The 57,671-nt window shown below is 53.7% G+C and carries 60 protein-coding genes (1 of these 60 cut by a window edge); 56 read left to right on the plus strand and 4 right to left on the minus strand.

Annotated elements, in window-relative coordinates; translation table 11 throughout:
• Positions 1-15 precede the first annotated feature (15 nt).
• The 16 genes from truB (at position 16) to KNP84_RS07410 (ending at position 20,160) form a co-directional block, all read left to right on the plus strand.
• Positions 16-924, plus strand: coding sequence for a tRNA pseudouridine(55) synthase TruB (truB, locus tag KNP84_RS07335; protein ID WP_215114540.1), 909 nt, complete (start codon positions 16-18; stop codon positions 922-924).
• 15 nt (positions 925-939) lie between these two features.
• A complete protein-coding gene (locus tag KNP84_RS07340; protein ID WP_021067163.1) occupies positions 940-1,866 on the plus strand; it encodes a bifunctional riboflavin kinase/FAD synthetase in 927 nt (308 codons plus the stop codon).
• Positions 1,867-1,990: 124 nt separating this feature from the next.
• A complete protein-coding gene (gene rpsO, locus KNP84_RS07345; protein WP_015881433.1) occupies positions 1,991-2,260 on the plus strand; it encodes a 30S ribosomal protein S15 in 270 nt (89 codons plus the stop codon).
• Positions 2,261-2,392: 132 nt separating this feature from the next.
• The gene (gene pnp, locus KNP84_RS07350; RefSeq protein WP_021067164.1) at positions 2,393-4,609 is read left to right on the plus strand and encodes a polyribonucleotide nucleotidyltransferase; all 2,217 of its coding nucleotides are present in this window, start codon (positions 2,393-2,395) and stop codon (positions 4,607-4,609) included.
• A 50-nt stretch (positions 4,610-4,659) separates the two neighbouring features.
• Positions 4,660-5,877: a M16 family metallopeptidase gene (locus KNP84_RS07355; protein WP_021067165.1), complete on the plus strand. Its 1,218-nt coding sequence runs from the start codon at positions 4,660-4,662 to the stop codon at positions 5,875-5,877.
• Positions 5,878-5,960: 83 nt separating this feature from the next.
• Positions 5,961-7,421: a UDP-N-acetylmuramoyl-L-alanyl-D-glutamate--2,6-diaminopimelate ligase gene (locus tag KNP84_RS07360; protein WP_031200186.1), complete on the plus strand. Its 1,461-nt coding sequence runs from the start codon at positions 5,961-5,963 to the stop codon at positions 7,419-7,421.
• A 3-nt stretch (positions 7,422-7,424) separates the two neighbouring features.
• Positions 7,425-8,678: a lipid II:glycine glycyltransferase FemX gene (locus KNP84_RS07365; protein WP_214836272.1), complete on the plus strand. Its 1,254-nt coding sequence runs from the start codon at positions 7,425-7,427 to the stop codon at positions 8,676-8,678.
• On the plus strand, positions 8,675-9,328 hold the full coding sequence (locus tag KNP84_RS07370; protein WP_021067168.1) for a M15 family metallopeptidase: 654 nt from the start codon (positions 8,675-8,677) through the stop codon (positions 9,326-9,328). Before KNP84_RS07365 ends, KNP84_RS07370 begins: the two co-directional genes overlap by 4 nt.
• A gap of 95 nt (positions 9,329-9,423) precedes the next feature.
• On the plus strand, positions 9,424-11,091 hold the full coding sequence (locus tag KNP84_RS07375) for a ribonuclease J (RefSeq protein ID WP_021067169.1): 1,668 nt from the start codon (positions 9,424-9,426) through the stop codon (positions 11,089-11,091).
• A 62-nt stretch (positions 11,092-11,153) separates the two neighbouring features.
• A complete protein-coding gene (locus KNP84_RS07380; RefSeq protein ID WP_215114541.1) occupies positions 11,154-13,331 on the plus strand; it encodes a DNA translocase FtsK in 2,178 nt (725 codons plus the stop codon).
• A 401-nt stretch (positions 13,332-13,732) separates the two neighbouring features.
• Positions 13,733-14,452: a GntR family transcriptional regulator gene (locus KNP84_RS07385; RefSeq protein WP_021067171.1), complete on the plus strand. Its 720-nt coding sequence runs from the start codon at positions 13,733-13,735 to the stop codon at positions 14,450-14,452.
• A gap of 128 nt (positions 14,453-14,580) precedes the next feature.
• Positions 14,581-15,666, plus strand: a complete 1,086-nt coding sequence (locus KNP84_RS07390) for a BMP family lipoprotein (RefSeq protein WP_021067172.1) — start codon at positions 14,581-14,583, stop codon at positions 15,664-15,666.
• Between the two features lie 61 nt (positions 15,667-15,727).
• Entirely contained in the window at positions 15,728-17,254 is a 1,527-nt protein-coding gene (locus tag KNP84_RS07395; protein ID WP_021067173.1) for an ABC transporter ATP-binding protein, read from the plus strand.
• Positions 17,251-18,315 (plus strand): ABC transporter permease, encoded by a 1,065-nt coding sequence (locus tag KNP84_RS07400; protein WP_021067174.1) that lies wholly within the window; start codon positions 17,251-17,253, stop codon positions 18,313-18,315. Before KNP84_RS07395 ends, KNP84_RS07400 begins: the two co-directional genes overlap by 4 nt.
• Positions 18,312-19,271: an ABC transporter permease gene (locus KNP84_RS07405; RefSeq protein ID WP_021067175.1), complete on the plus strand. Its 960-nt coding sequence runs from the start codon at positions 18,312-18,314 to the stop codon at positions 19,269-19,271. The genes KNP84_RS07400 and KNP84_RS07405 overlap by 4 nt, the downstream gene beginning before the upstream one ends.
• Before the next feature lie 82 nt (positions 19,272-19,353).
• Positions 19,354-20,160 carry a thermonuclease family protein gene (locus tag KNP84_RS07410; RefSeq protein WP_214800847.1) on the plus strand — a complete coding sequence of 269 codons (807 nt, stop codon included), beginning with the start codon at positions 19,354-19,356 and terminating at the stop codon, positions 20,158-20,160.
• A 38-nt stretch (positions 20,161-20,198) separates the two neighbouring features.
• Here the strand turns inward: KNP84_RS07410 and KNP84_RS07415 are convergent, their stop codons facing one another.
• Positions 20,199-20,447 carry a ferredoxin gene (locus tag KNP84_RS07415; protein WP_021067177.1) on the minus strand — a complete coding sequence of 83 codons (249 nt, stop codon included), beginning with the start codon at positions 20,445-20,447 and terminating at the stop codon, positions 20,199-20,201.
• Between the two features lie 142 nt (positions 20,448-20,589).
• Here KNP84_RS07415 and KNP84_RS07420 point away from each other — a divergent pair, with 142 nt between their 5' ends.
• The 7 genes from KNP84_RS07420 to KNP84_RS07450 all read left to right on the plus strand — a co-directional run bounded on the left by KNP84_RS07420 (position 20,590) and on the right by KNP84_RS07450 (position 27,364).
• Positions 20,590-21,612: a YpbB family protein gene (locus KNP84_RS07420; RefSeq protein ID WP_021067178.1), complete on the plus strand. Its 1,023-nt coding sequence runs from the start codon at positions 20,590-20,592 to the stop codon at positions 21,610-21,612.
• Positions 21,596-23,023 (plus strand): RecQ family ATP-dependent DNA helicase, encoded by a 1,428-nt coding sequence (locus KNP84_RS07425; RefSeq protein WP_215114542.1) that lies wholly within the window; start codon positions 21,596-21,598, stop codon positions 23,021-23,023. Before KNP84_RS07420 ends, KNP84_RS07425 begins: the two co-directional genes overlap by 17 nt.
• A 41-nt stretch (positions 23,024-23,064) precedes the next feature.
• Entirely contained in the window at positions 23,065-23,268 is a 204-nt protein-coding gene (locus KNP84_RS07430) for a hypothetical protein (RefSeq protein ID WP_021067180.1), read from the plus strand.
• Between the two features lie 163 nt (positions 23,269-23,431).
• The gene (locus KNP84_RS15370) at positions 23,432-24,289 is read left to right on the plus strand and encodes a MerR family transcriptional regulator (protein WP_021067181.1); all 858 of its coding nucleotides are present in this window, start codon (positions 23,432-23,434) and stop codon (positions 24,287-24,289) included.
• Between the two features lie 61 nt (positions 24,290-24,350).
• Positions 24,351-24,932 (plus strand): adaptor protein MecA, encoded by a 582-nt coding sequence (locus tag KNP84_RS07440; protein ID WP_021067182.1) that lies wholly within the window; start codon positions 24,351-24,353, stop codon positions 24,930-24,932.
• 95 nt (positions 24,933-25,027) lie between these two features.
• Positions 25,028-25,945, plus strand: a complete 918-nt coding sequence (locus KNP84_RS07445) for a D-alanine--D-alanine ligase (protein WP_214800846.1) — start codon at positions 25,028-25,030, stop codon at positions 25,943-25,945.
• Positions 25,946-26,095: 150 nt separating this feature from the next.
• The gene (locus KNP84_RS07450) at positions 26,096-27,364 is read left to right on the plus strand and encodes a Glu/Leu/Phe/Val family dehydrogenase (protein ID WP_021067184.1); all 1,269 of its coding nucleotides are present in this window, start codon (positions 26,096-26,098) and stop codon (positions 27,362-27,364) included.
• A 44-nt stretch (positions 27,365-27,408) separates the two neighbouring features.
• Here KNP84_RS07450 and KNP84_RS07455 read toward each other — a convergent pair whose 3' ends face one another.
• Both KNP84_RS07455 and KNP84_RS07460 read right to left on the minus strand, forming a co-directional pair.
• Positions 27,409-28,416: a YpdA family putative bacillithiol disulfide reductase gene (locus KNP84_RS07455; RefSeq protein ID WP_215114543.1), complete on the minus strand. Its 1,008-nt coding sequence runs from the start codon at positions 28,414-28,416 to the stop codon at positions 27,409-27,411.
• 36 nt (positions 28,417-28,452) lie between these two features.
• Positions 28,453-29,424 (minus strand): asparaginase, encoded by a 972-nt coding sequence (locus KNP84_RS07460; protein ID WP_021067186.1) that lies wholly within the window; start codon positions 29,422-29,424, stop codon positions 28,453-28,455.
• A 107-nt stretch (positions 29,425-29,531) separates the two neighbouring features.
• Here KNP84_RS07460 and prsW point away from each other — a divergent pair, with 107 nt between their 5' ends.
• From prsW to KNP84_RS07595, 27 genes are all read left to right on the plus strand, one after another.
• Entirely contained in the window at positions 29,532-30,188 is a 657-nt protein-coding gene (gene prsW, locus KNP84_RS07465; RefSeq protein ID WP_021067187.1) for a glutamic-type intramembrane protease PrsW, read from the plus strand.
• 19 nt (positions 30,189-30,207) lie between these two features.
• Positions 30,208-30,873, plus strand: coding sequence for a flagellar brake protein (locus tag KNP84_RS07470; protein ID WP_029595669.1), 666 nt, complete (start codon positions 30,208-30,210; stop codon positions 30,871-30,873).
• 74 nt (positions 30,874-30,947) lie between these two features.
• A complete protein-coding gene (gene cmk / locus KNP84_RS07475) occupies positions 30,948-31,625 on the plus strand; it encodes a (d)CMP kinase (RefSeq protein WP_215114544.1) in 678 nt (225 codons plus the stop codon).
• Positions 31,622-32,245 carry a lysophospholipid acyltransferase family protein gene (locus tag KNP84_RS07480; protein WP_084158430.1) on the plus strand — a complete coding sequence of 208 codons (624 nt, stop codon included), beginning with the start codon at positions 31,622-31,624 and terminating at the stop codon, positions 32,243-32,245. The genes cmk and KNP84_RS07480 overlap by 4 nt, the downstream gene beginning before the upstream one ends.
• Positions 32,246-32,385: 140 nt before the next feature.
• A complete protein-coding gene (gene rpsA / locus KNP84_RS07485; protein WP_021067191.1) occupies positions 32,386-33,534 on the plus strand; it encodes a 30S ribosomal protein S1 in 1,149 nt (382 codons plus the stop codon).
• 130 nt (positions 33,535-33,664) lie between these two features.
• Complete coding sequence (gene der, locus KNP84_RS07490) at positions 33,665-34,975, plus strand: ribosome biogenesis GTPase Der (RefSeq protein WP_021067192.1); 1,311 nt, start codon at positions 33,665-33,667, stop codon at positions 34,973-34,975.
• Positions 34,976-34,992: 17 nt separating this feature from the next.
• Entirely contained in the window at positions 34,993-36,036 is a 1,044-nt protein-coding gene (locus tag KNP84_RS07495) for an NAD(P)H-dependent glycerol-3-phosphate dehydrogenase (RefSeq protein ID WP_021067193.1), read from the plus strand.
• Positions 36,037-36,137: 101 nt separating this feature from the next.
• Positions 36,138-36,317 carry a DUF2768 family protein gene (locus KNP84_RS07500; protein WP_251026112.1) on the plus strand — a complete coding sequence of 60 codons (180 nt, stop codon included), beginning with the start codon at positions 36,138-36,140 and terminating at the stop codon, positions 36,315-36,317.
• A gap of 3 nt (positions 36,318-36,320) precedes the next feature.
• Positions 36,321-37,031, plus strand: a complete 711-nt coding sequence (locus KNP84_RS07505; RefSeq protein WP_021067195.1) for a hypothetical protein — start codon at positions 36,321-36,323, stop codon at positions 37,029-37,031.
• Between the two features lie 109 nt (positions 37,032-37,140).
• Positions 37,141-37,413, plus strand: coding sequence for an HU family DNA-binding protein (locus KNP84_RS07510; protein WP_021067196.1), 273 nt, complete (start codon positions 37,141-37,143; stop codon positions 37,411-37,413).
• 127 nt (positions 37,414-37,540) lie between these two features.
• Complete coding sequence (locus tag KNP84_RS07515; protein ID WP_021067197.1) at positions 37,541-38,113, plus strand: heptaprenyl diphosphate synthase component 1; 573 nt, start codon at positions 37,541-37,543, stop codon at positions 38,111-38,113.
• Between the two features lie 20 nt (positions 38,114-38,133).
• Positions 38,134-38,835 carry a demethylmenaquinone methyltransferase gene (locus tag KNP84_RS07520; protein ID WP_021067198.1) on the plus strand — a complete coding sequence of 234 codons (702 nt, stop codon included), beginning with the start codon at positions 38,134-38,136 and terminating at the stop codon, positions 38,833-38,835.
• A gap of 30 nt (positions 38,836-38,865) precedes the next feature.
• The gene (locus KNP84_RS07525) at positions 38,866-39,801 is read left to right on the plus strand and encodes a polyprenyl synthetase family protein (protein ID WP_242686637.1); all 936 of its coding nucleotides are present in this window, start codon (positions 38,866-38,868) and stop codon (positions 39,799-39,801) included.
• 91 nt (positions 39,802-39,892) lie between these two features.
• The gene (gene ndk / locus KNP84_RS07530) at positions 39,893-40,309 is read left to right on the plus strand and encodes a nucleoside-diphosphate kinase (protein WP_021067200.1); all 417 of its coding nucleotides are present in this window, start codon (positions 39,893-39,895) and stop codon (positions 40,307-40,309) included.
• A 117-nt stretch (positions 40,310-40,426) separates the two neighbouring features.
• A complete protein-coding gene (locus KNP84_RS07535; protein ID WP_029595663.1) occupies positions 40,427-41,206 on the plus strand; it encodes a CheR family methyltransferase in 780 nt (259 codons plus the stop codon).
• Between the two features lie 10 nt (positions 41,207-41,216).
• A complete protein-coding gene (gene aroC / locus KNP84_RS07540) occupies positions 41,217-42,377 on the plus strand; it encodes a chorismate synthase (protein ID WP_215114545.1) in 1,161 nt (386 codons plus the stop codon).
• On the plus strand, positions 42,371-43,417 hold the full coding sequence (locus KNP84_RS07545; RefSeq protein WP_215114546.1) for a 3-dehydroquinate synthase: 1,047 nt from the start codon (positions 42,371-42,373) through the stop codon (positions 43,415-43,417). The genes aroC and KNP84_RS07545 overlap by 7 nt, the downstream gene beginning before the upstream one ends.
• 1 nt (position 43,418) lies before the next feature.
• Positions 43,419-44,669, plus strand: a complete 1,251-nt coding sequence (aroA, locus tag KNP84_RS07550) for a 3-phosphoshikimate 1-carboxyvinyltransferase (RefSeq protein ID WP_021067204.1) — start codon at positions 43,419-43,421, stop codon at positions 44,667-44,669.
• A 36-nt stretch (positions 44,670-44,705) separates the two neighbouring features.
• Complete coding sequence (locus tag KNP84_RS07555) at positions 44,706-45,977, plus strand: tetratricopeptide repeat protein (protein WP_021067205.1); 1,272 nt, start codon at positions 44,706-44,708, stop codon at positions 45,975-45,977.
• Between the two features lie 24 nt (positions 45,978-46,001).
• Entirely contained in the window at positions 46,002-46,535 is a 534-nt protein-coding gene (locus tag KNP84_RS07560) for a ReoY family proteolytic degradation factor (RefSeq protein WP_021067206.1), read from the plus strand.
• A gap of 165 nt (positions 46,536-46,700) precedes the next feature.
• A complete protein-coding gene (locus KNP84_RS07565; protein ID WP_021067207.1) occupies positions 46,701-47,141 on the plus strand; it encodes a DUF2487 family protein in 441 nt (146 codons plus the stop codon).
• A gap of 110 nt (positions 47,142-47,251) precedes the next feature.
• Positions 47,252-47,755, plus strand: coding sequence for a QcrA and Rieske domain-containing protein (locus KNP84_RS07570; protein ID WP_021067208.1), 504 nt, complete (start codon positions 47,252-47,254; stop codon positions 47,753-47,755).
• 15 nt (positions 47,756-47,770) lie between these two features.
• On the plus strand, positions 47,771-48,442 hold the full coding sequence (gene qcrB, locus KNP84_RS07575; RefSeq protein ID WP_021067209.1) for a menaquinol-cytochrome c reductase cytochrome b subunit: 672 nt from the start codon (positions 47,771-47,773) through the stop codon (positions 48,440-48,442).
• 33 nt (positions 48,443-48,475) lie between these two features.
• Positions 48,476-49,270, plus strand: coding sequence for a menaquinol-cytochrome c reductase cytochrome b/c subunit (locus KNP84_RS07580; RefSeq protein WP_021067210.1), 795 nt, complete (start codon positions 48,476-48,478; stop codon positions 49,268-49,270).
• Between the two features lie 98 nt (positions 49,271-49,368).
• Complete coding sequence (locus tag KNP84_RS07585) at positions 49,369-49,983, plus strand: DUF1405 domain-containing protein (protein ID WP_214719761.1); 615 nt, start codon at positions 49,369-49,371, stop codon at positions 49,981-49,983.
• A 38-nt stretch (positions 49,984-50,021) separates the two neighbouring features.
• Entirely contained in the window at positions 50,022-50,705 is a 684-nt protein-coding gene (locus tag KNP84_RS07590; protein WP_029595658.1) for a zinc metallopeptidase, read from the plus strand.
• Between the two features lie 61 nt (positions 50,706-50,766).
• Entirely contained in the window at positions 50,767-51,231 is a 465-nt protein-coding gene (locus KNP84_RS07595; protein WP_215114547.1) for a GreA/GreB family elongation factor, read from the plus strand.
• A gap of 43 nt (positions 51,232-51,274) precedes the next feature.
• Here the strand turns inward: KNP84_RS07595 and KNP84_RS07600 are convergent, their stop codons facing one another.
• Positions 51,275-52,150: a YitT family protein gene (locus tag KNP84_RS07600; RefSeq protein ID WP_021067214.1), complete on the minus strand. Its 876-nt coding sequence runs from the start codon at positions 52,148-52,150 to the stop codon at positions 51,275-51,277.
• A 111-nt stretch (positions 52,151-52,261) separates the two neighbouring features.
• Here KNP84_RS07600 and bshB1 point away from each other — a divergent pair, with 111 nt between their 5' ends.
• The 6 genes from bshB1 to panC form a co-directional block, all read left to right on the plus strand.
• The gene (gene bshB1 / locus KNP84_RS07605; RefSeq protein WP_058763415.1) at positions 52,262-52,945 is read left to right on the plus strand and encodes a bacillithiol biosynthesis deacetylase BshB1; all 684 of its coding nucleotides are present in this window, start codon (positions 52,262-52,264) and stop codon (positions 52,943-52,945) included.
• Positions 52,942-54,063 carry an N-acetyl-alpha-D-glucosaminyl L-malate synthase BshA gene (gene bshA / locus KNP84_RS07610; RefSeq protein WP_021067216.1) on the plus strand — a complete coding sequence of 374 codons (1,122 nt, stop codon included), beginning with the start codon at positions 52,942-52,944 and terminating at the stop codon, positions 54,061-54,063. The genes bshB1 and bshA overlap by 4 nt, the downstream gene beginning before the upstream one ends.
• On the plus strand, positions 54,060-55,199 hold the full coding sequence (locus KNP84_RS07615; RefSeq protein ID WP_215114548.1) for a CCA tRNA nucleotidyltransferase: 1,140 nt from the start codon (positions 54,060-54,062) through the stop codon (positions 55,197-55,199). Before bshA ends, KNP84_RS07615 begins: the two co-directional genes overlap by 4 nt.
• On the plus strand, positions 55,172-56,134 hold the full coding sequence (locus tag KNP84_RS07620; RefSeq protein WP_214800831.1) for a biotin--[acetyl-CoA-carboxylase] ligase: 963 nt from the start codon (positions 55,172-55,174) through the stop codon (positions 56,132-56,134). The genes KNP84_RS07615 and KNP84_RS07620 overlap by 28 nt, the downstream gene beginning before the upstream one ends.
• A 218-nt stretch (positions 56,135-56,352) precedes the next feature.
• On the plus strand, positions 56,353-57,189 hold the full coding sequence (gene panB / locus KNP84_RS07625) for a 3-methyl-2-oxobutanoate hydroxymethyltransferase (protein ID WP_021067219.1): 837 nt from the start codon (positions 56,353-56,355) through the stop codon (positions 57,187-57,189).
• A protein-coding gene (gene panC / locus KNP84_RS07630) for a pantoate--beta-alanine ligase (protein WP_214800829.1) crosses the window boundary here: on the plus strand, positions 57,186-57,671 show its 5' portion. 345 nt of this gene lie beyond the right edge of the window; only the first 486 of its 831 coding nucleotides appear in the window; its start codon is at positions 57,186-57,188; its stop codon lies beyond the right edge, outside the window. The genes panB and panC overlap by 4 nt, the downstream gene beginning before the upstream one ends.

Here is a 57,671-nt window from a genome sequence, read left to right on the forward strand (position 1 = left end):
ATGGGAGGAATTCAGATGGAACCAACTGGCGTATTGATTTTAGATAAAGACAGCGGCATGACGAGCCACGACTGTGTGTTCAAGCTCCGTAAATTGTTCCAAACGAAAAAAGTCGGACATACCGGCACGCTTGACCCGGAAGTGACCGGTGTCCTACCGATTTGCCTCGGACGGGCGACAAAGTTGTCTCGTTTTCTGACCGATGAAGGCAAACGGTACGCCGCCGAGATTACAATCGGAACAGCGACGATGACGGAGGACGCCCATGGCGAGGTCGTCGAGACGCGTGAAGTCGGTCCCGAGGCGTTCACCGCTGCGGAGATCGATCGTGTCCTTGAGAAGCTGACAGGAAAAATCGAGCAAATCCCGCCTTACTTCTCTGCTGTCAAAGTGAACGGTAAGAAATTGTACGAATACGCCCGAAAAGGTCAGACGGTGGACCGACCGCGCCGCATTGTCGAGATTCATCGCCTCGTCCGGACGAATGAGCCGGTCATCGAAGACGGTGTCTGCCGTTTCCGTGTCGACGTCGAGTGTGGCAAAGGGACGTTCATCCGGACGCTCGCCGTTCAAATCGGGGAGCAGCTCGGCTATCCGGCCCATATGAGCGACTTGCGGCGGACCCGGTCTGGTTCGTTTGAGGAAACGGCCGCCGTCACGTTGCAGCAACTGGCCGACCTCGAGACGGTCGAGGAACGAATGAACCACCTCATCCCGCTCGAAGAGGTCATCAAACGTTGGCCGGCCATGACGATTCCAGCCAATCGAGAACGGTATATTCGAAACGGAGGTCGTTTGAACGACGTCTCGCTCGAATTTGAACTGTTTACTGTCTATAATGAAGAAGGAATTCCACTTGCCCTCTATCGACGGCTTGACGGAACAACAGACGCAACTGTCGAGGTCATGTTGACTATCGACTAAAGGGGAGATTGAAGTATGGAAACGATCCATCTGACGTATCCTGAGACACCAGACCTGGTCCCTTCGGTCATGGTGCTCGGATTTTTTGACGGCGTCCACACCGGACATCAGGCCGTGATTCGGCATGCGCAGGCGCAAGCAAAACAGCTTGACGTGCCCGTGACCGTCATCACGTTCGACCCGCACCCGAAACAAGTGTTATCGAACAAACCGGATGCGGTCCGTTACATCACACCGCTCCAGCGGAAATTGAACCGGATTGCCGCACTCGGTGTCGAACGGTGCATCGTCATCACGTTCACGAAAGAGTTGGCGAGCCTGTCGCCACAACAGTTCGTGGATGACTATTTGATTGGTGCCGGTGCGGTCCATGTGACGGCAGGTTTTGACTACTCGTACGGTAAATTCGGCGAGGGGACGATGGAAACGCTGCCGTATCATGCGCGCGGTCGCTTCACGACCTCGGTCGTCGCCGAACAGACGAGCGGCGGCGAAAAAGTGTCGTCGACGCGGATTCGTCAGTTGCTCGGTGCCGGTGATGTCGATGTGGCGAGCGAATTGCTCGGTACGCCGTACGTTATCTGCGGGGAAGTCATCCACGGTGACGCCCGAGGCCGGACGATCGGCTACCCGACGGCGAACGTCGTCATGGACGCATCGTATGTCATGCCGCGTCTAGGCGTCTACGCGACGCGTGTACGGCTTCAGGACGGTCGGACGTTCGACGCGATGACGAACGTCGGTCGGCGGCCGACGTTCTATGCGACCGGTGACGTCTCAATCGAGAGCCACTTGTTCGACTTCTCGGAAGATTTATACGGACAATTGATCGAAATCGAATGGATGCACTATTTACGGGACGAGCGGGCGTTCGACGGACTCGACTCGCTCATCGCCCAACTCAAGCAAGATGAGACGGCCGCTCGGGCAATCCTGTCTTGACTTTGGATGGGTGGTACGGTATCCTATTTTGGTACGCAAAGTACACCGCTTCGCTTGGCTGATCGATTCACCAACGTCGGCTCGGCAACGCGGCAATTTTCTATTAAATGGAGGTGGAGAGGCAATGGCACTCTCAAAAGAACGTAAGAACGAAATCATCGCGGAATACGCGACAAAACAAGGTGACACTGGTTCACCGGAAGTTCAAGTTGCAGTATTGACTGAACAAATCAACACTTTAAACGATCATCTTCGTACACACAAAAAAGACCACCACTCACGTCGCGGTCTTTTGAAAATGGTTGGACGTCGCCGTAACTTGCTTACGTACCTTCGTAACAAGGACGTTACACGTTACCGTGAATTGATTCAACGCCTTGGTCTCCGTCGTTAATCCGAACGGACCATGTGACGGGCTGGGACACTTGTTCCTAGTCCGTTTCTTCTTTTTTAGGAGGAAAATCATTAGACATTCATATGAATGAGTTACATAATAAACTAGATAAGGTTTGAGAGGAGAATGTTCATGTTAGGTACGAAACAAGTATTTTCTACAGAATGGGGCGGGCGTCCGCTGTCTGTAGAAGTCGGGCAACTTGCGAAACAAGCAAACGGCTCGGCACTCGTCCGTTATGGGGACACGGTCGTGCTCGCCACGGTCACAGCATCGAAAGCGCCGAAGGATTTAGATTTCTTCCCGCTCACGGTCAACTATGAAGAAAAATTATACTCGGTCGGTAAAATTCCAGGAGGTTTCCTCCGTCGGGAAGGTCGTCCTGGGGAGAACGCGATTTTGACATCGCGCCTCATCGACCGTCCGATCCGTCCGCTTTTCCCGGATGGCTTCCGTCATGATATCCAAGTGATGATTTACGTCATGTCGAACGACCCGGACTGCCCAGCTGAGATGGCCGGTATGCTCGGAACGTCAATCGCACTCTCGATTTCAGACATCCCGTTCGATGGCCCGATCGCCGGTGCGACAGTCGGACGCGTCAACGGTGAGTTCGTCGTCAACCCGACGACGGCTCAGCTCGAACAGACAGACCTCGAACTCCAAGTCGCCGGAACGGCAACTGCAATCAACATGGTTGAAGCAGGCGCCAACGAAGTACCGGAAGACGTCATGCTCGAGTCAATCTTGTTCGGTCATGAAGAAATCAAGAAATTGGTCGCTTTCCAAACGGAAATCGTCGAAGCTGTCGGGAAACCGAAGTTCGAATACACGGTATCGAAATTTGATGACGCCTTGACGGCTGAGCTCGAAGCAGCTCGTCCAGAAATCAACGCTGCGGTTCAAGTCGAAGAGAAGCATGCGCGTGATGCAGCAATCAACGAAGTGATTGCCAAGTACGTCGCCATCTACGAAGAGCGCCTCGTCGACGAGCCGGCCAAGTTGAAAGAAGTGTCTGGCATCTTGAACAAATTTGTCAAAGATGAAGTTCGCCGTCTCATCACGGTCGATAAAGTTCGTCCGGACGGTCGTCGCCCGGAAGTCATCCGTCCACTTGCGTCGGAAACGGGCTTATTGCCACGCGCCCACGGCGTTGGATTGTTCACACGTGGACAAACACAAGTCATGTCGGTGGCGACACTCGGCGTCATCGGAGATGCTCAAATCATCGACGGCATCGGTCTCGAAGAGAACAAGCGCTTCATGCACCATTACAACTTCCCGCCGTTCTCGGTCGGAGAAGCTCGTCCGGTGCGTGCGCCAGGTCGTCGTGAAATTGGTCACGGTGCTCTCGGAGAACGTGCGTTGCTCCCGGTCATCCCGAAAGAAGCCGACTTCCCGTACACGATTCGTCTCGTCTCGGAAGTACTCGAGTCGAACGGTTCAAGTTCACAGGCGTCAATCTGTGGCTCGACACTCGCTCTCATGGATGCAGGGGTTCCAATCAAGGCACCGGTTGCCGGGATTGCGATGGGTCTCATCATGGAAGGCGAACATTACACGGTTCTCACGGACATCCAAGGACTCGAAGATCACCTCGGTGACATGGACTTCAAAGTCGCTGGAACGAAAGACGGGATCACGGCGCTCCAAATGGATATCAAAATCGCCGGAATCACGCGTGAGATTTTGGAAGAGGCACTCGAACAAGCACGTTCAGGCCGTCTCCACATCTTGAATCATATGCTTGAGACGCTCGACGCACCGCGTCCGCAGTTGTCGAAGTATGCACCGAAAATCGTGACGATGACGATCAATCCGGATAAGATCCGCGATGTGATTGGACCGGGCGGGAAGATGATTAACAGCATCATCGACCAAACGGGCGTCAAAATCGATATCGAGCAAGACGGAACGGTCTTCATCGCGTCGACCGATCAAGATGGCATCGATATGGCGATGGCCCTCATCGGCGACATCGTCCGTGAAGTCGTCGTCGGCGAAGAGTTCGATGCAACGGTCCGCCGCATCGAGAAGTTCGGCGCGTTCGTCGAATTGTTCAAAGGGAAAGACGCGCTCGTCCACGTCTCTGAGTTCAGCTTAGAGCGTGTCGCGAACGTGGAAGACGTCGTTAAACTCGGCGATACAATCAAAGTCCGTGTGACAGAGATTGACGACAAAGGCCGAGTCAATGCCTCACACAAAGTGCTCATCCTTGAAGGATTGTCACCGGAAGAACGTGAAGCATACGAAGCAAAACGTAAAGCGCAGCGCGAAAGCCGTCCACCACGTGACAGCCGTCCGCCGCGTCGTGACGGAGACCGTCGTCCGCCACGCTCGACAAACTAATCATGATGGCCATCGTCTGGTGCGATGGCCTTTTTCATAGGAGTGATAACATGGAATGGATCACATTAGACAACGGCGTCCGCATCGTGATTGAACCGATGGCGGATGTCCGCAGCACGTCGACCGGTGTCTTTATCAAAGCCGGAACTCGGACCGAAGACATGACCGAGATCGGTATCAGCCACTTGATTGAACATATGTTATTTAAAGGAACGAAGACGCGAACGGCAAAAGAAATCGCGTCGTTCTTCGATGAGCTCGGAGGCAGCGTCAACGCGTTCACGTCGAAAGATCATACGTGCTATTACGTGAAGACGCTTGACGAGCACGCGGTCATCGCGTTCGATGCGCTCGCCGACATGCTGTTCGATTCGTTATTTGATGAGACGGAGCTCGAGAAAGAGAAGCGGGTCGTCTTAGAAGAGATTAAAATGTATGAGGACACACCGGAAGACCTCGTCCACGAGCTGCTCGCGAAAGCCGTCTATAAGGACGACATCCTTGCCGAACCGATTCTCGGGACGGAAGCGAGCGTCCTCGGACTATCGCGGGACCAACTGCTCCGTTACGTCGCTTCGACGTACACGGGCAATCGTGTCGTCGTTTCAATTGCCGGGCATGTGACCGATGAATTGATTGAGGCGGTCAAGACAAGGTTTGCCGACCTCCCATCAGGGGAATCTCCGAAAGAATCGACGACTCCGATTTTATACAGTGACGTGATGAAAAAACAGAAAGAGACAGAGCAAGCACACCTCTGTTGGAACTTTGAGGCGATTGCCGCCAAAGATGACCGTCTGCCGCATTTGGCCTTGATGAACAACGCCATCGGGGCCACGATGTCATCGCGTCTTTTCCAGTCGATTCGAGAAGAAGAGGGGCTGGCATACTCGATTTACTCGTACTACACGACGTTCGATGACCACGGGACGTTCACCATCTATATCGGGACATCTCCGGATACGCTCGCCCAAGTCGAGACGATTATGACGCGCGAACTCGAGACGTTGATTGCGGATGGATTGTCCGACGAGGAAGTCGAGAAAGGCAAGCGCCAATTGAAAGGCTCGCTCGTCCTGGGGAATGAGAGTACGAGTGCCCGCATGAACCGAAACGGTCGAAACCTCGTCCTGCTCGACGATGTCGAAGACTTGAACGAGGTGCTCGATAAAATCGATCGCATCGATGTGCATGGTGTCAACGCCTTAATCAGAGAGGTGCTCAGCCACGCCCCTGCCAAATCTTATGTCCTTCCGTCCGAAGACTGACTTGAAACCGAATTGTAAGTTCTCTACACTGATTAAGAGGTATTCTTTACTTTGGACAGGAACAGGTGAAAGAAGGGAAAGACTTGAACTTAACGGATTTAGCTAAACACATTCAATTGATTAATCAACCAAACTTACAAGCCATCCCAGTGACCCATGTGACGACCGACTCGAGAGAAGTCGTCCCTGGGACGCTGTTCGTCGCCATCAAAGGCTATACGGTCGACGGCCATGACTATGCCGAATTGGCGGTCAGCAAAGGGGCCGTCGCCGTCGTCAGCGAGCGTCCGCTCTCGTTAAGCGTACCGAACTTGATCGTGCGCGACAGCACACGATCGGTCGGCCTCTTAGCGTCGGCGTTCTATCAGTATCCGTCTGAACAGATGCGTCTGTTCGGGATCACAGGGACGAACGGCAAGACGACGACAACGACGATTTTGCGCGACGTCCTCACCGAGCTCGGTCATAGCACCGGATTGATCGGCACGGTCGAGGTCCGCATCAACGATACGGTCGTCCCAAGTAAAAATACGACACCGCAAAGCTCGGAGCTCCAACAGTTGCTCGCCCGGATGCACGCAGAAGGCGTGACCGATGTGATGATGGAAGTGTCATCGCACGGACTCGAACTCGGCCGTGTCATCGGGACGGACTTTGATATCGTCGGTTTCACGAACTTGACGCACGACCATCTCGATTTCCACGGCACGTTCGAGAACTATGCGCGAGCGAAAGGCCTACTGTTCGCACAACTCGGACAGATGGCGTCACGTCACAAGGTCGCCGTACTGAACGCAGACGACCCGTATAGCAAGCTGTATGAGACGATGACAGGGGCGCGAGTGATTACTTATGCGATTGACGCGATGGCAGACGTGACGGCATCAGATATCGTTCAGACGCTGTCAGAGACGAGCTTTTGCCTCAACTATCAAGGCGAACGCCATCCGTTGACGGTTCAATTCATCGGCCGCTTCAACGTGTATAACATCTTGCTCGCGACAGGTTGCCTGCTCGCGGCAGGCTATCGCTTGCCCGAAATCGTCCAGGCGCTCGAAGCGATCCATCCGGCCAAAGGACGCATGCAACGCCTCGATGTGCCGGGCTATAACGTCTATGCGGATTACGCCCACACGCCCGACGGTATCGAGCAATGCTTGAAGTCGCTCGTCGGCGTGCCGAAAGAGAAGATTGTGTTCTTAATCGGGACAGGCGGAAATCGTGACGTTACGAAGCGACCGACGATGGGAGAGATGGCCTCGAAGTATGCGGGAACGGTCGTCATCACGACGGACGATCCACGCTTTGAAGCCTACGACTCAATCACGAGCGGCATCGCTGCCGGGATGACCCACGACAATTTCGTTGAAATCGGGGACCGCGAAGAGGCGGTCCGCTACGCGGCCAAATTGGCCGAGTCCGATAACATCGTCGTCCTGGCCGGCAAAGGACATGAGAAATATCAAATCATTGGCAATGAGAAAATTCCGCTAGATGAAGAAGCAATCGTCCGAGCGACAATTTTGAAGACGGAGGAATCATGATTTATGGCAGTACAACCGATCACCTTGACAGAAAAAGAGCATGACGAGTTCGTCAAAACACATGACCGTGGGGATTTGCTTCAACTCTCAAGTTGGGCCAACGTCAAACGACAAAACGGCTGGTTCGCCGAGCGGATCGCCGTCGCGACCGGTGGTGTGACGAGCGGGGTCGCATTACTCTTGTTCAAACGCGTACCTAAACTCCCGTTCACGCTTTGCTACGCGCCGCGCGGTTTCGTCGTCGACTATGACGATGTGGCTTCGTTGACCGCGTTGACCGAAGAAGCGAAACGGGTCGCCAAGGCGAACAAAGCGATCACCGTGAAAATTGATCCGAATATCGATCGAGATGAAGTGCCAGGTCTATTGACCGAGATGGCGAGTCTTGGCTTCGCCCATAAAGGATACGGCGGCGGGTTCGATTACGCCCAGCCTCGGTTCACGATGGAGACGGACTTGCGTCCGAGCGAGAAAGAGATTTTTGGCAAGTTCCATCATAAGTTCCGCTATAACGTGCGTTTGGCAGAACGAAAAGGAATCGTCTGCACGGAAGTCGGTCGCGATGGTCTCCAGACGTTCGCGGAGTTGATGAAAGTGACAGGCGAGCGGGACGGCTTTGCCATCCGGGGCCTTGATTACTTCGAGAACTTATACGATTGCCTGCAGCCAGGGGACGCGCGTCTGTTCTTGACGAAACTCGAACCGAAGCTCGCGCTCGACCAACAGATGGCCACGCTCGAAAAAGCCGAACGTGACCTCGGCAAGATTGAACGTTCCCTCGAGACGGAGACGGTGGAGAAGAAACGGACAAGTCTGTTGAACCGTCAAAAGCAGACGGGCGAACAGATTGAAAAGATTAAAGCTGCGTTGCCGGAACTGAATGAGTTGCACGACAAGTACCCGAACGGGCTCGTCTTATCGGGCGGTCTGTTGACGTTAGCCGGACGACGCTCGTATTACTTGTACGGCGCGTCTTCGAACGAGTTCCGTGACTTCATGCCGAACCACCTCATGCAATGGACGATGATGCAAGCGGCCAAGGCGAGCGGGGCCGAACGCTATGATTTCGGTGGCGTATCAGGCAGCACCGACGCCGATGATGAGTATGCGGGTCTGTATGCGTTCAAATCAGGTTGGGGTAGCGATATGATCGAGAAGGTTGGCGAGTTCGATCTCGTCTTGAATCGTCCGCTCTATTTCGCCCTTGAAACAGGATTACCGCTCGTCAAAGGACTCCGTAAACGGTTGCGCCGATGAAATGGACCGGCGTCTTGACGTTCGCGATGACGGCTTTTTTAGTCGGAATCTTTTTAGCGTATACGTTGTCACGTCCGGGGCCGATGCCATGGGTCGATGAACCGACGTTCGAGGCGGGGATGTGTGAGCGCAACTCGCGCTCGGAAGCGGTCATCGTCGAGCGTAGCGAGAAGGCGTTCGCCAAACTGCATCCGCACGTCCGGGAGCGGAGTGAATCTTTCGTACGGCTAGCCTATTCGTGCCTCGGTCTCGAGGTTCGCCTGACGTCAGGATACCGTTCAGCCGATGAGCAGAACGCCCTGTACGCCCAAGGTCGTTCGAAACCAGGTCAAGTCGTGACGAACGCCAAAGCAGGTGAGAGCTACCATAACTATGGCCTTGCCGTCGACTTCGTCATCATTCACAACAACCGCGCCGACTATGATTTGGAGTCGGACCACAATCGGTCGGATGAACCGGATTGGCAAGAACTAGGGGAGCTCGGCAAGGCGCTCGGCTTCGAATGGGGCGGGGATTGGAGAAGTTTTCCGGATTACCCACACTTACAAATGGACTTCGGTTTGTCGATTCGTCAGCTCGCTTCCGGGAAACGTCCGGATGACAAAGCGACGATGCCGCTTGCCGATGTGATGAAACCTCTCGTCGATTGAACGGAAATGTTGGCATATCAGCAGTTTTCCGATACAATATTCAGTAGCGATAAGTGGACGAAACAGAATATGCAACATCTAGGAGGTTTTTGTTAGTGTCAAAGAAGAAGACAGAGAACGTTAGCGTCTTTGCGCTTGGAGGCGTAGGCGAAATCGGGAAGAACATGTACGTCGTGGAACTAGACGACGACATCTTCGTCATCGATGCCGGCCTTATGTTCCCAGGCGATGAGATGCTCGGGATTGATATCGTCATCCCGGACATTACGTATTTGAAAGAAAATAAAGATCGGGTACGCGCGATTTTCATCACACACGGTCACGAAGACCATATCGGTGGACTCAGCTACGTACTCCGTGATTTGAAACACGTTCCCGTATATGGGACGAAATTGACGCTCGGTTTAATCGAGCTCAAATTGAAAGAGGCTGGCTTATTGAAAGAAGTCGACCTCCGATTGATTGACGCCAAAACGAAATTGACTATCGCTGATCATTTCATCACTTTCTTCCGCGTCAACCACTCGATCCCGGATTGTGTCGGGGTCTGTATCCAAACGTCACAAGGTGCCATCGTTCACACGGGCGACTTCAAGTTTGACTACACACCGGTCGATGGGAAACAGTCAGACTTCAACAAGTTGGCGGCCATTGGCCAACGGGGCGTCCTTTGCCTCTTGTCGGATTCGACGAACGCGGAACGTCCGGGTCAAACCGGTTCGGAATCGCTCGTCGGGGCCGAGTTGAACGACGTCATCTATCAAGCCGAAGGCCGCGTCATCGTCGCGTCATTCGCCTCGAACGTGCACCGTCTGCAACAAGTGTTCGCGGCAGCCGAAGCGAACGACCGTAAAGTGGCCGTCGTCGGCCGCAGCATGGTCAATATCGTCGAAGTGGCCCAGAAGCTGAACTACTTGCGCTTCAAGCCGAAGACGCTCGTCGAGCTTTCACAAGTGAATCGCTTGCCTGACAACAAAGTCGTCATCTTGACGACTGGTTCGCAAGGTGAGCCGATGGCGGCCTTGACGCGCATGGCGCGCAACGCCCATAAACAAGTGAACATCCGCCTGAACGATACGGTCGTCATCGCGGCGACGCCGATTCCGGGGAACGAGAAGTCTGTCTCGAAGACGATTGACCTGCTCTTCCGCTCAGGCGCCAACGTCATCTATAACCAACGCAAAGTACACGTCTCGGGACACGGTTCGGCCGAAGAGCTCAAGCTCATGTTGAACCTCGTCAAACCGAAGTACTTCCTCCCGATTCACGGGGAGTACCGGATGCAGATGGCCCACTCGAAACTCGCCGAGCAAGTCGGTGTGAAGTCGAACAACATCTTCATCGTTGAAAAAGGGGATGTCGTCGAGTTCACGGGCCGCAAAGCCCGGATGAGCCGCAAAGTGCCGGCTGGAAACGTCTTAATCGACGGAATCGGTGTCGGGGACGTCGGGAATATCGTGCTCCGTGACCGTCGTCTCTTGTCACAAGACGGTGTCGTTCTCTGTGTCGTCACGTTGAACCGGAAACAGAAGAAATTGATTTCAGGACCTGAACTCATCTCGCGTGGATTCGTCTATATGCGTGAATCGGAAGAGATGATTTCAGAAGCGAACCGCATCGTCACGAAACAGATTGAGAAGAGTCTCCAAGCTGGAAGTGATTGGACCGAATTGAAATCAAATATCCGCGAACGGCTCAGCGTCTATTTGTACGAGCAGACGAAACGTCGTCCGATGATCTTGCCGATCATCATGGAGATTTAAAGAATTGAGATTAAGGCAAAAGTCATCAGACTTTTGCCTTGTTTTTTTAGGAGGAATCTAAGGTGGCACAAAAAACGAGAAAAACTCCGGTAAAGCGGAAGCGACCGACGACGAGACGTGCGAAAAAACAGCCCATCCCACTGCGTACATATGGCTGGATCGCCTTCGTTCTGTCGATTACGGCCTTCATCTTTTCCCTGTTCGATTTCGGATGGGTCGGCAATCAGACGTCGCTTCTCGCGACGACGTTGTTCGGGGGCTGGGGGGCGCTTACGTATTTGGCAATCGCGTTCACGTTGCTCGTCTTCTTAAATGAGTTTCGCCCAATGCAACGGACCGGGATTCTATTGTTGTTCACGTCGTTTCTCATGTTCGGGGACTTGGTATGGGGGGCCGAACGAGGCGAGGTCAACGGGGCGCTCTATCGACTCAACCAATATTTGCTCTCTGACTTCGGGATCGTCTTTTTAGGCGCCCTCTGCATGATTGTCGGGATTTCCCTATTGTCGCCAACGATTTGGCGGACGATGGGTTCGCGGCTACTTGAGACGGGCACGGCCATCAAACAAGAGTGGCACGACCGGGAACGGGTCAAACCGGCCCCTGTGAAGCGTCAGAAGGCTGTTCCGTCCCCGGCGAAGGTCGTGGAACCGTCACCTGCCGAAGCGGAGTCTGAGGCGGATGCGGTGACGATGCATGATATCCCAATCGTCGGGTTCAGCGAGAAAGTCGTCGCCGAGAAACGTCCGAAAACGGAGGAGTCGGCCCCGTCGGAAGAAGTGGCCGACCTGCCGACCGAGGATATGATGATGACGGCATCACAGGATGTATCGGATACGTATGAGCTTCCGACGTTCACCATTCTCAGTGAACCGGTCGTGACCGATTTGTCCGGCGAGAACGCCCGCTTGAAAGCGAATGCGACAAAACTCGTCCAAACGCTCAAATCGTTCGGCGTCGGCGTGAAAGTATTGAAGATTCATCTCGGGCCCACCGTGACGAAATATGAACTGCAACCGGATATCGGGGTCAAAGTGAGCCGCATCACCTCGCTCAGTGACGATCTTGCCCTCGCGCTCGCGGCGAAAGATATCCGCATCGAGGCACCGATCCCGGGCAAAGCAGCCATCGGGATTGAAGTGCCGAACCAGGAAGTGGCCCCGGTCTGTCTCCGTGAAGTGCTCGAAGCTGATCCGGTCAAGCGGGAACAGTCGCCGCTCCTCGTCGCATTGGGCCGCAGCATCAGCGGTGAGACGGTGACGATCGCCTTGAACAAGATGCCGCATTTGCTCGTCGCCGGTTCGACCGGTTCGGGGAAATCGGTCTGCATCAACGGAATGATCGTGTCGCTCTTGATGCGGACGCGTCCTGATGAGGTCCGGCTCATGATGATTGACCCGAAAATGGTCGAGTTGAACGTCTATAACGGTGTCCCACACTTATTGACGCCGGTCGTGACGGATCCGAAGAAAGCGGCCCAAGCGCTCAAACAAGTCGTCGCCGAGATGGAGCGGCGCTATGAGCTGTTCAGCCGCTACGGAGTCCGGAACATCGAAGGCTATAACGAACTCGTCGATAAGTCGGACGACGAGGACGCGAAGCGTCTGCCGTTCATCGTCGTCATCGTCGATGAGCTCGCCGACTTGATGATGGTCGCCTCGAACGACGTCGAGGACGCGATTATGCGTCTCGCCCAGATGGCTCGGGCAGCCGGCATTCATATGGTACTTGCCACGCAGCGTCCATCGGTCGATGTCATCACCGGTGTCATCAAAGCGAACATCCCGTCACGGATCGCGTTCGCGGTCTCGTCGCAAACGGATTCCCGGACGATTCTTGACGGCGGCGGTGCGGAAAAGCTGCTCGGACGGGGTGACATGCTCATGCTCGCCAACGGGATGAACAAACCGATTCGTGTCCAAGGTGCGTTCGTCTCGGATCAAGAAGTCGAGACGGTCGTCAATCACGTCATCGCCCAACAACGGGCCCAGTATGTCGAGGCGATGATGCCGAAAGAAGAGGAAGTCACGACGATCGACTCGGACGATTCATTGTTCGAAGAAGTCGTTCAATTCATCTTGACGCAAGAGACGGCTTCCACTTCGATGATTCAACGAAGATTCCGCATCGGTTATAATCGAGCCGCCCGATTGATCGATTCGCTCGAACAGGCTGGATATGTCGGGCCGTCAGAAGGCTCAAAGCCGCGGAAAGTGCTCATTAACCAACCAGAGGGTTAAATATTAAAACGAACGATTAGGTGTAAGAAAACCTAATCGTTCGTTTTTTATATAATTTCAGATAATCCGGTTCAAACGTGATGATCGGGGTCGACGTCATGTTAGGATGAACTAATATAGCACATCTGACCTATTATAGACATTAAGACATACTACTAAAATCGTTGAACCGCTTTCATTTTTTAATACCGTTTACATTTTACGTTTTCTTTTCAAACGGCTTCACAACAGGTAATATAGACTAAGAGGTATACATAATCCCTTCACTTTAAAATATTTCCCTGATTCCGAACAAAAAGTATTGCGTTCTAATTCTCGAATCCCTATACTTAATATTGGCAAGGACATTCATACGTCAGATGTCTGAGCACTGGTTAGAATAGGTAAAGGTGGTGAGGCCCATGTCGATCAAGCTCGATCATCGCTTGCTCTATCTTCGCGTGATTGAGAAAATCAAGCAAGATATCGACGATGGTGTCTATCGTGAAGGAGAGAAACTTCCTTCAGAGTTCGAGTTGTCGAAGCAACTAGGAGTCAGTCGAGCGACACTCCGGGAAGCCCTTCGTATCCTCGAAGACGAGAAATTTGTCGTGCGGAAACATGGCGTCGGAACATTTATCAGTTCAAAACCCCCGTTCACTTCAGGGATTGAAGAACTGTTCAGTGTCACGGACATGATCATGCGCGCCAAGATGACACCAGGAACGAAAGTATTGGTGGCCGAAAAGGTTCTAGCGACCGAGAGAGAAGCTGAGCGTCTGAAAATCGAACCGAACTCGCCGATTTATCGGATCGTGCGGATTCGTTATGCAGACGAGACACCAGTTGTATACTGTGTCGATAAAATTCCGGCCCACCTCGTCTCGAATCCTAAAGCGTTGACGGAAGGTAAGTCGTTGTTTGATGCGCTCGAACAAGAGGTAGGACGTCGGGTCGCTTATGCGATCACGCACATCGAACCGAGTGTGAACGCGGAAATCTCGACGCAACTTCAAACGGACCAACCGTTACTGGCATTAAAGCAATTGCATTACGATGAGAGCGACTTACCGCTGCTCGATTCGGCGAACTTTTTCCGAGCGGACCGCTTCGACTTCCACGTCGTTCGCAAACGCGTCTAAGCACGTTCGTTTTATCCGGAAACGGTTATTTTTGGGGAACAGCGTGAAAGCGCTTTCTTATACCGGTGTAAAGACTACTGATGACATGACAACCTTAATTGTTATGATCCGAAAGGGGAAACACGACGATGAACAAGAAAAAAACGATTCTCTCAGCTTTAGCAGCAGGTCTCACACTCTCAACAGTACTCGCAGCATGTGGCGGGGATGACAATGAAGGTGCTTCAAACGGCGAAGGCGGCGGCGAAGGCAGCGACTTCAAAGTAGCCATGGTAACCGATACTGGCGGTGTCGATGATAAATCGTTCAACCAATCAGCTTGGGAAGGTCTTACGAAGTTCGGGAAAGACAACAGCTTGACTGAGAACGAAGGCTTCAAATATCTTCAATCTTCAAAACAAGCGGATTATCAGCCTAACTTGCAACAATTGGCACGCGATAATTTCAACTTGATTTATGGAATCGGCTTCTTGATGGGCGAAGACATCCAAAAAGTTGCTGAGCAGTTCCCAGATAACAACTTCGCAATCGTCGACATGGTCGTTGATGCACCGAACGTCGCATCGATCACGTTCAAAGAGCAAGAAGGTTCGTTCCTCGTCGGTGTTGTCGCTGGTCTTACTACGAAAACTGACAAAGTTGGATTCGTCGGTGGCGTTGAGTCTGACTTGATCAAGAAGTTCGAGAACGGTTATAAAGCTGGTGTCATGGCCGTTAACCCGGATGCAACAATTGACGTGAAGTACGCTGAAGACTTCAACTCAGCTGAAAAAGGTACAGCAATCGCTTCAGGTATGTACGGAGCAGGTTCTGATATCGTGTATCACGCAGCAGGCGGTACTGGGGTAGGGGTATTCACAGAAGCGAAAAACCGTAAGAAGAACGGCGAAGATGTATGGGTCATCGGTGTTGACCGTGACCAATACGAAGAAGGTCTTCCAGAAAACGTAACGCTTACTTCAATGGTCAAACGTGTTGACACGGCTACTTACGAAGTATCGAAACTTGCAATGGAAGATAAATTCCCTGCAGGCGAAATCGTTGAGTTCTCTTTGAAAGACGATGGAGTAGGGATTGCTGAAACATCTGATGAGAACGTTGCAGCTGACGTCCTCACAAAAGTTGAAGAGTACCGCACACAGTTGATCGACGGAGACATCACGGCTCCAGCGACTGACGCTGAGTTCGAAGAGTTCATGAAAACAGTAAAATAATTCATTGAGTTAGGGGGGACCCATGCGGTCTCCCTTTACTTAAAGTTAGGGGTGGACTTTCTTGGAATATGTAATTGAAATGCTCAATATTCGCAAAGAGTTCGGAACGTTCGTTGCCAACGACAATATCACCCTCCAATTGCGCAAAGGAGAGATTCATGCGTTGCTCGGCGAGAATGGTGCCGGAAAATCGACGCTCATGAACGTCCTGTTCGGTCTTTATCAGCCGGAAGGCGGGGAGATCCGCGTGCGTGGGGAGAAAGTGAACATTGAGAATCCGAACATCGCCAACGACCTTGGGATCGGTATGGTACACCAACACTTCATGCTCGTCGAGAAGTTCACGGTGACCGAGAACATCATCCTCGGCTCAGAGCCGAAGAGTGGATTGACGGTCGACCGGGCCACGGCGCGTAAAAAAGTTATGGAGATCTCGGAACAATACGGTCTCCGCATTGATCCGGACGCTAAAATCGAGGACATCTCGGTCGGGATGCAACAACGTGTCGAAATTTTGAAGACGCTCTATCGCGGCGCTGAAATCTTGATTTTTGACGAGCCAACCGCTGTATTGACGCCACAAGAGATTCAAGAACTCATTCAAATCATGAAGCGTTTGATCGAAGAAGGTAAATCGATCATCTTGATCACGCATAAACTGAAAGAGATCATGCAAGTGGCCGACCGCTGTACGGTTATCCGTCGCGGACGTTATATCGGCACCGTCGATATCGATGAGACGGTCAATGAAGACCGTTTGGCTGAAATGATGGTCGGGCGTGAAGTTAACTTTGATGCGGAATATTCCAAGGCAGATCCACAGCAAGTCGTCCTCGACGTGCAAAAACTCGTCGTCAAAGACAGTCGCGGGCTTGAAGCCGTCGACGGCTTGGATTTACAGATTCGTTCAGGAGAGATTCTCGGAATCGCCGGGATTGATGGAAACGGACAGACCGAGTTGATTGAAGCCATCTCAGGCTTGAAGAAACCGGAGTCTGGAAAAGTATTGTTGAATGGGAAAGACGTGACTGGGTTCACGCCACGTAAAGTGACGGAATCTGGCGTCGGTCATATCCCGCAAGACCGTCATAAACACGGACTCGTCCTCGACTATTCGATTCGGGACAACATGGTCCTCCAAACGTATTACAAAGAGCCGTTCTCGAAGCGTGGTTTGATGAACTATAAAGCTGTGGCTGAAAAAGCGAAGGCGTTGATTGAGAAGTTTGACGTCCGAACTCCATCGGTCGATGTGCCAGCCCGTGCCTTATCAGGTGGTAACCAGCAGAAAGCGATTATCGCCCGTGAAGTCGACCGGTCACCTGACTTGTTGATTGCGGCCCAACCGACGCGTGGACTTGACGTCGGTGCAATCGAGTTCATTCATGAACAGCTCATCAAAGAACGTGAGAAAGGACGCGCCGTCCTCTTAATCTCGTTCGAACTCGAAGAGATTTTACACGTCGCGGACCGAGTCGCCGTCTTATATGAAGGTAAGATTGTCGGGATTCGTGATCCGAAAGAAACGACCGAGCAAGAACTCGGCTTCTTGATGGCCGGCGGTAAGAGAGGAGAAGAAACAGTATGAATAAGTTAGGATTCAATCGACTGCTCATCCCGCTCTTGTCGATTTTGATGGGACTTCTCGTTGGGGCAATCGTCATGCTGATCGGCGGTTATGACCCGATTCAAGGGTTCTCGTCATTGTTCGAAGGTATGGTCGGAAGCCCATATGCAATCGGAGAAACACTTCGTGCCGCAGCGCCGCTCATCTTCTCAGGTTTAGCGGTCGCGTTCGCGTTCCGGACCGGTCTCTTCAACATCGGGGTCGAAGGTCAAGTGTTAATCGGTTGGGTGGCAGCCGTTTACGTCGGAATTAACTTTGATTTACCGATGTTCATCCACCTTCCGCTCGCGCTTCTCGCGGCTATGTTCGCGGCAGCGCTCTGGGCGTTCGTCCCTGGTTTTTTGAAAGCCAAGTTCCACGTTCATGAAGTTATCACATCAATCATGATGAACTATATCGCCTTGTACACGACGAACGCGATCTTGCGTAGCGTCATCGGCGTAACGAACGAACGGACCGAGTCAATCAACGAGTCGGCGTCGCTCGCGTCGCCATGGCTTCAAGAAATGACGCAGTTCTCACGCTTGCACTGGGGTGTCCTCATCGCTGTGCTCGCGGCGATCGTCTATTACTACATCTTGCAACGGACGACGCTCGGCTATGAGCTTCGGGCCGTCGGCTTCAACAAACACGCGTCGCAATACGCAGGTATGAGTGTCAATCGCAACATCATCCTATCGTTCGTCATCTCGGGTATGTTCGCTGGACTCGCTGGAGCGATGGAAGGTCTTGGTACGTTCAACGGGATGACGCTCAGTGCTTCGTTCACTGGAGTCGGATTCGATGGGATTGCCGTCGCCCTTCTCGGTGCGAACACGGCCATCGGTGTCGTCTTGGCAGCCATCTTGTTCGCCGGACTCAATATCGGTGGACTCGCGATGCAGCTCGGCGCCAACATTCCGTCCGAGCTCGTCAAAGTCATCATCGCCGCCATCGTCATCTTCGTGGCGTCTGGTTATGCGTTCAACTACGTGATTGACAAATTCAAAGGAAATCGTAAGAAAGGAGTGGAGAAAAAATGAGCTTCTTAGAAGTCCTCTATATCGTCGTTCCGGTCGCGTTGGCCTATGCGACTCCACTCATCATCGCGGCGCTCGGCGGCATTTTCAGTGAACGTTCGGGTGTCGTCAACATCGCCTTGGAAGGCATCATGGTCATCGGTGCCGCTACGGGAATCATCACGACGCTCACGTTGACGGAGATGGGGCTTGGTGGTCTCAGTCCTTGGATCTCGCTCTTGGTCGCCATGGTCGTCGGCGCACTCTTCTCACTTTTCTTGGCAGTGCCGGCCATCCTTTGGCGTGCTGACCAAACGGTGCTTGGGGTCGCGATCAACATGCTTGCGATCGGTCTCGCCATCTTCGTCGTCCGTGTCCTCTACAACAAAGGACAAACCGATTTCATCGAGTTTCGGATTGCGAAAGAGAACGTGCCGATTTTATCGGATATCCCGGTGCTTCGTATGTTCTTCATCAACGTCCAGTACACGTCGTTCATCGCCATCGCGCTCGCGTTCGTCGTCTGGTTCGTCATCTTCAAGACGCCGTTCGGCCTTCGTCTCCGTTCGGTCGGGGAACACCCGATGGCGGCTGACACGATGGGAATCAACGTCACGAAAATGCGCTTCATGGGCGTCATGCTCTCAGGTGCGTTCGGCGGTCTCGCCGGTGCGGTCTACGCCGTCACGGTCACGACGAACTTCAGTGGGACGACGATTGTCGGTCAAGGCTTCTTGGCCATCGCTGCCATGATCTTCGGGAAGTGGAACCCGCTCGGCGCGCTCGGAGCCGGTCTCTTCTTCGGTTTCGCCCAAGCGTTGTCGATCATCGGCAGTAACTTGCCGGTCATCAGCAACGTGCCGCAAGTGTTGCTCTTGATTGCACCGTATGCGCTTACGATTCTTGCCCTCGCGGGTGTCGTCGGACGTGCGGATGCACCGAAATCGGTCGGTATCCCATATATTAAAGGGAAACGCTAATCACCAAAAGGACAAATGTCCATTTCACCAAGGTTGTTTGACGCTTAAGTCAAACAACCTTTTTTGTTATACTGGTGTAGAGGTGAGACAATTGAAAAAATGGTGGCAACTGCTGATTGCCGTCGTGCTGAGCATCTCGCTCGCAGGCTGCTCAGTCGATGACTGGTTCGCTGAACAAATCGACCCGCCGGAGTCGCTCGTCGAACTCGAGGCCGACTTTCCGTCGGCGTCGGTCACGCAACAAGTCGCACGGCCGCTCGGCAAGACTGAGACGGTCACGCTCGACCGCGTCATCGACGGGGATACGCTCAAAGTCGAGTTTGAGAACGGGGCGACGGAATCGATTCGCCTCTTGCTCGTCGATACGCCAGAGACGAGTCATCCGACGTTGCCGGTACAACCGTTCGGAGAAGATGCAAAATCATTCGTCGAGCGTTGGCTACCAGAAGGGGATACGATCACACTGGAGTATGACGTCGGGCGCTACGATCGCTATCAACGGACACTCGCCTACGTCTGGTACGATGATGCGATGCTGAACGAGGAATTGTTACGTCGCGGTCTGGCGCGCGTCGCCTATGTATACGCGCCGAACACGCAACACATCGATGCGTTCCGGGACGTCGAACAGGCCGCGCGTCAGGAATTGCTCGGGATTTGGAGTCTCGAGGATTATGTGACCGGCAACGGGTTCGACCACGAGGCGACCGAGCCGGCCCAGCCGAAACGAGACACGGATGGATGTGACATTAAAGGGAATATCAATCGGGACGGAGAGAAGATTTATCACGTTCCGGGCGGGGCGAGCTATGAGCGCACGATCCCGGAAGAGATGTTCTGTACAGAGAAAGAGGCGCGGGAGGCCGGTTTCCGCAAAGCGACACGTTAAAAAAAGACATGTGCGCCGAGATGGCACACATGTCTCCCTTATTCGTACTTGAGTGCGTCGCCGTCGAATGATTCGTCTGCGACTTTGATTGAGTCGGTCGGGCAGCCCTCGAAGGCGTCCATCAAGTCCTCATACAACTCATCCGGGACTTCAATCGTACCCGTGTTGTCGTCCATCAAGTTGAACGCGAGGCCTTCGTCATCATAGTCGAAGATGTCTGGGGCAGCTGCTCCGCAGGCACCACATGCGATACATGTATCTTTATCAACAATCGTAAATTTTGCCATTTGTAACCCTCCATACGTTTCGTCTCTCTGCATAGAAATGATTTTCTACTGACTATGAGTAATTGTAGTCTACATACCCAAATATTTCAATGAGGAAACGAATAACGTTTTGGAAGCATAATTTTAACAAGGAGGTGGAACGATGGTTCATTTAGCGGACGGGGTGTTATTACTATCCATCCAACGCTTGAAAGGTGAACGTAGCGAGCGCAGTTTGTTTCATGTGTTGAACGGGAAACGATCGGCGACGACACTGCAAGATGCCTTTTTTTATGATTTGGAACCGATTTTTGGCTTGTTCCCCTACACGAAGTACGACTATGAGAAACTGCTCGCCTCGTTCGAGAAGCGAGGTTGGCTCAACCGCTCGAGTTTTACCTTGACCGAAGCCGGGTCCATGCTCGCTTCGCCCGAGGCCGTCAGCGACTTGTTCGACCGTCTCGGCGGCGAGTACCGGGACTATACGACGATGACATGGAAACGGCTCAGCCTGTTCGTGCAGACGTTCATGTCGCTCGAGCATGAGCGGACGTTTTATCCGGTCCAGGCCGATCGTCTGGCCGAACGTTGGGTCAAGCAAATCGTGCGGACCGAACGCGAATGGCGACCGTTGATTCAAAGTTTCCATCACGAGCTCGAGACGGCGCTTGAAGACATCGGCGACCCTTATGCGACCGCCGTCGTTTATAGGTTCACGGGAGCGTTCGAGACCGGGTATACGTATGAACAAATCGCGGCCCTCCTCGACGTCGATGCACGGACGGCCCGACTCTACTTCTTGGCCGGGTGGAATGCGCTCCTGTGGAAATTGCCGCGAGATGCGAAACTGTTAGGATTCGCCCACGGCTTATCGAGTGAACGGATGACCTTATCGGCGCGAGGGTCGTATGAACAGTTCTTGGCTGGTCGATCGTTCCAACAAGTCCAGTCACAGCGGCGGTTGCGCACTAGTACGATTGAAGACCACGTCGTCGAGATGGCGATGTATTTAGACGAATTTCCGCTCGATCAATTTGTTCCGCTCGAGCAAATCAAGCAAGTCGAGCAACTGCGTGACGAATCGAGCTGGGCGCTCAAACCGATTTTTGAACAAATCGACGGGATCAGTTATTATCAAATCCGATTGGTGTTCGCACGATTGAAACGAGGTGAGACATTTGTTTGAGAAGACGTTGAAGCGGGTGTTCGGTTATGACAGTTTCCGTCCGGGACAGCGCGAGGTGATCGATGCGGTCGCCGATGGACAAGACGTGCTCGCCATCATGCCGACCGGGGCCGGGAAGTCATTGACGTTCCAACTCCCGTCCTATATCAAGAACGACGGCTTGACGATTATCGTCTCGCCGCTCTTGTCACTGATCGAGGACCAGATGCTCCATATCCGCGAGCGCGGCGAACGTGGGGTTGCCCGATTGACGTCGATGGAGACGCTCGAAGAGAAGCAAGAGATTTTAAACCATTTGAAACGGTACCGCTTCTTGTATTTATCGCCGGAGCAACTTGCCGTGCCCCATGTGACACGGGCGCTGGCGCGCACAAAGATTCAAATGCTCGTCGTTGACGAGGCGCACTGTATCTCGCAGTGGGGCCATGAGTTCCGCCCGGAGTATGCGCGTCTAGGTGAACTGCGCAAGCAGCTCGGCAGTCCGCAGTGCATGGCTGTCACGGCGACCGCACCGGAGACGGTGAAACGAGATATTGTCGAGAAACTGGCGCTCTTCTCGCCGGCGCAGTTCGTCCACTCGGCGAACCGTCCCGAGATTCGCCTCATCGTGGAACGTCTCGGGTCAGAAGATAAGATGCGCCGTCTGAGCGAACTCGTCCACGACGTGCCGAAACCGGCCGTCATCTATACAGCGACACGGCGTGAGGCCGAAGCGCTCGCCCTCCATCTCGATGACGCCTTGTTTTATCACGGTGGCATGTCGACCGAGGACCGGCGCCTTGTACAGTCACAATTTTTACGTGACGAAGTCGCCATCATGGTTTGTACGAGTGCGTTCGGGATGGGTGTCAATAAAGATAACGTCCGTTCCGTCATTCATTATCAAATCCCGGCCACGCTCGAGGCGTACATGCAAGAGATTGGTCGGGCTGGGCGTGACGGCGAGCCGGCTTTCGCGGTCTTGCTATACGCCGAAGGGGATGAGCGGATTCAACAGTTTTTGATCGACCAGCAATATCCGAAAGACAAAGATATCCGTCTCGCCTATTTTGAACGAGACAATGGCACGAGCCTGGCCCAGTTGCCACGTTTATTGCGCTTGAACGAGGAAGATCCGGTTTGGGGACTGTTGAATCAGATGCTTGCCGAGCGGACGCTTGCCGAGGCGGTGGATTGGGTAAAAGATAGAAAGCGGGCCCGGTATCGTCAACTCGGACAGATGATGGACTATGCCCTCATCAAGACGTGTCGGCGCGATTATTTGTTAAATTATTTCTCGGAGCAACCGGTCAAGCAAAGCAATTGTTGCGACATCTGCGGCGAAATCGTGTTCCCGCCGTCGGAGCAACTTGTGTCTAAAAATGTGACAGATTGGAAACATCGGTTGGCTCGTATCTTTTCCTTTGATTGATATCATAGTAAAATGATAAAAAAGGTAAAGGAGGGCACACGTTGCGACATCGGAACCAAGCGGACTCACTTCGTGAAAAAGTGGTGGACACGTTGCCATCTCGCGCTGAACGGCAAGAGCATGAGCGAAAAGAGAAATTGAACGACAACTGGCTGAAGCGACCGCTCGCCATGATGCTGACACTGACGATGTTTGCCATTATTCTTGTATTTTTATATATAGGTCGTCACGACATCTTTTTCTAAACAATACGACGAGAACGTCGTATTTTTTTATGATTTTATGCCCGAGGTTGGGAATATGCACAATCTCACCAATTTCTCACAAGATTTGCACAATAAAACAGGTAAAGCCGTACAGATGGGTCTATACTGAAAGAGAAGAACTAGTAGGAAAGGAGGGGCTGCTGTGCCGAAGTACTCCATCAAGACGGTCGCGTCACTCACCGGAGTCAACCCGACCACGATTCGGGCGTGGGAACGACGCTATCAATTCATCGTTCCGAGCCGGACAGATTCGGGTCATCGATTGTATTCCGACCAAGACGTCGAGAAGATAAAATGGGTCGTTGAAAAACAACGGGAAGGATTGACCGTGTCCCAAGCGATTCAACAGCTACATGAAGCCCCGAAGCCGAAGCCTGCCCGCCTTTATGACGAGGAGCTCATGGACGGGTTGCTCGAGGCGTTACTTTCATTTGATGAACGTAAGGCGCACGATTTGATTAATCGTGCCTTTAATACGTTTAGTTTTGAAAAGGTTACGACAGATATCATCGGTCCGTTATTGATGGAAATCGGGACACGTTGGGAGAATGGGACGATTACGATTGCGCATGAACATTTTGCGACGGCCTTTTTGCGTGCCCGCCTGTCGACGTTGTCGCTCCAAATGCCGATGAATCCCTTTTTGCCGCGCATCATTTGCGTCTGTGCCCCGGGCGAGATGCACGAAATCGGGCTCTTGTTCGTGACGCTTTACTTACGCCAATACGGTTATGACGTGATTTTCCTCGGTGCGGGATTCCCGAAAGAGGATTTGAACGAGGCGTTGCACGATATCGATGCCAAGTGTCTGATTTTCTCATGTACGTTGACGGAACATCTCGATGGCCTGAAAGACGCGATGCAGTTCATCCAAGCCGACCACCCGAACCTCGTCATCGGGGCCGGTGGTTACGCGGTCAGCCTTCAAGCGTCCGAATTCGGATCGGCCTTCCTCGGGGACACGCCCGAGGCGTGGACCGAGTGGTTGTCAACTATTTGACAGCTCGAACAAACGGGAGTAGCTTATAAAGTAGGATTGATTATTCTTTGGAGGTTTTCGTTTGAGATTTGAAAAGCAAACAAAAGAACATTTAAGGGTATATTTGACCGCGAGCGACCTATCCACTCGAGGCATCGCCATCGATACCATCGTGGGGGAGAGCGGTCAAGACCTGTGGCGGGAATTGCTTGAGACGGCGGAAGCGGAATTTGGCTTCATGCCGCAAGGGACCGTCGACTTGAACGTGACGATGTTTCCCCGTGACGGGCTCGTCATCGACGTCCAGAAAGTCGATGCGCCCGTAGCGGAATCGGATCAAGAGCAAGTCGAGATTCGGCTCACCATCGACGTGATTCATCATTTGATTTATCAATTTGACGATATCGAGGACGTCATCAACGCCTCGATTCGCTTGTTCCCACATATGCGAGACACCGAGCAGGGCGGGGCGTTCTATCATTACGAGGGACGATACTATCTGCACTTTGTCGAGGTGCTCAAACCAGACGTGGAAGAACGACTGGCCGCCATCTTGTCGGAGTACGGTCGGACGACGACCGTCAGTCCGTACGTCATGATGGAGTACGGGAAGACGATTCAAACTGAACAGGCCGTGAAACAGCTGTACGATACGTTCGCGTAAGTACGGCTTTTTACCGTTCTGTTTCTATTGTTTTCGGCCGACACATGGTATGATAAAACTTGAATTTTGGAGTAGCTAGCTGAAGGAGAGATTTGATGAAAGTCGCGGTATTATATGGTGGTGTATCAGGTGAGCGGGAAGTGTCGCTCACGAGTGGTAAAGGAATGATTGAAGCGCTCGAAGAACGGGGTCACGACGTCGTGGCGATTGATTTTCACCCGGACCGGGCCAATGAGCTGTTGACGCTTCAAGCCGACGTCGTCGTCAGCGCCTTGCATGGCAAGTACGGTGAAGACGGACGCGTGCAGTCGCTCTTGGAGATGGCGGGCTTGCCGTACACGGGGTCTGGTGTGTTGGCGTCCGCGCTCGCGATGGACAAAGCCCGTGCGAAAATCATCTTCGCCGCTGCCGGCATCCGAATCGCCCGTGACGTCCTCATCGAGACAGGGGACGATATCGACGCGAAAATCGTCGAGTGGGGCGGTGAATTCCCATGTGTCGTCAAACCGGCCCAAGAAGGGTCTTCGAACGGATTGACAATCGCGATGGACGAAACGATGCTCCGTGAAGGAATCGACAAAGCGTTCGCCTGCGATACGGCCGTCTTGGTCGAACAATATATTAAAGGCCGTGAATTGACGGTACCTGTACTCGGAAACCATGGCGCCGAAGCCGCGCTCCCGGTCATCGAGATTATCCCGAAAAACGAGTTTTATGACTATGAGTCGAAGTATTCAGAAGGTGGATCGATTCACGTCTGTCCGGCCGAGTTGCCGGCTGCGTTGACCGAAGAAGTTCAGGCGGCCGCGATTCAAGCGCACCGTGCCCTCGGCTGCAGCGGATATTCCCGCTCAGACTTCCTCGTGTCAGAAGACGGGCTCGCCTATATTTTAGAGACGAACACACTGCCTGGCATGACGCCGCTCAGCCTGTTCCCGGACAGCGCCCGCGCCGTCGGCATCTCGTACGGTGAACTGTTAGAGCGATTCATCGCACTCGCACTTGAAAAGTAAGAAGGGGCACCCCCTTCTTTTTTCGTTTTAGAAAACGCTTTCATTATTTTTGTAAAAGCCTTTCAAATTGGGCGCGTATCAGATATACTTTTAAACGAATACGAGGTTGATTCTTGGGGGAGAATCGACAATTTAGGGGAGGAAACCTTCATGATTACGGATCAAGAAAAAGGTCATCAAAAACGAAAAAACATCCTTGAATCGACACAAGAAGTGATACACGAGGCGCTCGATAAACTCGGGTATCCAGAAGAGATGTACGAGCTCTTGAAAGAGCCGCTTCGGATGTTGACCGTCCGCATCCCGGTACGGATGGATGATGGATCGACCAAGATTTTCACAGGATATCGTGCGCAACATAACGATGCCGTCGGACCGACGAAAGGTGGAATCCGATTCCATCCGAGCGTGACCGAGGTCGAAGTGAAGGCGTTGTCGGTCTGGATGAGCTTGAAAGCCGGCATCGTCGACCTTCCATATGGCGGCGGTAAAGGTGGAATCGTTTGTGATCCGCGTGAGATGAGTTTCCGTGAAATTGAGCGGTTGAGCCGTGGTTACGTTCGGGCCATCAGTCAAATCGTCGGACCGACGAAAGACATCCCGGCACCGGATGTGTTCACGAACTCGCAAATCATGGCATGGATGATGGACGAGTATAGCCGGATCGATGAATTCAACTCACCAGGATTCATTACCGGGAAGCCGCTCGTGCTCGGTGGCTCGCACGGTCGCGAGACGGCGACGGCAAAAGGTGTCGCCATCATGATTCGAGAAGCGGCGCTTCGTCGCGGGATCGAGTTAAAAGGCGCCCGCGTCGTCGTCCAAGGATTCGGCAACGCTGGTAGCTTCTTGTCGAAGTTCATGCATGACGCCGGAGCGAAAGTCATCGCCGTCAGCGATGCGTACGGAGCCATCCATGACGAGAACGGTCTCGACATCCCGTACCTGCTCGACCGTCGTGACTCGTTCGGGACGATCTCGACCTTGTTCAAGAACACGATCTCGAACAAAGAGATGCTCGAACTCGACTGCGACATTTTGGTCCCGGCCGCGATCGAGAACCAAATCACCGAGGACAATGCCGACAACATCAAAGCGTCCATCGTCGTCGAGGCCGCGAACGGACCGACAACGAACGAAGCGACCCGCATCTTGACGGAACGTGGCATCCTGCTTGTCCCAGACGTGCTCGCTTCGAGCGGTGGGGTGACGGTCTCATACTTCGAATGGGTTCAAAACAATCAAGGTTACTATTGGACGGAAGAGGAAGTGGAAGAAAAGCTTGAGAAAGTGCTCGTCCACTCGTTCAATACGGTATACAATACCTCGTCGGCCCGTAAGGTCGACATGCGTCTCGCCGCCTATATGGTCGGTGTGCGCAAGATGGCAGAAGCGTCGCGCTTCCGCGGTTGGGTATAACAAAAGAGAGGGAAGACCTGAAACCAGGTCCTCCCTCTCTTTATTTATATTGTGACACCGTTGCGCTCCCGAAGCGTCTCGGCGATCGCTTGGCCATGGAAACGTCCGTTCTCGATAAAAATCTTATTGGCATCGTTTCCGGCAGCGACGACACCGGCGATGAACAAGCCGTCGACGTTCGTCTCGTAAGTCGTCTCGTCAAACGCCGGCACACCGGTCTCTTCATCGACTTGGACCCCGGCATCGGCGAACAGCCCATGGTCGGGCAAGTAGCCCGTCATGGCGAGGACGTGGTCGGTCTCGAGTCGATGTTCTTCACCATGCTGACGATAGACGACATGATGCGGTTCGATCCGAACGATCTCCGCTTCGAGCTCGAGTCGCACCTTGTCGTGACGGACGAGCGAGTCGAACGTCGGCAGTACCCACGGTTTGACGGACGGACTGTAACCGTCCCCGCGATAGAGCACCGTGACATGGGCGCCGGCCTTCTCGAGCTCGATGGCCGCGTCGACGGCGGAGTTTTTCCCGCCGATGACCGTGACGCGCTGCCGATAGAACGGATGCGCCTCTTTGAAGTAATGGGCGACGTGGGGAAGCTCTTCACCAGGCACGTCAAGTCGACGAGGGCGTCCGTAGTAGCCGGTCGCCAAGATGACGTAGTCGGCCTGACGCTCTTTGGCACCGTCCCGGTCGTGTCGGGACCGAACGACGAAACCGTCCTCGGTCCGCTCGACCGCTTCGACCGTCTCGAACGGATGGACATCGAGCCCGGTCCGGCTGACGACTTCCCGATAATAGACGAGCGCGTCTTGCCGTCGTGGTTTCAAATCTTTACAGATGAACGGGATATCCCCGATTTCAAGCAAACTAGCAGACGAGAAGAACGTCTGATGGGTCGGATACCGATAGATGGCATCGACGATATTGCCGCGCTCGATAATCGTGCACGAGATGCCGATGCGTTTCAATTCAATCGCAGCCGACAGCCCACATGGTCCGGCGCCGACGACGATAGCGTGTTTATTCAATGAAATCACCTCATCCCTCATTGTATGGAAGGACGAAACGGTTGGCAAGTCGCCAACTCATTGTTGGAAACTAAAGCTGTGCTCCATGACCGCTTGCGACGACCCAGACTCGAGTTCGACGAGGAGACGCAGTCTCGCTTTTTGTGAGTTCAACCCGTTCGAGAAGATGATGCCCATCTCTTTGAGCTGCTGGCCACCGCCGACGTAGCCGTACACGTCTTGCACGATCCCGTTGAAGCAACGGCTGACGATGACGACCGGCATGCGTTCGACGAGCAGTTCGAGCGCCGGAACGATTGACGGCGGGACGTTACCTTGACCGAGCACCTCGAGGACGAGCCCGTCATAACCGAGCGCGAGTACCGCCTCAATCAAATCTGGGTCCATCCCGGCAACGACTTTCAGCACCGCGACCCGTTTCGTGATCGTCGAAATCATCTTCGGTTGCTTCGTCGTCGGCTGACTATAGATGAGGACATGGTCTTTCGTCACCATGCCGACGTTTCCGAAGTGGACCGATTTGAACGTGTCGACCGAGGACGTATGCGTCTTCGTGACGTTGAAGGCGGAATGAATCTCACCGTTGAAGACGACGAGCACGCCTTTGCCTCGCGCGACATCACTTTGGGCGACCCGAAGCGCCGTGATGAGATTGAATTCGCCGTCGGAGCCGACCTCGTTCGACGAGCGCATCGCCCCCGTCAAGACGATCGGAACCGGGGCGCCGAGCGTGATTTGTAAGAAATACGCCGTCTCTTCGAGCGTATCGGTCCCGTGGGTGATGACGACCCCGTCATATGTGTCTTGCGTCAACTGTTGATTGATGAATTGGGCGAGCTCGAGCATTTTTTCAGGCGTCATATGCGGTGACGGGATATTTGAAAAGTGCTTCGTCGTGATGTTGGCGATATCCGTCGCTTTCGGCAACGTCGCATCAATTGGATTGACCTCGCTCGGCATGACATGTCCCGACCCCGATTGGGACATGGCGATTGTGCCGCCGGTGTGGATGAGTAATAAATGATTCATAACAGACCTCCAACTTTTTTGTTCGTTTCTTCCAATTTCTAGGCGTGACCTACTTTTTCTTTCCTCTATTTCAGTGTATGCTTAACGTGAGAAAGGAGAGATGCATCATGATTGCAATCGCCTTGTCTGCGGTTGCGCCAGGGTTCGCCCTTCTTTCCTACTTCTATCTCCGGCATGAACTAGAAGCGGAACCGCTCGGCTATGTGATCCGGTCGTTCGTCGCCGGGGCCATTCTCGTCTTTCCGATCATGTTCGTCCAGTATGCGTTCGTGGAAGAAGGGGTGCTCGTGGGCCCGTTTTGGAAGGCGTTCGTGGCCACCGCGCTATTAGAAGAGTTTTTTAAGTGGTTCATGATTTATTATACAATATACATACATAAAGTCTTTGATGATTACTACGACGGGATTCTCTATGCGGTCGCCTGTTCACTCGGCTTTGCCACGTTAGAGAATTTTCTATATTTATGGGTGTACGACTCAATCGAAATCGCGATCTGGCGCGCCGTGCTGCCGGTGAGCGGCCACGCGCTGTTCGCCGTCGTCATGGGGTTTTGTCTCGGCCGGGCCAAACATTCCAACCACGAGCGGTTTTGGTTGTTCACCGCCGTCATGGCGGCCACGCTGTTGCATGGGATGTTCGACTATATCTTGCTCGTCGAACCGATGAACAAAGTTCCGGCTGTCGTCTATATCGTCGTCTTATGGATGGTCGCCTTATTGCTCGTCCGTACCGCCAATCGTTCCAATCATCGCCAATATAAATAGAATAAAGGGGAATCGTTTCATGTTAAAAGTAGGTCAAGAGTTACGGGTGGAAGTCGAAGGGAGAAAAGAAGGAAAGACGAAGATCGCAGCCATTAACGATCAAGTCGTCTGGATCGAGTCCCCGAGTGAAACGGATACGTTAAAGACGTTCTTCTTGCACGAAGACGAATCGATGCGTGTTTATTTCTTTAAAGGAGAAGAGCAACTGTACGCCTTTGATACCGTCGTGTCGAGACGCGTGAGCGATGCGCAGTTGACGCTTCGCTATGCGTTCCCAGTGCCGGATGAGAAGAAAATCAAACGAGTCCAGCGCCGTGAATATTTACGGGTGCCAGAGATGATTCACGTGACCGTGTCTGCGGAAGACGGCCAAGCGTTCCCATCGTTCGAGTCGACATCACTCGACGTCTCGGCCGGGGGAATGCGCATCATCGCCAATCGAGCCCCGGTCGCTGTCGACGAGGCGATGATCGTCTCGTTCCATATCAATGACGACCGAGGTATTCCGCAAACGTTCCGCGTCAAGAGCCGCCTCGTCCGCATCCATGAACAGACGGCCAAACAAGAGTTGTCGCTTTGCTTTGAAGAGTTATCACACCGGGACCAGGAGACGATTTTACGTTATTGCTTCCGAGCCCAGCTCGAAGCGAGAAAACGGACCGGCTCCGTATTTTCTTCACGCTAAAAAACTGGTATGATGTTCTCGGAACAAATGACCGAGAGGAGGCGGGTATCGGGATGAGCCGATACCCAATTTTTATGAATAAACCATTACAAATTGCATTAGATGGACCGGCTGGGGCCGGCAAGAGCACGATCGCGAAAACGCTCGCTAAAAAACTAGGGTACGTCTATATCGATACGGGTGCGATTTATCGCGCCGTCACGTATCGCGCGCTTCAAGACGGCGTCGGTCTCGAAGACGGTCCGATGCTCGCCGAGATGATCGACAAGATGGATTTACGTCTCGTCCCGTCGGAAAACGGTCAACGCGTGTACGATGGCACGGAAGAAGTGACCGATGTCATCCGGACGAGCGAAGTGACGAACAACGTCAGCTTCGTCGCACGCCAGCCGGAAGTAAGGGATGCCCTTATGGATTTACAGCGTGACCTCGCCAGTAAAGGCGGAATCGTCATGGACGGCCGCGATATCGGCACGCACGTCTTACCAGGCGCCGACTTGAAAGTGTTCATGACGGCGACGGTCGAAGAACGGGCCCGCCGCCGCCACGAAGAGAACGTATCGAAAGGATTGCCGAGCGACCTCGAACAATTACAGCTCGAGATCGCCTTGCGCGACAAACGCGATTCCGAGCGTGAGGTCGCCCCGCTTCGTCAGGCCGACGATGCGCATTATCTCGATACGACCGAGCTGTCGATTGACGGCGTCGTCGAGGCGATCGAGCACTTGATGAAGCAGGTGATTGAACGATGAAACCGCTCAACAATGGACCGTTCGGCATGTATCGTCTTGCGGTAGGTGTCGTCAATATCATCCGCAGATTGAGCTTCCGCGTCGAGTATATTGGGCGCGAAAACGTCCCGCTCGACGGTTCGATGATCGTCTGTTCGAACCATCAATCGAACTGGGACCCGGTCATGCTCGCCGGGGCGATGCCGAAACAGCGCCAGCTTCGTTTCTTCGCGAAAAAAGAGTTGTTCGACGTGCCGGTATTGAAACACATTTTGAATCGGGCTGGACAGATTCCTGTGTCACGCGGGGAAGGAGACCGACAAGCACTCCGAGTCGTCTTGCAAAAATTGAAGGAAGACGAGGTCATCTCGATTTTCCCGGAAGGAACGCGGTCAAAAGACGGTACGCTCGGCAAAGCCCAAGCCGGCGTCGGGTTCTTCGCGCTCCGTTCGGACGCGTCGGTACTCCCGGTGGCGATTATCGGGACGTATAAGTTCCGCTCGAAGCTGAAGGTCGTCATTGGCCAACCGATCGACATGAGCGGCTTGAAAGCGGACAAGGCGAGCGCCCAAATCGCGGCCGACTTGATTATGACGACAATCGGTGACTTGTACATGCAGCATTCACGGAACGTTCGTTAATTTCAGGTTTAATCTCGCGCTAGGAGAGGAACTAACCTGATAACACCTTGACAAATCTTTCGAATTATAAGAAGTTTATACTAGGTGTAAGCGCCTTAGGGCGCTCCTTTTTGTACTCATCGTGAGGGGGTAGTGTTGGAATGGTCGAAGAAATGAAAGATATGCCTGATTTTGAAATCAATCGAGGTCAAATTGTGACCGGTACTGTCGTCAAAATCGAGGACAAGCAAGCGTTGATCGATATCGGTTATAAAACCGAGGCAATTTTACCAATCAGCGAAGTATCAAGCATGCATTTAGACGATTTAAACGAATCACTCCATGTTAACGACGAAATCCGTGTCAAAGTGAAAAAGGTCACGGACGAAGAGGTGGTCGTTTCGAAGAAAGACGTTGATGCCGAGGCAGCTTGGGATCAAATCGTCGAGAAATTCGAATCCGGCGAAGTATTCGAAGTCATGGTAAAAGACAAGGTCAAAGGTGGACTTGTCGTTGACATCGGTATCCGTGGATTTATCCCGGCTTCGCTCGTAGAGAACCATTTCGTCGAAGACTTCTCATCCTACTTGAATAAACCAATTACGGTTAAAGTCGTCGAGATTGACCGCGAGAAAAATCGCGTCATCTTGTCGCATAAAGCGGTTGCCGAAGCGGAAATGAGCGCCAAGAAAGCGGAGACGCTCGAATCGCTTGAAGTCGGTCAAATCATCGAAGGGACGGTTCAACGTCTCACAGATTTCGGTGCGTTTGTCGATATCGGCGGTGTCGATGGCCTCGTCCACATTTCGGAAATGGCGCATAGCCGGGTTGAGAAACCGAGCGATGTTGTGACTGAAGGAGATAAAGTCAAAGTGAAAGTGCTTGGACTTGACCTCGACAACGAGAAAGTGAAGTTGTCGATTAAAGAGACGCAGCCTGGACCGTGGGAATCGGTAGAAGGTAAAATTCAGCCAGGTGACGTGATTGAAGGGAAAGTCAAACGTCTCGTCACGTTCGGTGCGTTCGTCGAAGTCGCACCACAAGTTGAAGGTTTGCTCCATATCTCGCAAATTGCGAACCGACACATCGCGACACCATCTGAAGTCTTGTCAGAAGGCCAAGAAGTAACCGTCAAAGTACTCGACGTCCATCTTGACGAGAAGAAAATCTCGTTGTCGATGCGTGCGCTCGAGTCGAGCGATTCATCACGTGGCGACGCGGATCAATCGTTGCTTGACGAGTATAGCGACCAAGGAGGTTTCTCTGTCTCTGAATTGACAGGTGACGAAGCCTCGGACGATTCTAAATAAGACGATCGTTCAAGCGGGAGCCAGACTCCCGCTTCTTTTTGTATGGTCACAGAAATTCGCCTGTGATATGATAGTACAGTTGCAATTAGAAACGATAGACTTATTGAATGAAAGTTAGAGAGGTGTTTATATGGGAATTCCAGCAGTGGCCATCGTAGGCCGCCCGAATATTGGGAAATCCACGATTTTTAACCGGATTATCGGAGATCGCGTGTCGATCGTCGATGATAAGCCCGGTGTAACACGCGACCGCATTTATGGGACGGGTGAGTGGTTGAACCGTAAGTTTCATTTAATCGACACAGGCGGAATCGAGGTCGGTGATGAGCCGCTCCTCGTGCAAATGCGGCATCAGGCCGAGCTTGCGATCGATGAGGCGGACGTCATCGTCTTCATGGTGAACGGACGCGAAGGCATTACAGCAGCAGACGAAGAAGTGGCGAACTTGTTGTTCCGTTCGAACAAACCGGTCGTCCTCGCCGTCAACAAAGTCGACAACTTCGAGATGCGCGAACTCATGTATGAGTTCTATTCACTCGGATTCGGCGATCCGTTCCCGATTTCAGGGACGCACGGTCTTGGTCTCGGGGACTTGCTCGACAAAGTGCTCGACATGGCTCCAGACAAAGACGACTATGAGTACAATGAAGAAGTCATCCAGTTCTCGCTCATCGGACGTCCGAACGTTGGGAAATCGAGCTTGACGAACGCGATTCTCGGTGAAGAACGCGTCATCGTCTCGGACATCGCGGGGACGACTCGTGATGCCATCGATACACCGTTCACACGGGATGGGCAAGAATACGTCATCATCGATACGGCAGGGATGCGCAAGCGTGGGAAAGTGTATGAATCTACCGAGCGCTACAGCGTCATGCGTGCCCAAAAAGCGATTGAACGCTCGAACGTCGTTCTCGTCGTCATCGACGGTGAAGAAGGCATCATCGAGCAAGACAAACGTGTTGCCGGACTCGCCCACGAAGCGGGGAAAGCCATCGTTCTCGTCGTCAACAAATGGGACGCCGTCGACAAAGACGATAAAACGATGAAGAAAATGGAAGAGAAGATTCGTAAAGAATTCTTGTTCCTTGACTACGCACCGATTGTCTTCTTGTCGGCGCTCACGTCGAAACGATTGCAGACGCTTCTGCCGGTCGTCAAAGAAGTGGCTGATTCACATCGTCGTCGCATCTCGACGAGCGTCTTGAACGACGTCATCGTCGACGCAGTCGCGATGAACCCGACACCGACGGACAAAGGACAACGACTCAAGATCAACTACGCGACGCAAGTGGCCATCGAGCCGCCGACGTTCGTGTTGTTCGTCAACGATCCAGAGTTGCTTCACTTCTCATACAAACGTTATCTAGATAACCAGATTCGCCGCGCATTTGACTTTACTGGTACACCGATTCATATCGTGGCTCGTCAGAAAAACTAGTAATGGGGGTGCCTCCTATGGCAAAAGTAGCTGTCATCGGCGCAGGGAGCTGGGGAACGGCGATATCGCTCGTCCTCGCTGACAACGGACATGATGTTCTACTATATGGACGTGAGGAAGATCACGTTCATGAAATCAACACGGCCCACACGAACGCGACCTATTTGAAAGACGCACCGTTGCCGACTTCGATTCGGGCGACGACAGACTTGGCGGAAGCGGTCAAAGATCGTTCCATCGTATTCCTCGTCGTCCCGAGTTCGGCGATTCGTCCGGTGTCGCGTGAGTTGAACGCGCTCCTTACGAAACCGGCGGTCATCGTGCATGCCGCCAAAGGAATCGAACCGAAGACGCATAAACGTCTGTCGGAGATTATCGCCGAAGAAATCGACCCGTCGAAACGTCGGGCCATCGGTGTCTTGACGGGACCGACGCATGCCGAGGAAGTGGCCGTCCGTAAATTGACGACCATCACAATCGCTTGCGAGGACTTGGACGTGGCCGATGAGATTCAAGAGTTGCTCACGAACGATCAGTTCCGGGTCTATTTGAATTCGGACGTCATCGGGGCGGAGTACGGCGGTGCGCTCAAGAACATCATCGCGCTTGCCGCAGGAATGACGGATGGGCTCGGCTATGGCGATAACGCCAAAGCGGCCCTCATGACACGCGGGATCGTCGAGATCGCCCGGCTCGGGGTCAAACTCGGTGCCAACCCGGCGTCGTTCTCCGGCTTGACGGGAATCGGCGATTTGATTGTCACGGCCACGTCTCAGCATAGCCGTAACTGGCGTGCCGGGAACGCGATCGGTCGCGGCGAGAAGCTCGAGGATGTGCTCGGTCAAATGGGCATGGTCGTGGAGGGGGTGCGTGCCTGTGAGGCGGCGCATACGCTCGCTCGGGAAGCCGGTGTCGAGATGCCGATCACAGAGGCCCTCTACAACGTGTTATTCGAAGGTAAGAGCCCACATGATGAAGTACAAAAGTTAATGAGACGCCCGCAGAAGCATGAAATGGAAGAAGTGTTCCATTTCGAAGGCGACGTAGAGCAAAGGGACTGACGTTTTCGTTCAGTTCCTTTGTTTTTTTTGCTACACTAATGTACGGAGATAGATTTAAAGAGAAAGTCGAGGGGATAGACGTGACACCGTCACTGATCAAGATGTGGATTTCATTTGCGGGTATCGGGGCGTTTGCCATCGCCGCGCTCATGGTGGCAGTCAGCCATACGAAACTAACGGGATGGTTCGCGGCGCTCGTCCGCGTCATCGCATTCGTCATATTTTTATTTGGGACGATCATCATGATTTATGTGGTCGCTTCAGGACCGACAGGAGGATAAGACGTGAAACGGATTTTTTTGGTCGCGAGTCTATTGGCGGCGACCGTGCTCAGTGGATGTATGTTCCCGGATTCGAACCGGGTCGATAACGTCCCGTATGAAGACCAACTGAAGTCGGTACAGACGGCCGTCGACTCGTTCAAGGAGACGACCGGGGTGTTGCCGATTAAAACAAGGCCGGCCGAGACGCCACTCATGGAACGTTATCCGATCGAGTTCGCCCGGCTCGTCCCTGGTTATTTAGCCGACCCGCCGGCGAACAGCTTCGAAGGAGGCGGTCTGTTCTTGTACGTCCTCGTGGACGCCGAGACGGAGCCGAAGGTCAAACTCATTGATTTACGTGTGTCAGAAAGCTTGCAACAGTTACAGACGAATATTAACGCGTTCCGGGCCAAAGAAGGCAAGTTCCCGTTTGACGGGTCGCTCGGAAAGAATCAATTCACGATTGATTATGATCTCGTCTTCGTCTCTGAAGAGCCAAGTATCCCGAGTCCGTACACGGAAAACGAGTTGCCGATCTATGTCGACGGGACCGGACAATTATTTGTCGACTACCGTGCCGACCTGGAGGCCGCCCTCGAGAACACGGATGTAGAGCCAAAAGTCGGTGAGGACATTCGGTATTTGCTCTATAATGACTCCCCATTCGCTCCGGCTTATTCGCAAGGGTACACGATTAATGAACAAGGTGAAGTCGAGTTTTTAAACAACTGATCGACTGAGCGGGTCGAATATAGGCCGATTGCTTAAAAAATGTTGTCATATCAACGTTTGTACGATATGATTAATCCCGTAAACTCTCAGTGAGAGGAGGTGAATCGTGATGAACAAAACTGAATTGATCCAAGCAGTTGCGGAGAAAGCAAATGTTTCGAAAAAAGAAGCTACACAAGTTGTAGAAGCTACTTTCGAATCTATCACTGAAGCACTCCAAAACGGTGATAAAATTCAATTGATCGGTTTTGGTACTTTTGAAGTTCGTGAGCGCGCTGCCCGTAAAGGTCGCAACCCACGTACGAAAGAAGATATCGAAATCCCGGCAAGCAAAGTTCCTGCCTTCAAAGCAGGTAAAGCGCTTAAAGATGCGGTCAAATAATGGGCAATACATAAGTCGCCGAAAGGCGGCTTTTTTTGTGTCGGAAAGCGAGTTCACATGGCGTGAATGTGACAAAAATGTGCTATACTATGTCAGAATGACAACGAAGAGGACGAGGGGGGATAGCATGGAACAGATGACATACGAAACCGTTGTCACCGACCTTGCTCGTCAAATCGAAGAACGCATGAACCATCCGTATTTGACGAGACACGAGATTGTACCCGTAGTCGACATGCCTTTACTTCGTTGGATGGTCGAGATGATTGAAATCGAATCGAATCAACAACGTCAGCTCGTGCTTGCGACGTATTTTGCACATCAAGCACTTGAACTGCACGATCAAGTAAAGGATTGCCCGAACGGCTCGCTCGAGCGGCAACTCAAAGTGCTCGCCGGCGATTTCGCCTCGGCTCAATTTTATAAAATATTGGCACTGTTTCCTGCCGACTATAGCAATCGCTTCGGTCGGTCGGTCCAGCTTGTCAATGGGGCGAAATGTACGCTCGCGCTTGATGCGGACGTATCCGTCACGACTTGGATGGAAGCGAACTTCGGATTGATTAAAACGTTTTCTGAGGTGATAGGTCGGTCCTACTTGACCACATACGGAAAAACGATCATCGAACGAAAGGCGACAGTACTGCGCCAAGATCAACGAGAACAGCTAACGACGCTCCTGGCGCACGCTGTCGCTTAGAACGGAAAGGATGTTACGTATTGCAACCGAAAGAAAAAGAGCAAAAAGTATATGACGTGTTTCAATCAATCTCACCGAGCTACGATACGATGAACTCGATCATCAGTTTCCGTTTGCATAAATGGTGGCGCAAAGCGACGATGCGTCGCATGCAAGTGTTCCCGGGCGCAAAATGTCTTGACGTCTGCTGCGGGACGGCCGACTGGACGATTCAACTCGCCGAGGCGGCTGGTAATACCGGTGTCGTCAAAGGTCTTGATTTTTCCGAGAATATGCTCGCGGTCGGCCAAGAGAAAGTGGCCGATTATCCGACGATCGAACTCATCCATGGTAACGCGATGGCATTGCCGTTCGGGGATCACTCATTCGACTACGTGACGATCGGCTTCGGCCTTCGCAACGTACCGGATTACATGACGGTGCTCCGTGAACTGCACCGGGTCTTGAAACCGGGCGGGACGGTCGTCTGTCTCGAGACGAGCCAACCGACAGCACCGCTGTTCAGCGAACTGTATCGCTTCTATTTCGGCTCGGTCATGCCGTTATTCGGAAAAGTGTTCGCCGGCTCATACGATCAATACAAATGGCTCCAAGAGTCGACCGACCAATTCCCGGACCGGTTGACGCTAAAACGCATGTTCGAGACGGCAGGCTTCGAACAAGTCGAAGTGAAGGCGTTCTCCGGCGGTGCGTGTGCCATGCACCTAGGAAAGAAGTGGTGACCGATGTCTTTGAAGCGACTTTATCGCCACATGAACCGAGAGATTGAGCAGATCGATCGCTTCTTGTCGACGCGGGTCCATACGGATCACCCGGTCATCGAGGCGGCCTCGAAGCAACTGCTTGATGCGGGCGGGAAGCGGATCCGTCCGGCGTTCGTATTGCTGAGCGCTGGTTTCGGGCAAGCGAAAGACATCCGCTTGACGAAAGTGGCGGCGAGTCTTGAACTGATTCATATGGCCTCTCTTGTCCATGATGACGTCATCGATGACGCCACACTTCGCCGGGGCAAACCGACCGTCATGGAACGTTACGATGAGCAGGTCGCGATGTATACAGGGAATACGTTGTTCGGCGAAGCGATTCGACTCGTCTCTGAGGTCGACTCGCCGCGCGTGATGGAAATCATGGCAGACACGATGGAACTGATTTGTATCGGTGAAATCAATCAGATCCAAGACCAATACGACTGGGGCCAGTCCCCGAAACGATATCTCGATCGTATTGCCCGAAAGACGGCACTCTTGATTGAGACGAGTTGTGCGGCCGGGGCCGTCGTCTCAGGGGCGTCACCCGAAGTCGTCAAACAGCTGCGGCTGTTCGGCTATGACATCGGGATGGCGTTCCAAATGACGGATGATTTGCTCGATTTCACCGCGAAAAGTTTTCAGCTTGGAAAGCCGGTCGGAGAAGATTTGAAGCACGGCCATAAAACGTTGCCGCTCTTCTATTCAGCGGAAGACCCTGAATTCTTTGGTCGGTTGCAGCAAGTCAACCAGTCGTCCGATTACGCGACGACCCATACGCTCGTTCGTGAAGTGCAGCGCAACGGGACGCTCGAGCGAAGCCAACGAACAATCGACCGGTACGTGAACCGGGCGATTCAACGTCTCGATGGCTTGCCGGACGTACCGGACAAGCGCTCGCTCATTGAAATCGCCGAGTATATCGGGAAACGAAAATGGTAACAACCACCTTGTAAACCCTTTCAATAATCAAGATGACCGTGTAAACTAATAAAGTACATGGTACACATATTGATTTAGGGGGATTAGGGGAATGGAAAAAACATTTTTAATGGTAAAACCGGATGGAGTGAAACGCGGTCTGATTGGGGAAATCATCTCGCGCTTCGAAACGAAAGGATATACGTTGAACCGTCTTGAGCTATTGACGCCATCGGTTGAAGTCGCACAATCGCATTATGCGGAACATAAGGAAAAGCCGTTCTTTGGAGAACTTGTCGAATTCTTAACGTCTGGTCCTGTTGTAGCGATGGAGTGGGAAGGCGAAAATATCGTCGCCGTCTCTCGATTGATGATCGGGAAGACGAACCCGTTAGACGCACAACCTGGAACAATTCGTGGCGATTTGGCCTCGACGATGTCACAAAACGTCATCCATGGTTCAGATAGCGTGGAGAGCGCAGAGCGTGAATTGTCACTCTGGTTCGCCACTGAAGCATCACACGTTTGATGACGATAAAAGGGACGGGGGCCTCCTGTCCCTTTTTATATTGGGATTAAAGCGCTTTCGCTTGTTTTGGCACGACATGATCTAGGAGAAGAGAAAGAATTGAGGTTGGAACTGGTGATAAATGATTATGCCATCTTCGTAAAAAAGTTTTATATGAAGTCGGGGATTGACTTAAACCTATACAAAGAAGCCCAGATGAAGCGACGTATGATTGCACTTCGCGAGAAGAAAGGGTATGCCACGTTTATCGAATACTTCAAAGCGATGGAGTCGGACCGGGGCTTATACGATGAATTTTTAGATCGCATGACCATCAACGTGAGTGAATTTTACCGGAACCCGGTCCGTTGGCAGCAACTAGAGACGGACATTTTGCCGGAACTCATCCGTAAGAGCCAGGGCAAGTTGCGCGTCTGGAGCGCGGCGTGCTCGACGGGTGAAGAACCGTATTCGTTGGCGATGCTGTTATCGAAACATTTGTCACCCGCCCAGTTCACAATCACGGCGACGGACCTAGATGACGTGGTGATCGAAAAAGCGAAACAAGGCAAGTATCATGAGCGGGCGCTCGTCGACTTGCCATCAGAGTTTCGGCAGCGTTACTTCACCCGCCGTGGAGACGACTATTACATCACAGAGGACATCAAAAAATTAGTAACGTTCAAAAAACATAATCTGCTGGCCGACGTGTATGAACGGAATTTTGATTTAATCGTCTGTCGGAACGTCTTGATTTATTTCACCGAGGAAGCGAAAGAGAAAGTTTATACATCGTTCCACCGATCGCTCCGACCAGGCGGTGTCCTCTTCGTCGGAGGGACCGAGCAGATCTTTCAACCGAAGCGATACGGCTACAAGATGAAGCAGAGCTTCTTCTACGAAAAATTTGAAGAATGAGGTGGCAGCTATGCGTTATTTGACGGCAGGAGAATCGCACGGGCCTGGACTTTCAATCATCATCGAGGGTGTACCGGCCGGGCTTGAGGTCGATGTGCAAGCCATCAATGCGGAACTCGCGAAACGGCAGTCCGGCTACGGCCGCGGCCGCCGCATGCAAATTGAATCAGACCGAATCGAGGTGAGGGCCGGCATTCGTCACGGGGTGACGACAGGGGCCCCTATTTCGTTCTGGATCGAGAACAAGGACCATACTCATTGGCGGAACGTCATGCAGGCCGAACCGGTCGATGCGGACGTGGAAATCAAACGCCGCGTCGTCCGCCCGCGACCAGGACATGCGGACCTCGTCGGCGGCTTGAAATACGATCATCGTGACCTGCGAGACGTCCTTGAACGCTCGAGCGCACGTGAGACGGCCGCTCGGGTCGCCGTCGGCGCACTCAGCAAACAACTGCTCGCTGCTGTCGGGATGTCGCTCGTCAGCTATGTCAAAGTGATTGGCGGGGTCGAGGCCGATGCTTCATACGAGTCGCTCGACATATTGCGCGCCACGATCGAGGCGTCACCGGTCCGGACGATGGATGAGACGGCAGGCCAGGCGATGATGCATCGAATCGATGAGGCGAAAGCCGCCGGTGACTCGCTCGGAGGTGTCGTCTGTACGGAAGTGCATGGTGTCATCCCGGGGCTCGGATCGTACGTCCAATATGACCGGAAACTCGATGCGGCGATCGCTCGCGCCGTCATGAGTGTCAACGCCATCAAAGGCGTCGCGTTCGGTGATGGTTTCGAGATGGCGTATCGACCAGGGTCGGAAGTGATGGACCCGATCGCTTATGGTCCCGACGGCTATACACGCCTGAGCAATCATCTCGGCGGTTTCGAAGGTGGGATGACGACCGGGATGCCGATTGTCTGTACCGCTGTGATGAAACCGATTCCGACGCTCTACAAGCCGCTCCAATCCGTCGATATCGATACGAAACAACCGTTCCTCGCCCAAATCGAGCGAAGTGACGCCTGTGCCGTCCCGGCCGCCTCACTCGTCGTCGAGGCCGTCGTCGCGTTTGAAATCGCCCGTGAGTTATGCGAGACGTTCGGACATGACACGGTCGGACGCATCCAAGCGCGCGTCGACGCGTACCGCGAGGAGATTCGCACGTGGTGACGATTCACGTGAACGCCTCGACTCCATACGACGTCACAATTGAACGAGGGGACGCCTGGCTCGACCGCGTCCCTTACTTCTCGTGCTCGACCGTGTGGGTCATCACGGACGAGACGGTAGATCGCCTGCACGGGAAGGCGTTTCGGACTCGTCTCGAGGCAAGCGCGCGTCCAATCGTCTGGTCGGTCGTCCGTCCGGGCGACGCATCGAAATCGCTCGCGACGATTGAACGTCTCGTCGCGGACGGGTTGACGTCTGGCTGTGACCGGGACACGCTCGTCGTCGCCTTTGGCGGCGGCATGATTGGCGACTTGGCCGGCTTTTTGGCGAGTGTTTATATGCGCGGCCTGCATTACATACAAGTGCCGACGACAGTTCTCGCCCACGATTCAGCCGTCGGCGGAAAAGTCGCGGTCAACCATCCGCTCGCCAAAAACGCGATCGGTGCCTTTTATCAGCCAGCGGGCGTCCACTATAACGTCGACCGCCTCGAGACGTTGACGGACCGTGACGTACTGAGTGGGCTCGGCGAGTTAATTAAACATGCCTACTTGTCACGATACGTCCTCGGGCACTCGTTCGAGACCGAGCTGTTCACCGCCTTGGCGCAAGGACCGCTCGATTGGGAGGCGTGGCTCGCGCGTGGGATTGAAGTGAAACGACAGGTCGTCGAGACCGATGAGCGGGAACACGGCGTAAGGGCATGGCTGAACTTTGGTCATACGTTCGGCCATGCGTTGGAGTCGGTCGAGGCGTACCGATTAGCGCACGGGGAGGCCATCCTATACGGAATGGTGTACGCCTTCCTCGTCGCCGGAGACGTCTCACGCGCGGAAACGCTCGCCGGATTCATGAAGCAACAAGCAATCACGCCGGTCGTCTGGCAGCCATTCGAGGCGTATCTCGAGATGATGCGCCACGATAAAAAGAATCGAACTGGACAGATTCGCTTCGTCTTGCTCGGTGAAGAAGTGACCGTGACGAGCGTCACGACCGAGCGGCTCGTCGAAGCGTACAATCAGTTGAAAGGGTGGTTTTAAGATGGGATTGAACGGATTGATACGCGTACCGAGCGATAAGTCGATCACGCACCGGGCGTTATTGCTCGGGGCCGTGGCGCACGGACAGACGACGGTGTACGACCCGCTCCTCGGTGAGGATTGCCGGTCGACGCTCGAGGCGATCCGTCGTTTGGGCGCACAAGTCGATGAACAAGCGGAACGACTCGTCATCACTGGCAGCCCGTCGCTCACGTCGGCGGAACTCGATTGCGGGAACTCCGGCACGACGATGCGTCTCTTGACGGGACTGCTTGCAGGCTACGACGGGACGTTCACGCTCACCGGCGACGCCTCGCTGTCGAAGAGGCCGATGCGACGCGTCACTGCACCGTTGCGCGCCATGGGAGCCGACCTTGCAGGTGACGTCGCTCCGCTCCACATCCGCGGGCGGGCGTTGACGGGCATCGATTACACGTTGCCTGTCGCGAGCGCGCAAGTGAAATCGGCCATCTTATTGGCTGGACTCCGTGCGGACAGCCCGACGATCGTGCGCGAGCCGGTCTTGTCGAGGGATCATACCGAACGCATGCTGCCGCTGTTCAACGGGCAGATTGACATCACCTCGGAAGAGGGGGTTCGGACGATTCGGCTGTCGCCGTCCGTCCTGGAAGGCGCGACGGTGGCCGTACCGGCTGATCCGTCCTCGGCCGCCTTTTGGTGGGCCGGGGCCGCGCTCGTCCCGGATAGTCGCGTCACGACGACCGACGTCTGTTTGAACGAGACACGGATTGGCTTTTTGCGCACGCTCGAACGGATGGGGGCGCACGTTGACGTGACGAACGTCCGCGCACTCGGAGAAGAATCGGTCGGGGACGTCACCGTGTCGACGAGCACGCTCCACGGCATCCGGTTGGACGGGACCGCCATCCCGCATCAAATCGACGAGTTGCCATTATTCGCCCTCGTCGCGTCGCAGGCATCGAGCCCCTCGTCGGTCCGGGATGCGGGGGAGCTTCGCGTGAAAGAGACGGACCGGATTCAGACGGTCGCGAGCGAATTGAAGGCGCTCGGTGTCGACCTTCGCGAGACGGATGACGGCTTTGACGTCTATCCGAGCCGTTTGCACGGGGGACACGTCTCCTCGCACGGAGATCATCGCTTGGCGATGATGCTCCAAATTGCGGACTTATTGACGACGGAACATGTGACGATTGACGACGTCGAGGCAGCGGACGTGAGTTACCCGCGCTTCCGTGACGATTTACAACGACTCGGTCGTGAGATAGAATAACGTCAATACGAGTAGCCGCTAGGAGGAATTTTGACGATGTTAGACGAAACAGAATTAAACCATATCATTGAGATGCTTGAAAAAGGTGAGACGGAGCATGCCCTCATGCATCTCGAATCGCTCGAGAAGGAAGGGTCGGACGAGGACCGGTTGGCCATCGCCGATCTCTACCTCGAACTCGGCCTCGCCGATCGGGCCGTCAAGTTGCTCGCGGCGCTATATGTCGATTATGCGGGCAACCCGCACGTCGCCTTGTCGCTCGCCGAGGCCTACTTGGACAGTGACCGGGAAGAAGAGGCGATTGCCGTCCTCGAGAAAATCGATACGACGGACAAGGAAGCGCATATGCGCAGTCTCGTCCTCCTCGCCGATTTATATCAATCACAAGGCTTAGACGAGGTCGCCGTCAAGAAACTGATGGAGGCGCTCGAGACGAATCCGGACGAACCGCTCCTCATCTACGGATTGGCCGAGTTGTACGCGTCGATCGGCTCGTTCGAACAGGCGGTCCCGCTGTACGCGCGTCTGCCGCACTTGCGCTTGCCGGAAGAACTCGATTATCAGGCCGATTACGCGGAGGCGCTCACGATGATCGGCTCTTTCGAAGAGGCACTCGATGAGTATGAGAAGGCGGAAGACCGCAACTTGAACACGATTTTCGGTCACGCCATGACGGCCCACCGCATCGGCCGTGACGAAATTGCCGTCAAACAGTTTGAGTCGCTTCGCTCGATGGACCCCGACTTCACGTCGCTCTATCTGCCTTACACGGAAGCGCTCGACGAACTCGGCCGCTTCGATGAGGCGCTCGAGGTGATTGGCCAAGGGATTGACCGCGACGACTATAACGATGAGTTGCGCACGGTAAAAGCGAAACTGTTCTTGAAACAAGGTCGGACAGATGAGGCGGTCACGGAATTGCGCGAGGCTCTCGCGTTGAATCCGGAGTCGCTTCAGGCGACTGAGCTGCTCTTATCGGTCTTGTTCGAAGGTGGGGACATGGAGGCCGTCCTCGAGACGATCGATGCGCTCGAGGAACATTCGACTTCCCCGCTCATGACATGGTACAAGGCGAAAGCGGCCTATGAACTTGAAGACTATGATACGGCCGTCACGTTATACCGGTCGATCGAGCAAGTTTATAAAGAGGACGTGTCATTTGCGATTGAATGGGCTACACTATTGATAGAAGAAGGACAGCGTGACCAAGCGCAACGAGTGCTCGAGCAAACGCTTGCGCTCACTGTCGATGTCGATGACCGCCAAGCACTTGAAGAGCGGCTCGAACGGTTGACGGATCACGATTAAACGATATAAAGGAGATGGGGTCATATGGTCGAGCGGAAAAGAACATTTTTAAAGCGATTCCTCGCTCATCATACGCTTCGTAAACGAGAAGCCAAGTGGATTATCGACTACTGGCTCAGACATCCAGAAAAACTCGGGAACGTTCATTTCGTCACGAACGCCTCGGTCTCACCGCGCAGTCTGATCATGACGGCGTATGGATTTGACGGCGAACCGTTCCGTTACCGTCGGGGTGACCTCATCACGGTCAATCCCGAGAAGGCGTATCACGACATCCGGCTCCACGACGGCGCCATCTACGTGGAGTTGAACTTTCAAGGCATGATGATTGATGAGCTGTGGATTGATATCGTGGAATTGAATCCGTTCGAACCCGTCGCCGAAGTGAAAGACGAAGTGACGACGTCGGCCCAGACGGTCATTCGGGCCTCGGTTGCCCAGTTCGAGGAGGAGCGTCTGCTCGTCGAAATCGATAAGGCACTCGACCGACGGGACGAGAAATTGTTCCGCAACTTGACGAGCCAGCTCCATCAAGTCCGAGCCTCAAAATTATTTTAATAAAAACAAGCGCTTCCGTTATGGTAAGCGCTTGTTTTTTGGTATATTAATGACGTAGGAATACACAATAATTTCACATTTCGTTCATAAGTTTCGCAGAGGGAACGATTGTAGGTACGCTACAATGAACATAATGATGTATGTCTAATGGAGAGGAGGAGGAAGATGAGGTTCGATGGTCTAGACGCGATGAAGTCGCTCTCAGAACGCCAATACGTCGATACGCTCGTCGTCCCGCTCGTCGAACTGGCGTTTGATGAGGACATGGTGCGCAAAGCCGAAGGAAACGAAGTCATCCAGGCGGTGGCACTTGAAACCGAGCGCCAATTGTCCGGCCGGACGATGCTAAGCCCGACAATCAGTTATGTCGACGCGGAGGCAGGGCGTGCGCTCGCCGAACAAGTTACTGTTCAGGCGACGGCATCGGGGTTTACCCACGTGTTGTTCATCTCCTCGGATTTGCGTTTCAAGGGCTCTGAACTGCCGATTATTTTCGTTCCGCCGCTTGCGTTGAAAGGCATGTCCGGCGAGCAGTCGCACACGATGGTTCAAAATTTTGCGACGCAAGTCATTACCGATCTTTCGAGCCGTTGGATGGCGACATGAAGCGGTTGACGTGGAGGTTTTATTGATATACTATTTTGTTGAGTGAGAAATTTTTGTGAAGAATGCATAAAGAATTATGGGGTTATGCACACGAATGAGGGGGGAACGAAATGGCTCAAAATGGGTCAAAAGTCACACGCCGTCAGTTCTTAACGTATACGTTGACTGGTGTAGGTGGCTTTATGGCGGCAACATTGATCAGTCCGATGGTCAACTTTGCGATCGATCCGGTCTTAAAAAAATCGGGAGCGGGCGATAAAGTAAAAGTCATCAGTCTTGATGACATCACGACTGAGCCGCAACGTGTCGACTTTAAGAAACAAACGCAAGATGCTTGGTATGAATTTGAAGAAACGCTTTCGGCGTGGGTATTTAAAGATGAGAGCGGCGAAATCATCGCCTTGTCTCCAATTTGTACGCACCTCGGCTGCCAAGTAGGATATGGTGGAGACCCGACTCGACCGACAGAATTCTTCTGCCCGTGTCACTTCGGTCGCTATGAGAAAGATGGAACGAACATTCCTGGTACGCCTCCGACTGCACCACTTGCACGCTACGAAAAAGAAGAAAAAGACGGCTTCCTATACTTGGGCAGTCCAGTCGCACAGTTGTGAGAGGGGGAATAGTCGATGTTACAAAAAATTTATGATTGGGTCGATGAACGCGTCGACATCACGCCGTTATGGCGCGACATCGCTGACCATGAAGTTCCAGAACACGTCAACCCTGCCCATCACTTTTCAGCATTTGTTTATTGCTTCGGCGGTCTGACGTTCTTCACGATCGTGATTCAAATTCTGTCAGGGATGTTCTTGACGATGTACTATGTACCAGACATCATCAACGCGCACGCGTCGGTGTACTATCTTCAAAACGAGATCGCGCACGGACAAATCGTTCGTGGGATGCACCACTGGGGCGCATCGGTTGCGATCGTCATGTTGTTCTTACATACGCTCCGCGTATTCTTTACCGGGTCGTATAAGAAACCTCGCGAACTCAACTGGGTCGTCGGTGTTCTCTTGTTCTTCGTCGTCTTGGCGCTCGGTCTTACAGGGTACTTGTTGCCGTGGGATATGAAAGCGTTGTTCGCGACGAAAGTTACACTTCAAATTGCCGAGAGTGTCCCGGTCATTGGTGGTATCGCCAAAACGCTTCTCGCCGGTGGCGAGATCGTCGGCGCACGGACGCTCACGAACTTCTTCGCCATTCACGTCTTCTTCTTACCGGCGGCCTTGTTCGGACTCCTCGGAGCCCACTTCTTGATGATTCGTAAGCAAGGGATCTCAGGACCGCTATAAGCCGATTCGAAGACAAAAAGGAGGAGAAACGATATGCATCGCGGTAAAGGGATGAAATTTGTAACCGACTCTCGAGTAGGAATCTCGAATCGGAAACAAAATATTGCTAAAGACTATTCAGAGTATCCAGGACGCACGGAAGCGTTCTGGCCGAACTTCTTGTTGAAAGAGTGGATGGTCGGTTCGGTCTTCTTGATCGGATTCATCGCCTTGACGATTGTCGAGGCCCCACCGCTCCAAAACATCGCCGATCCAACGAACACGTCATACATTCCGCTTCCGGACTGGTATTTCTTGTTCTTGTATCAATTGCTCAAGTATCAGTTCGCAGCAGGGGATTGGATCTTGCTTGGAACGGTCATCTTGCCAGGGGTCGCTTTCACGGCGCTCTTGATCGCACCATGGCTTGACCAAGGACTCGAACGCCGTCCGGCGAAACGTCCGGTCGCCATTAGCTTCATGTTGCTCGGCGTGTTGTCGATTTTCTACTTGACGTGGGAATCGGTTCAAACGACGCACTGGGATCAAGTTCATGAACAAGGGATCTTGGAAGTTCCGGGCGAGGGCCCTGAAATCGATACGGCCGCACCTGGCTATGAGATTTACTCGGCTCAGTCTTGTGTGAACTGTCACGGTCAGAACCTCGAAGGCGGGGCAGCAGCTCCTGCACTCGTCGGCACACAGTATACGGCCGAAGAGATCGCGGATATCGCGGTCAACGGTGTCGGTACGATGCCAGCCGGTCAATGGGATGGTTCGGATGAAGATCTCCAAGCCATGTCTGAATTCATCGCTTCATACGGTGAAGGCGGCGAAAACAACCAATAATCGATTGGTTCAAGAAGCGTGGCCCGTCTAACGGGTCACGCTTCTTTTTACTTCGCCTCCGTTGCGCTACAATAGAGAAAAAAGGATGGAATACACGAATGATACATATGTTACGCCCGTTTCTCACCCATCGGACCGTCTTGGTGCTCCTGTTCATCATCAACTTGTTCGGAACGATTTACGGATATGTCTGGTATGAGCCCCAGCTCCGTGACACACCGCTCATCTATTGGCCGTTCGTGCCGGACAGTCCGACGGCCTCGCTCTTCTTCACGGTCGTGCTCGGCTTATGGATTGCCGGGAAGAAGTCACCCCTCATGGAGACGCTCGCCTTCGTGACGCTCATCAAATACGGGGTATGGGCCGTCATCATGAACATCTTGTTCTTACGGGAACTCGGTCCCGATGCCGAGACGTTCACCGTGCTCATGGCCGTCATGCTGATGGTGTCACACGGGGCGATGGCGTTCCAGGCGCTGTTGTACGCACCGTTCATGACATGGACGGTCCGCTCGTTCGTCTTGACGCTCATCTGGGTCATCCATAACGACGTTGTCGACTACGTGCTCGGACAATGGCCGCGTTATCCGTCACTGGCCGAACATATCGCCTGGATCGGCTACGGGTCGTTCTGGTTGACCGGAATATGTTTTTTTATGGGATACCACATCATCCTACGCACTTCGCTTGATAATAAGTTCATTAGAATGTAAAATCAGATTATCAAATACACGCAGAGGTGATAGAGAACATGTCATTAGGTGGCTATATTTTCTATCTTGCACTGATTATGCTCATTCCGTTATGGGCCCAGATGCGAGTGAAAAGTACGTACAAAAAGTTTCTCCAACAACCGATTCAAAGCGGAGTCACGGGTGCACAGGTCGCTGACTTCATCATGAAACAAAACGGCGTTCATAACGTCCGGATCGAGATGGTCGATGGTTTGATGAGTGACCATTACGACCCGGTCAATAAAGTCGTCCGTCTGTCGCGCGAAGTGTATCAAGGGTCGACGATTTCATCGGCTGCGATTGCGGCCCACGAGATTGGCCACGTGATTCAAGATGCATCCGACTATAAGTTGATGCGGGTCCGTCACCGTCTCGTCCCGGTCGTGAACATCACATCGAACTTGTCGTTCCCACTTCTCTTAGGTGGTTTCTTGCTCGGCGCGATGGGGCTCGCCCAACTCGGTGTCATCATGATGCTCGGGGCGGTCGTGTTCCAACTCGTCACGTTACCTGTCGAATTCGATGCCTCGAAACGGGCTATGGCTGAATTGACGAGCCACGGCATCGTCACGGCAACGGAAGAGTCGGGCGCACGCAAAGTGCTCAACGCGGCGGCTTGGACATATGTGGCGGCCACACTTGTCGCCGTCGCCGAACTGATCCGCTTGGCGCTCATCGTCTTCATGCCACGTGATGAGTAGAATCAAGGGTCCCGTCCACGTGACGGGACTTTTTTAATTTTGCTTTCGAAAGGAGTAGCAGATGAATCAACCACAATTGACGAAAGCGGGACGGCTCCGCTTACAAGAACAGCTGGAGACGTTGCGCGGGGATAGCCGGCATGTGGCGCTCGAACGCGTCAAGACGGCCCGAAAGTTTTGTGATTTTCGTGAAGACGTGACGTACGTGGAGGCGGTCCGGGAACAAGAGCGGATTGAGACTAAAATTGTCGAACTGGAGCGACTGCTCGCCGATGCCGTTATCGTCGACGAGGGTCGGCCTGACGTCGTCGCGTTCGGGAGCCGAGTCGTCATTCGGGAATTACCGGACGGGAATGATGAGACGTATCGCCTCGTCGGTGAGCTCGAGGCTGATTTGGCGGAAGGAACGATTTCCGTATCGTCCCCGCTCGGTAGCGGGTTGATGGGAGGCGTCGTCGGTCAATCCGTATCAATCGCTTCACCGGCCGGCCCACTCGATTTTGAGATTGTCCGAATCGAGCCATAACGAAACGCCCCGTTCATCCGAACGGGGCGTCGTTTGTCGTGACTTATTTCAGCGGGACACGGTTCTCATCGAACGTGAACCCTTCACCGCCGACCTCATAGACGTGGTGGAACGTGACGAAGGCGTGCGGGTCGATCTGTTTGACGATCGTCTTCAACCGATTGACTTCGTTTCGTCCAACGACGACGTATAGCACTTCGAGCTCTTTATTCGAATAGCCACCCTTGGCGAGGAGCCGTGTCGTCCCGCGGTTCATCGTGGCGTGAATCCCGTCAGCGATGGCCGTACGATGGTCGCTGATAATCATGGCGGCCTTGCCAGCGTATGTCCCTTCTTGCATCGAGTCGATGACGCGGGCGCCGATATAGACGGCGAGGAGTGTGTACATCGCCTCGCGAATATCGAGATACGTCAAGCTGAGGACGATGACGAAAAAGTCGAACACGAGAAACGTCTTGCCGATTGACCATCCGACGTAACGTTGGACGAGTCGGGCGATGATATCGACGCCTCCCGTCGTCCCACCGTTATTGAAGATGATGCCGAGACCGACCCCGATGAAGAGACCGGCGAATAGACTCGCGAGCACCATATCGTCCGTCAAATCGATGATTAGATTCGAGTACTTGGCGATGAGGGCGTACCAGAGCGAGAAACTGAACGTCCCGATGAGCGTATAGATGAACGTCGTCCGCCCGAGCAGCTTGTAGCTGACAAAAAAGAGCGGGATGTTGAGCGCCAAGTTCGTGATCGATGGCGACCAGTCGAACAAACCGCGCAGAATCAAGGTGATGCCCGTGAATCCGCCTTCCGCCAAATTGTTCTGGACGTTGAAATGATAGACGCCGAACGCGAAAATAAAGGAACCAATTAAAATAAAGAATATATTGCGAAACCGAATCGGTAATTGTACCGTCATTTGGTTCACCTCCCACCTAGTAGCGTACTCGAAAAACCTCTCGATTGACTACCCTCTACATATGACATTCCGCGATGAGTCCGATATACTTTTCACAGAAGAGGTGATTTTATGAAAATAGTAGCAATTGGGGCCCATCCGGACGATATCGAAATCGGAATCGCCGGCATGACCGCCCAATGGACCAAGGCCGGGGTCGACGTTCTATACGTCGATTTGACGAGAGCGGAGCTGTCTTCGAATGGGGACGTCGTCACGCGCGGCATCGAAGCCGAAACGGCCGATCGGGTGCTCGGCATCCGTCGCATCAATCTCGGGTTCCCGGACCGGGGCCTGACCGGGGACGCAACTCAAATCGAGGCGATCGTCCGATTGATTCGGTCCGAGCGTCCGACACACGTCCTGTATCCATACGGCATCGACCGCCATCCCGATCACGGCGCCTGCGCCCGACTCGTCGAGGAGGCGCTCTTTAATGCCGGAATCCGTAAATACATGCCCGACGTCCCGGCATATCGGCCGTCGAGTGTCTATCAATATATGATTAACGCCCATACGACACCGGACGTCTGCATCGACATCACGGGGACAATCGAGCAAAAACTTGACGCCTTGCGTGCCTATGCCAGTCAGTTCACACCGGTCGACGGCGTGGCAACGCCGCTCACGGACGCCTATCTCGAACGGGTATTGGCGAGGGAACGTCACTTCGGTAGCTTAATCGGGACCGCATATGCGGAAGGGTTGATGACGAGCCGCCCATACGTGGTCCATCAGGCAGGTGAGCTCACATGAGTCTAAGAATCGGAGTTCTCTGTTATCCATCGGTCGGGGGCTCGGGCATTCTCGCCACCGAGCTCGGGATGAAACTCGCCGACCGGGGCCATGATGTCCATTTCATCACGTCGAGCATCCCATTCCGATTGAACGCTTATCATCCGAACATCACGTTCCACCAAGTCGAAATCAATCAATACTCGGTGTTCCGGTATCCACCGTACGACATCACGCTGGCGTCGAAGATTGCGAGCGTCATCCGGGCGTTCGGCCTCGATGTCATCCACGCCCACTATGCGGTGCCGCACGCCGTTTGTGCCGCCCTCGGACGCGAGATGGCGGGGACGAAGACACCGATCGTGTCGACACTCCATGGCACGGATATCACCGTGCTCGGCGAAGATGAGGAATTGAAGCCGGCAATTTTGTACGGCTTACGCCAATCGAACGCCATCACGGCCGTCTCGGACAGTTTGAAGCAAGAGACGCTCGAGCGGATCGGGTCCGACTTATCGATTGATGTCATCCACAACTTCATCGATGAGGCGGTCTATCAACCGCAGGCCGACACGTCCCTCCGCGAACGGTATGGCTTGTCCGATCAAGACCGGGTCGTCATCCATATCTCGAACTTCCGGCAAGTGAAGCGAATCGATCTCGTGCTCGAGGCGTTCCAGCAGATGAACGTCCCACATAAGAAACTGCTCCTCGTCGGCGACGGTCCGCTCATGGGAGCGATGCGCCGCCTCGTGAGCGAAATGGGACTCGAAGAGCAAGTCATCTTCGCCGGGAAGCAAGAACAAGTGGCGGCGCTCTTGTCGATTTGCGACGTCCACATCCTGTTATCGGACAAAGAGGCGTTCGGTCTCGTCGCGCTCGAGGCGATGGCGACGGGCGTCCCGTCGGTCGTCAGCGATGCGGGCGGATTGCCGGAAGTCATCACTGACGGCGTGGAAGGGTTCGTCGTCAAACGCGGCGACGCGCTCGCGGCGACGAGAGCGCTCGAAGCGATTTTGCTCGACGGGGAACTGCATGCACGCTTCCGCACGAACGGGCTCGAACGGGCCAAACAGTTCGCGTCGGCCGATATCGTAACGGCATATGAATCGCTTTATGAACAGGTGGTGCGCCCATGACGGAATGGGAATACGCCAAACGGATTATCGAGACGATTAACGCCCACGGCGGCGAAGCGTATATCGTCGGGGGGGCCGTCCGCGACTACATGCGCGGTACGCTTCCGGATGACATCGATATCGCCACGTCGCTCTTTCCGGACGAAGTCATGCGTTTGTTCCCGAAATCGGTACCGACCGGAATCGATCACGGCACAGTGACGGTCATTCTCGACCATCATCCGTTCGAAGTGACGACGTTCCGGTCGGAAGGGACGTATTCGGATTCGAGACGGCCCGACCACGTGTCGCTCGGCGTCTCGCTCGAGGAGGACATGAAACGGCGCGACTTCACGATGAACGCGATGGCGTTCCACGATGGCAACGTCGTCGATTTGTTCGGCGGTCGGATGGATCTTGAGGCGCGTGTCATCCGTACCGTCGGCAGCCCGTACGAACGCTTCAATGAGGACGCGCTCCGCATCATGCGGGCGTTCCGCTTCATGGCCCAGCTCGATTTCCGTCTCGATGACGACGTGCAACGGGCTTCCCGCGAACTCGGTCATAAACTGCAAGACATCGCGATGGAGCGGGTCGCTATCGAGTTTGAGAAGCTGATGGTCGGTCCGGCGTATCGAAAAGCGCTGGCGGCGATACTGGACCTCGGCATCCATCAGTATTTACCGAACGTCTCGGCAGAACTGATTGAGCGCGTCATCGCCGACAGACGGACGCCGGTCAATCCGGTCGGCGGCTGGGCGCTGTTCGTCCATCATGCCGCTGCGACCGATTGGTTGACGCCGTGGAAACGCTCGAACGCGCTGAAACGGGAAGCGAACGTGCTCGCCCGGTTGTTCACGACCGGCCTCGACACGTTCACGATTTACGAGACGACGACGGCGACGCTCTCGACGTATCTCGACATGTCGGGTCGGACGGAGACGGCTGAACAGTTGAAGCGGCAGTTGCCGATTCAATCGCGCCGGGAGCTTCGCTTCGACGGCCGTGATGCGCTCCAAATCGGGGCCCAGGGCCCGCTCATCAAACAAGTGCTCGCCCACGTCGAACGGCTCGTGCTGGACGGCGAGCTCGCCAACGAACCGGAACCGTTACGAAAGGAGGCGAAACGATGGCTTCAACACGCGGAAAAGTATTAAACCTGTTGCAGGACGGGACCGTCTGGAGTGGTCAGGAGTTGGCCCGTCAATTAAATATTTCACGTACCGCTATTTGGAAACATATCGAGACGTTAAAACAAGATGGGTATGCGATTGAGACGATTCCTCGAAAAGGGTATCAATTGTTCGGCCAGACCGACCGACTCGATGAGCCGGCGTTCGTATCGTTCCGAAAAGGGCGGTTCGGACAAGCCGTCCATGCGTTTGATCAAGTCGATACGACCCAACGCATCGCCCATGAATTGGCGCAAAAGGGCGTCCTCGAAGGAACGCTCGTCATCAGCGAGGAGCAGACAGCGGGACGAGGCCAACTCGGCCGGAACTGGTATAATCCGAGCCACGTCAATATCGCGGCGAGTGTCATCCTGCGCCCGGCGCTGCCGATTCGCGACGCCTCGAAGCTGACGCTCATGGCGGCGAGCGCGTTCGCGCGCGCTTTGCACGCGCAAGGTATCCCGGCCACCATCAAATGGCCGAATGACTTGTTGCTCAATGGGAAAAAAATCGGCGGTATCTTGACTGAGATGCAGACGGAGGGTGACCGGATTCAAGCCGTCATCCTTGGGTTCGGGTTGAACGTCAATAGCGATGTCATCCCGGACGAGCTCGCCCATCGCGCGACGTCCATCAAGCTGGAAACGAATCAGACGTATCGGAGAAGCGAGTTGCTTGCGCACTTGCTCGCCGAGCTCGAGACGGAATACGATTTGTTCCTCGCGTCAGGATTTGATTCTGTGCGCGCCCATTGGCTCGAATACGCCGCTTATCTGAACGAACCGGTGACGTTGACGGCGTCAGGGAAGCCAAGACGCGGGACGATGCGCGGCATTTCAGAGGATGGGGCACTCCTGTTGGAACATGAAGGAACGGTCGAGCCGATTTACTCTGCCGAGATCGCAGTTTGGAATGATTGATGGAAACGGGTTCGTGGTCTATAATGAATGTGCCGGACGCTATCGCTCGCGAAGTGTACCAGTACTGCAGACCGTCACTACATTTTTTTGTCTGCCTTGATCATTTTGACAGGGACAGAAGGACACTCATCTACTTGAGATTGTTTTCGTGCGCCTTCTTACCATTCGTGTAGGAAGGCGTTTTTTCTAACCTGTCTCCACATTAGGAGGAGAACTATATGCATACGATGACTTCGTTATTGAAGAAGATGAAGCAAGAAGAGAAATTGGTCATGTTGACCGCCTACGATTACCCGTCCGCAAAACTGGCCGAGGCTGCAGGCGTCGATATCATTTTAGTCGGGGATTCGCTCGGGATGGTCGTGCTCGGTTACGATTCGACGATTCCTGTGACAATCTCGGACATGGTCCATCACGCGAAAGCGGTTCGCCGCGGGGCCCGTGACACGTTCGTCGTCGTTGATATGCCGTTCGCGACATACCACGGTGATTTCGACCGCACGCTCCAAGCGGCCGCGACGTTGTTCCAAGACGGACAGGCCGATGCGATTAAACTTGAAGGGGCTGGCGAGGTGCTTGAAACGATCGAGCGTCTGACGAAAGTCGGTATGCCGTGTGTCGCCCACCTTGGCCTCACTCCGCAATCTGTCGGTGTGCTCGAAGGTTATAAAGTACAAGGCAAATCGCTCGAAGACGCAGAACAGTTGATTGCCGATAGCCTCGAGGCGGAGCGGGTTGGCGCGAAGATGCTCGTCCTCGAATGCGTGCCACATCAATTGGCCAAAAAGATTGCCGAGGCGCTCAGCATCCCGGTCATCGGAATCGGTGCGGGTGCCGATGTGGATGGCCAAGTACTCGTCTATCACGATATCTTGAAATATGGCGTCGACCGCCTTCCGAAGTTCGTCGAGGCATATGCCGACGTGAATGAGGTGGCGACGACGGCAATCCGCAATTACGTCGATGCGACGAAAGACGGCTCGTTCCCGCTCGAACGGCACACGTTCACGATGGATGAGTCATTGCTCGACACGCTCTACGGGGGCAAGGCATGAACATCGTCACGACCCCACGTTCGTTACAAGAAGCATTGACAGGTGTCGGGACGATCGGTTTCGTCCCGACGATGGGTTATTTGCATGAAGGGCACCTCAGTCTCGTCGAAGCGGCCAAGTCAGAAAACGACCTCGTCGTCATGAGCATCTTCGTCAACCCGACCCAGTTCGGACCGAACGAGGACCTCGACCGCTATCCGCGTGATTTCGAGCGGGACGAGGCACTCGCCCGCGAGGCGGGTGTCGACGTCTTGTTCTACCCGAACACGGAGACGATGTATCCGCTCGACATGGCACGTGTGACGGTGCGCACCGGCGCTGACGTCTTATGCGGGGCCAGTCGTCCCGGTCATTTCGATGGCGTCTTGACCGTCGTTTCGAAGCTGTTCAATCTCGTCCGTCCGACCCGCGCTTACTTCGGGTTGAAGGATGCGCAACAGGTCGCTCTAATCGAAGGCTACGTCCGCGACTATTTCGTCCCG

It is taken from the genome of Exiguobacterium sp. s70, assembly GCF_018618315.1.
Lineage (GTDB): Bacteria > Bacillota > Bacilli > Exiguobacteriales > Exiguobacteriaceae > Exiguobacterium > Exiguobacterium chiriqhucha.

Coding starts and splice junctions, on each gene's coding strand:
- rpsO (WP_015881433.1), top strand. CDS start 1,991: ATGGCACTCTCAAAAGAACGTAAGAACGAAATCATCGCGGAATACGCG.
- KNP84_RS07480 (WP_084158430.1), top strand. CDS start 31,622: ATGAAACCGCTCAACAATGGACCGTTCGGCATGTATCGTCTTGCGGTA.
- KNP84_RS07585 (WP_214719761.1), top strand. CDS start 49,369: ATGATACATATGTTACGCCCGTTTCTCACCCATCGGACCGTCTTGGTG.
- KNP84_RS07420 (WP_021067178.1), top strand. CDS start 20,590: ATGGTTCATTTAGCGGACGGGGTGTTATTACTATCCATCCAACGCTTG.
- KNP84_RS07340 (WP_021067163.1), top strand. CDS start 940: ATGGAAACGATCCATCTGACGTATCCTGAGACACCAGACCTGGTCCCT.
- rpsA (WP_021067191.1), top strand. CDS start 32,386: ATGGTCGAAGAAATGAAAGATATGCCTGATTTTGAAATCAATCGAGGT.
- panB (WP_021067219.1), top strand. CDS start 56,353: ATGCATACGATGACTTCGTTATTGAAGAAGATGAAGCAAGAAGAGAAA.
- KNP84_RS07515 (WP_021067197.1), top strand. CDS start 37,541: ATGGAACAGATGACATACGAAACCGTTGTCACCGACCTTGCTCGTCAA.
- KNP84_RS07555 (WP_021067205.1), top strand. CDS start 44,706: ATGTTAGACGAAACAGAATTAAACCATATCATTGAGATGCTTGAAAAA.
- KNP84_RS07370 (WP_021067168.1), top strand. CDS start 8,675: ATGAAATGGACCGGCGTCTTGACGTTCGCGATGACGGCTTTTTTAGTC.
- KNP84_RS07495 (WP_021067193.1), top strand. CDS start 34,993: ATGGCAAAAGTAGCTGTCATCGGCGCAGGGAGCTGGGGAACGGCGATA.
- KNP84_RS07500 (WP_251026112.1), top strand. CDS start 36,138: ATGTGGATTTCATTTGCGGGTATCGGGGCGTTTGCCATCGCCGCGCTC.
- KNP84_RS07565 (WP_021067207.1), top strand. CDS start 46,701: ATGAGGTTCGATGGTCTAGACGCGATGAAGTCGCTCTCAGAACGCCAA.
- KNP84_RS07580 (WP_021067210.1), top strand. CDS start 48,476: ATGCATCGCGGTAAAGGGATGAAATTTGTAACCGACTCTCGAGTAGGA.
- prsW (WP_021067187.1), top strand. CDS start 29,532: ATGATTGCAATCGCCTTGTCTGCGGTTGCGCCAGGGTTCGCCCTTCTT.
- KNP84_RS07355 (WP_021067165.1), top strand. CDS start 4,660: ATGGAATGGATCACATTAGACAACGGCGTCCGCATCGTGATTGAACCG.
- KNP84_RS07405 (WP_021067175.1), top strand. CDS start 18,312: ATGAGCTTCTTAGAAGTCCTCTATATCGTCGTTCCGGTCGCGTTGGCC.
- KNP84_RS07525 (WP_242686637.1), top strand. CDS start 38,866: ATGAACCGAGAGATTGAGCAGATCGATCGCTTCTTGTCGACGCGGGTC.
- KNP84_RS07600 (WP_021067214.1), bottom strand. CDS start 52,150: ATGACGGTACAATTACCGATTCGGTTTCGCAATATATTCTTTATTTTA.
- KNP84_RS07445 (WP_214800846.1), top strand. CDS start 25,028: ATGAAAGTCGCGGTATTATATGGTGGTGTATCAGGTGAGCGGGAAGTG.
- aroC (WP_215114545.1), top strand. CDS start 41,217: ATGCGTTATTTGACGGCAGGAGAATCGCACGGGCCTGGACTTTCAATC.
- aroA (WP_021067204.1), top strand. CDS start 43,419: ATGGGATTGAACGGATTGATACGCGTACCGAGCGATAAGTCGATCACG.
- bshB1 (WP_058763415.1), top strand. CDS start 52,262: ATGAAAATAGTAGCAATTGGGGCCCATCCGGACGATATCGAAATCGGA.
- KNP84_RS07390 (WP_021067172.1), top strand. CDS start 14,581: ATGAACAAGAAAAAAACGATTCTCTCAGCTTTAGCAGCAGGTCTCACA.
- KNP84_RS07570 (WP_021067208.1), top strand. CDS start 47,252: ATGGCTCAAAATGGGTCAAAAGTCACACGCCGTCAGTTCTTAACGTAT.
- KNP84_RS07615 (WP_215114548.1), top strand. CDS start 54,060: ATGACGGAATGGGAATACGCCAAACGGATTATCGAGACGATTAACGCC.
- KNP84_RS07470 (WP_029595669.1), top strand. CDS start 30,208: ATGTTAAAAGTAGGTCAAGAGTTACGGGTGGAAGTCGAAGGGAGAAAA.
- KNP84_RS07385 (WP_021067171.1), top strand. CDS start 13,733: ATGTCGATCAAGCTCGATCATCGCTTGCTCTATCTTCGCGTGATTGAG.
- KNP84_RS07415 (WP_021067177.1), bottom strand. CDS start 20,447: ATGGCAAAATTTACGATTGTTGATAAAGATACATGTATCGCATGTGGT.
- KNP84_RS07510 (WP_021067196.1), top strand. CDS start 37,141: ATGAACAAAACTGAATTGATCCAAGCAGTTGCGGAGAAAGCAAATGTT.
- KNP84_RS07460 (WP_021067186.1), bottom strand. CDS start 29,424: ATGAATCATTTATTACTCATCCACACCGGCGGCACAATCGCCATGTCC.
- KNP84_RS07595 (WP_215114547.1), top strand. CDS start 50,767: ATGAATCAACCACAATTGACGAAAGCGGGACGGCTCCGCTTACAAGAA.
- KNP84_RS07620 (WP_214800831.1), top strand. CDS start 55,172: ATGGCTTCAACACGCGGAAAAGTATTAAACCTGTTGCAGGACGGGACC.
- bshA (WP_021067216.1), top strand. CDS start 52,942: ATGAGTCTAAGAATCGGAGTTCTCTGTTATCCATCGGTCGGGGGCTCG.
- der (WP_021067192.1), top strand. CDS start 33,665: ATGGGAATTCCAGCAGTGGCCATCGTAGGCCGCCCGAATATTGGGAAA.
- truB (WP_215114540.1), top strand. CDS start 16: ATGGAACCAACTGGCGTATTGATTTTAGATAAAGACAGCGGCATGACG.
- ndk (WP_021067200.1), top strand. CDS start 39,893: ATGGAAAAAACATTTTTAATGGTAAAACCGGATGGAGTGAAACGCGGT.
- KNP84_RS07455 (WP_215114543.1), bottom strand. CDS start 28,416: ATGAGGGATGAGGTGATTTCATTGAATAAACACGCTATCGTCGTCGGC.
- KNP84_RS07400 (WP_021067174.1), top strand. CDS start 17,251: ATGAATAAGTTAGGATTCAATCGACTGCTCATCCCGCTCTTGTCGATT.
- KNP84_RS07365 (WP_214836272.1), top strand. CDS start 7,425: ATGGCAGTACAACCGATCACCTTGACAGAAAAAGAGCATGACGAGTTC.
- KNP84_RS07450 (WP_021067184.1), top strand. CDS start 26,096: ATGATTACGGATCAAGAAAAAGGTCATCAAAAACGAAAAAACATCCTT.
- pnp (WP_021067164.1), top strand. CDS start 2,393: ATGTTAGGTACGAAACAAGTATTTTCTACAGAATGGGGCGGGCGTCCG.
- cmk (WP_215114544.1), top strand. CDS start 30,948: ATGAATAAACCATTACAAATTGCATTAGATGGACCGGCTGGGGCCGGC.
- KNP84_RS07560 (WP_021067206.1), top strand. CDS start 46,002: ATGGTCGAGCGGAAAAGAACATTTTTAAAGCGATTCCTCGCTCATCAT.
- qcrB (WP_021067209.1), top strand. CDS start 47,771: ATGTTACAAAAAATTTATGATTGGGTCGATGAACGCGTCGACATCACG.
- KNP84_RS07590 (WP_029595658.1), top strand. CDS start 50,022: ATGTCATTAGGTGGCTATATTTTCTATCTTGCACTGATTATGCTCATT.